Genomic DNA, 57,671 nt, shown 5'->3' with positions numbered 1-57,671 from the left:
TTTCTCCAGAGCAAGAGCCCTCTCCTCGCCAATTGAAAGAAATTCAAGACTTTGTTAAAGAATACAACGTCAAGACTATTTTTGCAGAAGACAACGTCAACCCCAAAATTGCTCATGCTATTGCGAAATCAACAGGAGCTAAAGTAAAGACATTAAGTCCACTTGAAGCTGCTCCAAGCGGAAACAAGACATATCTAGAAAATCTTAGAGCAAATTTGGAAGTGCTCTATCAACAGTTGAAGTAAAGGAGATTATTAGTGAAGAAAACATATGGTTATATCGGCTCAGTTGCTGCTATTTTACTAGCTATTCATATTGGAAGTTACCAGCTTGGTAAGCATCATATGGGTCTAGCAACAAAGGACAATCAGATTGCCTATATTGATGATAGCAAAGGTAAGGTAAAAGCCCCTAAAACAAACAAAACGATGGATCAAATCAGTGCTGAAGAAGGCATCTCTGCTGAACAGATCGTAGTCAAAATTACTGACCAAGGTTATGTTACCTCACACGGTGACCATTATCATTTTTACAATGGGAAAGTTCCTTATGATGCGATTATTAGTGAAGAGTTGTTGATGACGGATCCTAATTACCATTTTAAACAATCAGACGTTATCAATGAAATCTTAGACGGTTACGTTATTAAAGTCAATGGCAACTATTATGTTTACCTCAAGCCAGGTAGTAAGCGCAAAAACATTCGAACCAAACAACAAATTGCTGAGCAAGTAGCCAAAGGAACTAAAGAAGCTAAAGAAAAAGGTTTAGCTCAAGTGGCCCATCTCAGTAAAGAAGAAGTTGCGGCAGTCAATGAAGCAAAAAGACAAGGACGCTATACTACAGACGATGGCTATATTTTTAGTCCGACAGATATCATTGATGATTTAGGAGATGCTTATTTAGTACCTCATGGTAATCACTATCATTATATTCCTAAAAAAGATTTGTCTCCAAGTGAGCTAGCTGCTGCACAAGCCTACTGGAGTCAAAAACAAGGTCGAGGTGCTAGACCGTCTGATTACCGCCCGACACCAGCCCCAGGTCGTAGGAAAGCCCCAATTCCTGATGTGACGCCTAACCCTGGACAAGGTCATCAGCCAGATAACGGTGGTTATCATCCAGCGCCTCCTAGGCCAAATGATGCGTCACAAAACAAACACCAAAGAGATGAGTTTAAAGGAAAAACCTTTAAGGAACTTTTAGATCAACTACACCGTCTTGATTTGAAATACCGTCATGTGGAAGAAGATGGGTTGATTTTTGAACCGACTCAAGTGATCAAATCAAACGCTTTTGGGTATGTGGTGCCTCATGGAGATCATTATCATATTATCCCAAGAAGTCAGTTATCACCTCTTGAAATGGAATTAGCAGATCGATACTTAGCCGGCCAAACTGATGACAACGACTCAGGTTCAGATCACTCAAAACCATCAGATAAAGAAGTGACACATACCTTTCTTGGTCATCGCATCAAAGCTTACGGAAAAGGCTTAGATGGTAAACCATATGATACGAGTGATGCTTATGTTTTTAGTAAAGAATCCATTCATTCAGTGGATAAATCAGGAGTTACAGCTAAACACGGAGATCATTTCCACTATATAGGATTTGGAGAACTTGAACAATATGAGTTGGATGAGGTCGCTAACTGGGTGAAAGCAAAAGGTCAAGCTGATGAGCTTGTTGCTGCTTTGGATCAGGAACAAGGCAAAGAAAAACCACTCTTTGACACTAAAAAAGTGAGTCGCAAAGTAACAAAAGATGGTAAAGTGGGCTATATTATGCCAAAAGATGGCAAGGACTATTTCTATGCTCGTTATCAACTTGATTTGACTCAGATTGCCTTTGCCGAACAAGAACTAATGCTTAAAGATAAGAAGCATTACCGTTATGACATTGTTGATACAGGCATTGAGCCACGACTTGCTGTAGATGTGTCAAGTCTGCCGATGCATGCTGGTAATGCTACTTACGATACTGGAAGTTCGTTTGTTATCCCACATATTGATCATATCCATGTCGTTCCGTATTCATGGTTGACGCGCAATCAGATTGCAACAATCAAGTATGTGATGCAACACCCCGAAGTTCGTCCGGATGTATGGTCTAAGCCAGGGCATGAAGAGTCAGGTTCGGTCATTCCAAATGTTACGCCTCTTGATAAACGTGCTGGTATGCCAAACTGGCAAATTATCCATTCTGCTGAAGAAGTTCAAAAAGCCCTAGCAGAAGGTCGTTTTGCAGCACCAGACGGCTATATTTTCGATCCACGAGATGTTTTGGCAAAAGAAACTTTTGTATGGAAAGATGGCTCCTTTAGCATCCCAAGAGCAGATGGCAGTTCATTGAGAACCATTAATAAATCCGATCTATCCCAAGCTGAGTGGCAACAAGCTCAAGAGTTATTGGCAAAGAAAAATGCTGGTGATGCTACTGATACGGATAAACCTGAAGAAAAGCAACAGGCAGATAAGAGCAATGAAAACCAACAGCCAAGTGAAGCCAGTAAAGAAGAAAAAGAATCAGATGACTTTATAGACAGTTTACCAGACTATGGTCTAGATAGAGCAACCCTAGAAGATCATATCAATCAATTAGCACAAAAAGCTAATATCGATCCTAAGTATCTCATTTTCCAACCAGAAGGTGTCCAATTTTATAATAAAAATGGTGAATTGGTAACTTATGATATCAAGACACTTCAACAAATAAACCCTTAACCAAAAGAAGATCTCATTGTTAAAGCACTGCTTTGTCAAAGCAAGTTACGGTGATTTTGAAGTCATTCTATGTAACGAGTAGTGATAAAAGTTGGATAATAGCGGTTTTCTTTTGCAAAGAAATGGTATCCATGTTAGAATAGTAAAAAAAGAGGAGGATTCTTGGACTAATGTCAAATAAGTAGACAGAAAACTGTGTTATTTTATTGAGTTAAAATAATTTTCTTCTTTCTGATTAGGGGTTAGTCCTAGATTAGCCGTATGTGGGTTGTAATTGTTATAAAAATTCTCAATGTATTCAAAGCAGTCTAATTGAACCTGTTTGATATTTTGATAATGTTTTCGGTTGATTTGTCTATGCTTTAAATACTTGAAAAATGCTTCAGTTACGGCATTATCATAAGGATATCCAGGATTAGAAAAAGAATGCATGATATTGGCACTGCACCCTAATAGTGAGACGCAAGAAAAACACTTTTAGGCAATCAGTTTTCTGTACTGTACAGGCGACTGGTCGTTTAATCTCTGTTGAATTCTAGTTTCATTATAAAATGTAATGTAATTTTTAACAATATTTGTTATACTATCTTTGTTGTATTTTCTCCTATTATGGAAATAAAAGGTTTCAGTCTTTAGGACGGTGTGAAACCATTCAATACAGGCATTATCTGCAGGTGTTCCTTTTCGAGACATTGAGCGGATAATGTCTTTTTCCGTGCAAGCCTGGTAGTAAGCCATAGAAGTATACACTGAGCCTTGGTCACTGTGTAAGATTGCTCCTTTATTTAGGCAATTTTAACTGATTAAGGGTGTCTAGTACAAAATCCGTGTCCTGACAATCTGAGATAGTGTAAGCTATAATTTCTCGGTTATAGAGATCCATAATTGATGAGAGATACAATTTACAGTTACCGAAATATAGGTAGGTAATATCTGTTACGAGCTTTTCCTTAGGCTTATCGGCATGGAAATCCCGACTCAATTTATTATCTGTTAAATAATAAGCTTTACCCAAATTGGGAACTTTCTTGGTACGTGTCCGACAAAGCCAGCCATTATTTTTCATGATACGATAGACTTTCTTTGTATTAACAGTCAATCCGTGGATTTTTTTGAGCAATCGTGTAATGGTACGATAGCCATAAATAAAGTGATTCTCCATACAGAGCTGTTCAATTAATTCAATAAGGTCATCTTTTTTTGCGGCTTCTCATACTCCTTTTTCCAACGGTAATAGGTCGACCGCTTGACCTTAAAACAGTCTAGAATGAAAACTATCGGGTAGTTGTTTTTATAGTCTTCCACAAGCTTGATAAGACTTACTTTATCGATTTCCTTATCAAGCCTCGATACTTTTTTAAGAGGTCAACCTGTAATTGTAATTGTTCCACTTCAGACAGATGTTCCAAGCCTTTACCGTAGGTATATTGCTTGCCAACACCTTGATGAAAACGATAAAGCTCCTCGTTTTCGTACCATTTCATCCAAGTATAGATTTGACTATTATTTTTGATGCCTAAAGTCTCCATAATAACTCTGTTAGACTTGCCTGCTTTCTTCATATCGATGCAAGCCAGCTTAGTTTCCCATGAATATGCTTTTTTAACCATAATAAAACACTCCTGTTTCTAGTTTACTAAATTTCAACAGGAGTGTTTTTCTTTTGTCTCATTTTAGGGATTCAGTGCCTATTGTTGTCATCAATTATTTTTCTAAATTCCCCGGACTTAAATTGTGACCCTTGGTCGGAATGAAAGAGAAGTGTTCCTTCAATCTTTCTTTTATTAAGTGAAAAGGCAACACTTTTCTGTACAACATTTATAAAGTGTTTTTCTAGGCAATTAATCTTTTAGTCATTGGTGTTTGGTAGTTGAGACTACCATGAATGCGGTGGTAATTCCACCAATGAACATAGTCTTTAGTCTTAAGAGCTAGTTCTTCCAGCAATTGAAAGGTTTCTTGATAAACAAATTCAATTTTGAAAGCACGATACGTACTTTCAGCTACGGCATTGTCATAAGGACAACCAGCCTGACTAAGCGAACGTGTGATTCCAAAGGCTTCCAATATTTCATCAATTAACTGATTATCAAACTCTTTGCCACGATCTGAATGGAACATCTTGACTTTGGTCAGGGCGTAAGGGATGCTTTGTATGGCTTGCTTAACGAGTTCAGCGGTCTTGTGCCAACCAAGAGACAGGCCGATGATTTCACGGTTGTATAGGTCAATGATGAGGCAAACGTAAGCCCAACGATTGCCTACACGAACATAGGTTAAGTCAGTGACTAAGGCCTGTAGTGGTCTTTCTTGCTTAAATTGCCTGTCTAAGTGGTTGGGAATAGGGGCTTCATTCTTGCCTCTAGAATGTGGTTTGAAGGTGGCTTTCTGATAAACAGAAACCAAATTGAGTCGCTTCATAATGCGTCGAATCCGACGACGTGAAAGTGTGATACCTTCGTTATTCAAGCATATTTTGATTTTTCTGGATCCGTATCTGGACTCGCTATCGAGGAAAATTCTTTTAATAGTTTCTTCAAACTCCGTTTCAGATACTGACTCCACGGCTTGATAGTAATAACTTGAGTGTGGCATATTCAGCCAGCGACACATCTTTGAAATGCTGTATTTATCCTTATTAGCAGTGATTATTTCCCTTTTTGTGCCATAATCACCGCTGCTTGCTTTAGGATATCTAATTGCATTTCGAGTTCTTTATTGTGTTTTCTGAGTTCAATTAGCTCCCGCTGTTCATCTGTCAGATTATCAACAGACTTGAATGAACCAGTTGTTTTGGCTTGTCTAACCCACTTATCGAAGGTGGAAGGGGTTAGCTCATATACCTTGATGAGACTGCTACGCTTTCTACCAACATTGTAAAGGTCAACAATTTGTTGCTTAAAATCATCGGTGAAGTGACGACGTACTTTTCTAGACATGGTTTTTCTCCAGTTTTTCTTAAGTGTAGAACACTTTATAATTTCTGTCTAGTTTAGTGTAACCTATTCATATTGATAAAAACCCTCCTAAGTCTTAATGAACTTAGGAGGGTTCTTGCTATTTTACAGCTGGAATATTAGCATAAGCTATCAATTCTATTACATAAGGATAGACTATTGGTATGTCATCATTTCAAATGATCTACAGCATATTGGGCTTCATCATTTGTGAATTTATCGCCCAGCGTAGATGTCAATTGTTTATAGATTTCTTCTTTGGATAAAGAAGAACTACTTTGATAACTTTTAGCAGTCTCAAGAGCATTTTCTTTGAAATCTACTTTGAGATGGTCTATAGCATATTGGGATTCTTCTTTTGTAAATTTATCAGAGTGGGTTGCCTTATCTGGAGACTCCGAATAGAGCTGTTCAAAGATAGATTGTTTAGATAAATTCATGGTCTTTGAATAAATTTTGGCAGAAATCAAGGCATTTTTTTTGTAATCAACCTTGAGGTTATTAATCACAAAGTTGATGTCTTCTTGACGATATTTCTTAGAATCCTTTTTTAATTTTTCAATGATACTATCTTTAGACATATGGCCAGACTTAGCATATTCTCTTGCTTTTTTGACAATTTTTTTTTGAGTTTTATTAAATTTAATTTTTGCTTTCTTGGTGGCAGCATAAACGTTGTTATGATTAAAAATAGAAGTTGTTGGTGTATATAAGGCTATTCCTACTAAAAGAGTAGCGCAGATAAATAAGAATATCTTTTTGGTCATGTTTAGCTCCATCAGCTTTTTAGGTGAATCAGGTTTACACCTTGATTGATGCTTTGACATTAAGTCTAGATTAATTATAAGTATTAAGTAGAGAAAGGTCAAGAAATTACTGAGGTGGTAGTGTTCTAAATGTACTACTTTTTATAAGTGATTAGAATGTACTTTTTCTTCAAAAAAGAGTATACTAAATTATCGAAGATTTTAATCAAAAAGGAAAGAACATGATTATCGACTTTAAAACCGTTTCAACTAAAGGTTTGGAGACTTCTCCAGTGGCAGAAGCCTTGGCTGGTTTGCGTGCAAATGAAGCTCGCTATTTCTGGAATAAATTCAAAGTAGCCTACGAAACATTTCCAGTATCAGACTATCCAGAATTGATGGCAGATATTAATCACCTTCTAAAAAATGAACGTAACCTTGTTTTTGCTGCAAAGCCTTTAGAGATTTCACAGCTTTTTTTAGAGAATCGTATTTTATGGACACATGTTTTCTATGAGGATGGTTTAGCCATTAATATTTTATATGAATTAGATAATCCTAAAAAGAGAGCTGTAGGTTTAAAATTATCAGATGGAATGGATATTCCTATTGAATTAGCGGACAAGTTTAAGTTTGCTCGTCAAAAGTCAAAACTCGCAGGTATAATACGTGGTTCTTATTTTACCCTAAAAGGGGAAAATGAAACTCTGATGCAGCGTTGGTTGGATAATATGAAGTGAGGTATGGTAATGAAAGCAATTGAAATTTATATGAATATTAATGGTCGTGGGGCCGAAGCTATTACATTTTATGAAGAGGCTTTTAATACAAAAGCAGAACACGTCACAACTTTTGCACAGGGTTGGCCAGATTGTCCGCCAGAACTTGAACATTTAATTATGAACGCTCAATTTAATATTGATGGTATTCGAATGCAACTTTCTGACAATAATCCTATTTTTGATTTTCAAATTGGACAAAATATGACAGCAGCTTTAATTGTGGAATCTGTAGAAGAAGCGCAAGAGTTATTCAATAAGCTTTCTCGAGATGCAATGAACATTAAAATGCCTCTACAAGCAGTTCCGTGGAGTCCAGCTTATGGAAATGTGACTGACAAATATGGTATGACATGGCAAATCAATACTGAGCTTAGCTAAAATGGGGTTGAGGATTATTTCTCAACCTTTTTAAATAGCATTGACAGAGTATCCTAGCTAAGCTAAAATAAATTGATTAAGGTGAAAAGGAGAAAAAAGATGTATCAAACTCAGACAAATAAGGAAAAATTTGTTTTATTTTTGAAATTATTTATCCCAGTATTGATTTATCAATTTGCTAATTTTTCAGCTACTTTTATTGATTCGGTTATGACTGGACAGTATAGTCAGCTACATTTGGCAGGTGTGTCAACTGCTAGTAATTTATGGACTCCGTTTTTCGCTTTATTAGTAGGTATGATTTCAGCATTAGTACCAGTAGTTGGTCAACATTTGGGTAGAGGAAATAAAGAACAAATTCGCACAGAATTTCATCAATTTCTATATTTAGGTTTGATACTGTCCTTAATATTATTTTTAATCATGCAATTTATTGCTCAACCTGTCTTGGGGAGTTTGGGTTTAGAAGATGAAGTTCTAGCAGTTGGTCGTGGTTATTTAAATTATATGTTGATTGGAATCATGCCGCTGGTGTTGTTTAGCATTTGCCGTTCATTCTTTGATGCATTGGGGTTAACAAGGTTATCTATGTATCTGATGCTTTTAATTCTACCCTTTAATTCATTTTTTAATTATATGCTTATCTACGGTAAATTTGGTATGCCTAGACTAGGAGGTGCGGGGGCAGGTCTTGGAACTTCTTTAACTTATTGGGCTATTTTTATTGTTATTATTATTGTGATGTCACTTCATCCTCAAATTAAAACATATCATATATGGACTCTGGAAAGAATAAAAGCTCCTTTGATTATTGAAGATATTCGATTGGGATTACCGATTGGTTTACAAATTTTTGCAGAAGTTGCAATTTTTGCAGTAGTAGGCTTATTCATGGCAAAATTTTCTTCAATCATTATTGCAGCACATCAGGCTGCTATGAATTTTTCATCATTAATGTATGCATTTCCTTTAAGTATTTCCACTGCTCTAGCTATTACAATATCGTTTGAAGTAGGGGCAGAGCGCTTTCAGGACGCAAACACTTATAGTAGGATAGGACGCTTAACAGCGGTAGGGATTACATCAGGAACCTTACTATTTTTATTTCTATTTCGTGAGAATGTAGCAGCAATGTATAATAGTGACCCTCACTTTGTCGCTATTACAGCTCAATTCCTAACTTATAGTCTCTTTTTCCAGTTTGCAGATGCTTATGCAGCTCCTGTACAGGGGATTTTACGAGGCTATAAGGATACAACAAAACCATTTATGATCGGTGCGGGCTCTTATTGGTTATGTGCTTTGCCATTAGCGGTTATCTTAGAAAAAAATAGCCAGTTAGGTCCGTTTGCCTATTGGATTGGTTTAATCACAGGTATTTTTGTTTGTGGTCTATTTCTAAACCAACGTCTGCAAAAGATTAAGAAGTTGTATTATTAAAGTTTGACAAGATTTATACCAAAAAGGCTTAGTTCTTTACTAAGTCTTTTTTTATCATTTACATTGACTTGCCATTAAATGTGAAGCGTATATTAGGAAATTCTTCTTTGCCGTCTTTATCACTCACGAAAGCTTTCGCATCTTTTTTGATTTGGAGAAGATTTATCCCTTGATCTTTAGCACCGAAGATACACCCACAGTAACATTGTCGGTAGATATCATAATCTTTACACATCTCAACGGAACGTTGGTAACCTTTATTTTTTTTAAGGTCGCTAGGAAGATACTGAGTATCATAAATTTTTTGGACATCAATACCAATAGTATTGATTGTTTGAGAGTTTTTGTGAGGACTAATAGTTAGGGCACTGCCAAAGTAATCAAAACCTAGTTCAACGGCTTTTTCCGCTGTCTTATCAAGACGGAAATCATAGCAAACTTTACAACGATCCCCACCTTCAGGTTCTTCTTCTAACCCATGAACAATTTTGAAAAATTCATTTGGTTCATATGGTGCTGATAAGAATTGTACAGAATATCCAGTATTTTTGTTGAAATCATGAACAAATTTTTGAGTAACATATTCGCGGCGATAATATTCATCTTTAGGATGGATATTTGAATTAGCAAAATAGATGGTAACATCTGCCCATTGTGATAAGTATTCAAGGGTATATGTACTACAAGGAGCACAGCAAACATGCATCAGAATTTTCGGACGGATATCACTAGCTTGCCACTGCTTAACCATTTGTTGCATGACCCAATCGTAATTGATTTTTTGGTTAGGTTTCATTTTTTCAAGAATATTCTCAACGTCTATCATAAAAACTCCTCAATAATTCACTTGTTTAAAGTGTAACATAAAATAATTGCTTAGACTAGGAGTATTGGGGTTTTATTCAAGTATTGGAAGATACAATAGATGTTGGGGAATAGTATTTATTTCGTAAAGATTACAGTACATTTTGTTATAATAGTTCTATGAATGAACTGATTAAACATAAGCTAGAATTGTTACCAGACAGTCCTGGTTGTTACCTTCATAAAGATAAGAATGGGACAATTATTTATGTAGGTAAGGCTAAAAATCTTAAGAATCGTGTGAAAAGTTATTTTCATGGGAGTCATAATACTAAGACAGAACTTTTGGTCTCTGAGATTGAAGACTTTGAATACATTGTGACAACATCTAATACCGAAGCTCTATTATTGGAAATTAATTTAATCCAAGAAAATATGCCGAAGTATAATATTCGATTGAAAGATGATAAGTCTTACCCATATATCAAAATAACAAATGAACGTTATCCTCGTCTTATGATTACACGTCAAGTAAAAAAATCAGATGGCACTTATTTTGGACCTTATCCGGATTCTGGGGCAGCAACTGAGATTAAGCGGTTACTAGATAGGCTCTTTCCTTTTAAGAAATGTACTAATCCAGCAAATAAAGTATGCTTTTATTATCATTTAGGGCAATGCAATGCACATACAGTTTGTCAAACTAATAAAGCTTATTGGGATAGTCTGAGAGAAGATGTAAAACAGTTTCTTAATGGTAAAGATAATAAAATTGTTAACGGATTAACTGAAAAAATGAAGAGCGCTGCTATGACTATGGAATTTGAGCGTGCGGCTGAATATCGAGATTTGATCGAAGCAATTAGTTTGTTGCGTACTAAGCAGCGTGTTATTCATCAAGATATGAAGGATAGAGATGTTTTTGGTTATTTCGTTGATAAGGGTTGGATGTGTGTACAGGTCTTTTTTGTTCGAAATGGAAAATTGATTCAGCGTGACGTGAATATGTTTCCTTATTATAATGAACCAGAGGAAGATTTTCTAACTTACATAGGGCAATTTTATCAAGATACAAAACATTTTCTACCCAAAGAAGTCTTTATTCCACAGGATATTGATGCTAAGTCGGTTGAAACAATTGTAGGCTGTAAGATTGTTAAACCACAACGTGGTGAAAAGAAACAGTTAGTAAATCTGGCAATAAAAAATGCTCGTGTCAGTTTACAACAGAAGTTTGACTTACTGGAAAAAGATATTCGTAAAACTCATGGGGCAATTGAAAATTTAGGTAATCTTCTTAATATCCCTAAACCAGTACGCATAGAAGCATTTGATAATTCCAATATTCAAGGGACAAGTCCAGTAGCTGCTATGGTGGTATTTGTGAATGGAAATCCAAGTAAAAAAGACTATCGAAAGTTTAAAATTAAGACTGTTATCGGACCAGATGATTATGCTAGTATGAGAGAAGTCATTCATCGGCGTTATAGTAGGGTTTTAAAAGATGGCTTGACACCTCCGGACTTGATTGTAATTGATGGTGGTCAGGGGCAAGTAAATATAGCGCGTGATGTTATTGAGAACCAATTAGGTTTAGCCATACCTATTGCAGGTTTGCAAAAGAATGATAAACACCAAACACATGAATTACTTTTTGGAGATCCTTTAGAAGTAGTAGAATTACCGCGTAATTCAGAAGAATTTTTCTTACTTCACCGTATTCAAGATGAGGTACATCGTTTTGCTATTACTTTTCATCGTCAATTACGCTCCAAAAATTCCTTTTCTTCAAAATTAGATGGTATCACTGGGTTGGGACCAAAACGTAAACAATTGCTAATGAAACATTTTAAAAGCTTACCTAATATCCAAAAAGCTGATATTGAGGACATTATTATGTGTGGTATTCCTAGGACAGTTGCAGAAAGTCTCCGAGATTCTCTTAATGATCCTCCTAAATAAAAAACTTAGTAGAACAGTATTGAACTGCACCCCAAAAGTTAGACAAAAAATCTAACGATTGGGGTGCTTTTCTGATGAAATTAAGTTATGAAGATAAACTAGAAATATACGAGTTAAGAAAGATCGGGATGTCCTGGTCTCAGATTAGTCAACGATATGATGTTCGTATCTCGAATCTTAAATACATGATAAAACTCATGGATCGGTATGGTGTAGAAATCGTCGAAAAAGGTAGAAATGAGTATTATCCACCTGAATTAAAGCAGGAAATGATAGATAAAGTCTTGATTCATGGTTGTTCTCAACTCTCTGTTTCTCTTGATTATGCTCTCTCTAATTGTTCTATACTCACAAATTGGCTTTCCCAATTTAAGAAAAATGGTTATACTATTGTTGAGAAAACAAGAGGGAGACCGAGTAAAATGGGACGTAAGCGTAAGAAAACTTGGGAAGAAATGACAGAGCTCGAGCGACTTCAGGAAGAAAATGAGCGCTTGAGAACGGAGAATGCCTTTCTAAAAAAGTTGAGGGATTTGCGCTTGAGGGACGAAGCCTTACAGAGCGAACGGCAGAAACAATTAGAGAAATGGTCACAGGAGGATTCCGACTAGACCTCTTACTTGAGATAACTAAGATAGCTCGTGCAACTTACTATTATCAACTAAAGAAACTGAATAAACCAGATAAAGACAAAGCAATCAAATCTGACATTCAATCCATTTATGATGAACATAGAGGAAACTATGGCTATCGTCGGATTTATTTAGAACTGCGAAATCGTGGCTTTGTCATCAACCACAAAAGGGTTCAAGGCTTGATGAAAAGTATGGGCTTGACTGCTCGTATTCGTCGTAAGCGCAAGTATGCCTCTTACAAAGGTGAGGTTGGTAAGAAGGCTGATAACCTGATTCAACGCCAGTTTGAGGGGTCGAAGCCCTATGAGAAGTGCTATACCGATGTGACGGAGTTTGCTTTACCTGAAGGGAAACTTTATCTATCGCCTGTTCTTGATGGCTATAACAGTGAGATAATTGATTTTACCCTGTCTCGGTCTCCTGCCTTGAAACAGGTTCAAACCATGCTTGAGAGGGCTTTTCCTGCGGCTTCATACAGCGAAACCATTCTCCACAGCGACCAAGGCTGGCAGTACCAGCACAAGTCCTACCATCAATTTCTGGAGGACAAAGGCATTCGTCCTTCTATGTCACGGAAGGGGAACAGTCCTGACAACGGTATGATGGAATCTTTCTTTGGGATTCTAAAGTCTGAGATGTTCTATGGCTTGGAGAAGTCTTACAAATCACTTGATGACCTTGAGCAAGCTATCACAGATTACATTTTTTACTACAACAACAAGCGAATCAAAGCAAAACTAAAAGGACTTAGTCCTGTGCAATACAGAACTAAATCCTTCACTTAAAATAAATTGTCCAACTTTTGGGGGTCAGTACATATCTACTAAGCTTTTTATTTAATTTAACCCTCGCTATCAATAAGTTGGAGAGCTCTTTGATAATAATTAGGGCTATTTTTGATATCTTTATTAATGACCTTGAAAAGATTGAGTTTATCTGTGATGATTCCATTAACTGGGCTTTGTAAATAACGTATCATAAGGTTATCACGGTTAATAGTCCAAACATAGAGCTGTTTATTATATTCTTGGGCGAGATATGCAATCCAATCATTGTATGAAAATTCCTCAATCCCATAAAAGTCAACGTTATGATTTTGAAGCGTTCCCCAATGTAGTGGGATTAGGTAACCTGTATCAAGTTGTGGCAATTTTTTCTCAACCTTTTCAATGAGTGTCAAGTTGAGAGACATTACTTTATGCTTGGTTGATAGACGAAGCTCTTTAAATTCTTTGATAAATTCATCCGCATAGATATCGAGGTTTTGATTATACGGTTTCAATTCAATCATGATTTTTTGATCTAGTGACTGAGCGGTCTTCATAAATTCTGCCAATGATGGAATGTAACTAGCAAAATACCCTTGGTGAATTGGGATTTTTGTAACTTGATCTAAAGTTAGTTTAGAAACATCTTTGTTCATACCAGAGAGTCGTTTGAGATTATCATCATGAATGACTACTAATTTATGATCTTTTGTCATGATAACATCCATCTCTGAATAATCTGCTTTTGCTTTATGGGCTGCTTTTAATGCTTCAATAGAATTTTCAACGCCATGTGATGTATCACTACGATGGGCTATTAATTCTTTTTTAATTGAAATGTTATCTTGTAAGAGAGCCAGAGCTATAGCATTTTTTAAGGCAGTGGTACCAATAGCTAGAGCTAGAATAACACAAGCAATGTGTTTAAATTTTTGCTTATGGTGGACGCCTTTCCAAGCTCTCCATTGTTGAACAATACTTTTATTTTGTTTAATATCTGCTAATAGGTGACTTATGATTAAACATTTAATAAGAAGTGTTACGGCAAAAAGTATTGATTTTAAAAGGTTATAGAAAGTGGCTTGAAGAGGAAAATTGTTTCCAGAATGATCAATGAATGAAAATGTACCAGCAACAACAGCTAGTGCAACTGTTCCGATTACAGATATAAATAAACTGGTTAAAATAATTTTACTTAGAAGACGCCACTGACGCTTTCCGCGGCTAAGTTTCCAACTCTCTAAAAGTGCTTCTTTAGCATTGTAGTCAGTTAAAATGGTCAGCGGGAGAAAATAAATTAATCGAAGGTTTAAGTAACAAATAAGCAGTAAAAGGGTAGAGTAACCTATCTTTCCAAAGACTGTCTTTGTTAACTCGCCAGAAATAAAGTCAGGAATTTTAAGATGCTCTAATATACTTGACCTTAGACCAAGGTTAGCTAGAGGAATTGTCAAAAGTAAGTAGATTGATACCCAAATTAGCTGTGGTCCTAAAAGTGATTTTATTTTTTTAGGAAAGATTGTTAGCCATTTTTTGATACTGAGAGAAAATTCAGTTTTCAGTATGGCAATAGTATAGATAGCGAACTCAGTATAGATGAACCCAATTAGGATTACGATATAAAGTATAAAGAGTAATAAAGCTAAGGGATGATTAAAAAGCAAAGTCCAATTGTCTTTAGTCACTGCGGGAGTATTTGATAATATCAATATCCGACGAAAGATAAAACTCAGAATTCCTTTTACTAAATAAGCAACTAAAGTTTGGATTAAGATACCAGTTCCAATGTAAACCCAAAATTGATTTTTTAAAGAGGTTAAGGTTAGAAAAAAATCTTCTTTTAATGCTCGTAGCATGAATAGCTCCTTTTTTATAGTCATTAGATATTGTACCACAAGTTTGTTTGTTTTTTATGGTAGTTTTCAAACCGGTTTCACTTTTTTATCAATTTTGCCTTCAAAAGCTGAAACGCATTTTAAAAAGTGATAGAATAGTAGGGAAAATCAAATAGAATAGGAGGTTTTTATGAAATTTCTAGAATTAAATAAGAAGCGCCATGCTGTGAAACATTTTAATGATAAGCCAGTCGACTTTAAAGATGTTAGAACTGCTATTGAAATTGCGACATTAGCGCCATCTGCTAATAATATTCAGCCTTGGAAGTTTGTTGTTGTCCAAGAAAAAAAATCTGCTCTAGCAGAAGGTTTACCGGAAAGTAATTGTAACCAAATTAATCAAGCGCAGTATGTTATTGCTTTATTTACAGATACAGATTTAGGACAGAGATCACGGAAAATAGCTCGTATTGGTCGTAGATCTCTTCCTGATGATTTAATTGGTTATTATATGGAAACTCTACCACCACGCTATGCTTTATATAGTGAAAAACAAACTGGAGAGTATCTCTCTTTAAATGCAGGTATCGTTGCTATGAATTTAGTACTTGCCTTGACAGATCAAGGTATTAGTTCTAATATGATTTTAGGGTTCGATAAAGCGATTACCAATGATGTCTTAGAGATAGATAAACGTTTTAGACCAGAAATATTAATTACTGTTGGTTATAGTGATGAAAAGGTTGAGCCTAGTTATCGTTTGCCAGTTGATCATATTATTGAAAAACGTTAATTTTTAAGCACAAACTACATAATATTTTATAGAAGGAGTTGCCGTAATGACAATTGATTTTAGAGCAGAAGTAGACAAACGCAAAGACGCTTTGATGGACGATTTAATAAATCTTCTTCGTATTAACTCGGAGCGTGATGATTCACAAGCTGATGCAGAGCATCCATTTGGTCCTGGACCTGTAAAAGCCTTGGAATTTTTCCTTGAGATGGCTGAGCGAGATGGCTACGAAACAAAAAACGTAGATAATTATGCGGGACACTTTACATTTGGTCAAGGCGAAGAAGAACTAGGTATTTTTGGGCATTTAGATGTTGTTCCTGCAGGCAGCGGTTGGGATACAGACCCTTATGAACCAGTTATCAAGGATAACCGTTTATATGCTCGAGGGTCATCAGACGATAAGGGACCAACAATGGCATGTTATTATGCTCTAAAAATTATTAAAGAGCTTGGGCTACCAACATCTAAGAAAGTTCGTTTTGTTGTAGGAACTGATGAAGAATCTGGATGGGGAGATATGGATTACTACTTCGAACATGTTGGTCTTCCAAAACCTGATTTTGGTTTCTCTCCAGATGCAGAATTTCCAATTATAAATGGTGAAAAAGGTAATATCACTGAATATTTACATTTTTCAGGAGAAAATAAGGGAGCTGTTAGACTGCATAGCTTTTCTGGCGGACTTCGCGAAAACATGGTTCCAGAATCAGCCACAGCACGTTTCACAAGTCATTTAGATCAGACAACACTTGGAGCTAGTCTAGCTGATTTTGCAGGTAAACATAATTTGAAAGCAGAATTATCTGTAGAAGATGGGCAGTATATAGCTACAGTTTATGGTAAATCTGCTCATGGTTCAATACCACAAGAAGGTGTTAATGGGGCGACTTATTTAGCTCTTTATCTAAGTCAATTTGATTTTGAAGGTCCTGCTCGTGCTTTCTTAGATGTCACAGCCAACATTATTCACGAAGACTTCTCAGGTGAAAAACTTGGAGTAGCTTATGAAGATGACTGTATGGGATCGTTGAGCATGAATGCAGGTGTCTTCCAGTTTGATGAAACTAATGATGATAATACTATCGCTCTTAATTTCCGTTACCCACAAGGGACAGATGCTAAAACTATCCAAACTAAGCTTGAGAAACTTAACGGAGTTGAAAAAGTGACTCTTTCTGACCATGAACACACACCACACTATGTACCTATGGACGATGAATTAGTATCAACCTTACTAGCTGTCTATGAAAAGCAAACTGGTCTTAAAGGACATGAACAGGTTATTGGTGGGGGGACATTTGGTCGCTTACTTGAACGGGGTGTTGCATACGGTGCCATGTTCCCAGGAGATGAAAACACTATGCATCAAGCTAATGAGTACATGCCTTTAGAAAATATTTTCCGTTCGGCTGCTATCTACGCAGAAGCTATCTATGAATTAATCAAATAAAATAATCCTTAAACTAAATATGTGATCAATGATAAAGGGTGGTGAAGACATGAAAGTGTCTTTGCCTCTTTTCATAAGGTTAGATTTGGAGACTTTATGACTGACTTGGAAAAAATTATTAAAGCAATAAAAAGTGATTCACAGAATCAAAATTATACAGAAAATGGTATTGATCCTTTGTTTGCTGCTCCTAAAACAGCTAGGATCAATATTGTTGGACAAGCACCTGGTTTAAAAACTCAAGAAGCAATACTCTATTGGAAAGATAAATCTGGAGATCGTCTACGCCAGTGGCTTGGAGTTGATGAAGAGACATTTTACCATTCTGGAAAATTTGCTGTTTTGCCTTTAGATTTTTATTACCCAGGCAAAGGAAAATCAGGAGATTTACCCCCTAGAAAAGGTTTTGCGGAGAAATGGCACCCTCTTATTTTAAAAGAAATGCCTAATGTTCAATTGACCTTGCTAGTTGGTCAATATGCTCAGAAATATTATCTTGGAAGCTCCGCACATAAAAATCTAACAGAAACAGTTAAATCTTACAAAGACTATCTACCCGATTATTTACCCCTGGTTCACCCATCACCGCGAAATCAAATTTGGCTAAAGAAGAATCCATGGTTTGAAAAAGATCTAATCGTTGATTTACAAAAGATAGTAGCAGATATTTTAAAAGATTAAGGATAGGAGTTAGTATGAGAGATAATCATCTACACACGCATTTTTCCTATGATTGTCAAACGGCATTTGAGGACTATATTAATGGTTTTACAGGTGAATTTATCACAACAGAACATTTTGATTTATCAAATCCTTACACCGGTCAAGACGATGTTCCTGATTATAGTGCTTATTGTCAAAAAATAGATTATCTTAATCAGAAATATGGAAATCGATTTAAAAAAGGAATTGAAATCGGTTATTTTAAAGATAGGGAATCAGATATTTTAGATTATTTAAAAAATAAAGAATTTGATTTAAAACTATTGTCAATCCATCATAATGGTAGGTATGATTATCTGCAAGAAGAAGCTCTGAAAGTACCAACAAAGGAGCTTTTAGCAGATTACTTTAATCGTATGGAATTTGCCATAGGCCGTGTGGAAGCGCACGTTTTAGATCACTTTGATTATGGTTTTCGTAAGTTAAACTTAGATGTAGAAGATTTAAAACCGTTTGAAACGCAATTGAAGCGCATTTTCAGAAAGATGTTATCTAAGGGGTTAGCTTTTGAACTAAATACCAAATCCCTTTATCTATATGGGAATGAAAAACTTTATCGCTATGCTTTAGAGATACTAAAACAGCTTGGTTGTAAACAATACTCTATAGGCTCTGACGGTCATATTCCTGAACATTTTTGTTATGAATTTGATAGACTTCAATGTCTGCTAAAGGACTATCAAATTGATGAAAATCATTTGATATGAGGAAATTTTTGATAAAAAAGCTAGGCAATATTGCTTAGCTTTTTTGTAATGTCATTGATAGTTTTAGTGAAAATTTCAAAAAAATAAAGAAATCACTTACTTGTTGCAAGCGCTTGCGTAAATTGTTATGATTTTATTGGTAACAATTCATTAAAAAAGGAGAATGATATGAAAAGAAAAGACTTATTTGGTGATAAACAAACTCAATACACGATTAGAAAGTTAAGTGTTGGAGTAGCTTCAGTTGCAACAGGGGTATGTATTTTTCTTCATAGTCCACAGGTATTTGCTGAAGAAGTAAGTGTTTCTCCTGCAACTACAGCGATTGCAAAGTCGAATATTAATCAGGTTGACAACCGACAATCTACTAATTTAAAAGATGACATAAACTCAAACTCTGAGACGGTTGTGACACCCTCAGATATGCCGGATACCAAGCAATTAGTATCAGATGAAACTGACACTCAAAAAGGAGTGACAGAGCCGGATAAGGCGACAAGCCTGCTTGAAGAAAATAAAGGTCCTGTTTCAGATAAAAATACCTTAGATTTAAAAGTGGCACCATCTACATTGCAAAATACTCCCGACAAAACTTCTCAAGCTATAGGTGCTCCAAGTCCGACCTTGAAAGTTGCTAATCAAGCTCCACAGATTGAAAATGGTTACTTTAGGTTACATCTTAAAGAATTGCCTCAAGGTCATCCTGTAGAAAGCACTGGGCTTTGGATATGGGGAGATGTTGATCAACCGTCTAGTAATTGGCCAAATGGTGCTATCCCTATGACTAATGCTAAGAAAGATGATTACGGTTATTATGTTGATTTTAAATTATCTGAAAAACAACGAAAACAAATATCTTTTTTAATTAATAACAAAGCAGGAACAAATTTAAGCGGCGATCATCATATTCCATTATTACGACCTGAGATGAACCAAGTTTGGATTGATGAAAAGTACGGTATACATACTTATCAGCCCCTCAAAGAAGGGTATGTCCGTATTAACTATTTGAGTTCATCTGGTAACTATGACCACTTATCAGCATGGCTCTTTAAAGATGTTGCAACCCCCTCAACAACTTGGCCAGATGGTAGTAATTTTGTGAATCAAGGACTATATGGAAGGTATATTGATGTACCACTGAAAACTAATGCCAAAGAGATTGGTTTTCTAATCTTAGATGAAAGTAAGACAGGAGATGCAGTGAAAGTTCAACCCAACGACTATGTTTTTAGAGATTTAGCTAACCATAACCAAATTTTTGTAAAAGATAAGGATCCAAAGGTTTATAATAATCCTTATTACATTGATCAAGTGCAGCTAAAGGATGCTCAACAAACTGATTTAACAAGTATTCAAGCAAGTTTTACAACTCTAGATGGGGTAGATAAAACTGAAATTTTAAAAGAATTGAAAGTGACAGATAAAAATCAAAATGCTATACAAATTTCTGATATCACTCTCGATACTAGTAAATCTCTTTTAATAATCAAAGGCGACTTTAATCCTAAACAAGGTCATTTCAATATATCTTATAATGGTAACAATGTCACGACAAGGCAATCTTGGGAATTTAAAGACCAACTTTATGCTTATAGTGGAAATTTAGGTGCAGTTCTCAATCAAGATGGTTCAAAAGTTGAAGCCAGCCTCTGGTCACCGAGTGCTGATAGTGTCACTATGATTATTTATGACAAAGATAATCAAAACAGGGTTGTAGCGACTACCCCCCTTGTGAAAAATAATAAAGGTGTTTGGCAGACGATACTTGATATTAAATTAGGTATTAAAAACTATACTGGTTACTATTATCTTTACGAAATAAAAAGAGGTAAGGATAAGGTTAAGATTTTAGATCCTTATGCAAAGTCATTAGCAGAGTGGGATAGTAATACTGTTAATGACGATATAAAAACGGCTAAAGCAGCTTTTGTAAATCCAAGTCAACTTGGACCTCAAAATTTAAGTTTTGCTAAAATTGCTAATTTTAAAGGAAGACAAGATGCTGTTATATACGAAGCACATGTAAGAGACTTCACTTCTGATCAATCTTTGGACGGAAAATTAAAAAATCAACTTGGTACCTTTGCAGCCTTTTCAGAGAAACTAGATTATTTACAGAAATTAGGAGTTACACACATTCAGCTTTTACCGGTATTGAGTTATTTTTATGTTAATGAAATGGATAAGTCACGCTCAACAGCTTACACTTCCTCAGACAATAATTACAATTGGGGCTATGACCCACAGAGCTATTTTGCTCTTTCTGGAATGTATTCAGAGAAACCAAAAGATCCATCAGCACGTATCGCCGAATTAAAACAATTAATACATGATATTCATAAACGTGGCATGGGGGTTATACTTGATGTCGTCTATAATCACACTGCAAAAACTTATCTCTTTGAGGATATAGAACCTAATTATTATCACTTTATGAATGAAGATGGTTCACCAAGAGAAAGTTTTGGAGGGGGACGTTTAGGAACCACTCATGCAATGAGTCGTCGTGTTTTGGTTGATTCCATTAAATATCTTACAAGTGAATTTAAAGTTGATGGTTTCCGTTTTGATATGATGGGAGATCATGATGCGGCTGCGATTGAATTAGCTTATAAAGAAGCTAAAGCTATTAATCCTAATATGATTATGATTGGTGAGGGCTGGAGAACATTCCAAGGCGATCAAGGTAAGCCGGTTAAACCAGCTGACCAAGATTGGATGAAGTCAACCGATACAGTTGGCGTCTTTTCAGATGATATTCGTAATAGCTTGAAATCTGGTTTTCCAAATGAAGGTACTCCAGCTTTCATCACAGGTGGCCCACAATCTTTACAAGGTATTTTTAAAAATATCAAAGCACAACCTGGGAATTTTGAAGCAGATTCGCCAGGAGATGTGGTGCAGTATATTGCTGCACATGATAACCTTACCTTGCATGATGTGATTGCAAAATCAATTAATAAAGACCCTAAGGTAGCTGAAGAAGATATTCATAGACGTCTGCGTTTAGGAAATGTAATGATTTTAACATCTCAAGGGACAGCATTCATTCATTCTGGTCAAGAGTATGGTCGTACGAAGCGTTTACTTAACCCTGATTACATGACAAAAGTTTCAGATGACAAATTGCCTAATAAAGCAACACTTATTGAAGCTGTTAAAGAATACCCATATTTTATTCATGATTCATATGATTCTTCAGATGCCATTAATCATTTTGATTGGGCAGCAGCCACAGATAATAACAAACACCCAATTTCAACGAAAACACAGGCCTATACAGCAGGTTTAATCACATTAAGGCGTTCAACAGATGCTTTCCGGAAATTGAGCAAAGCAGAAATTGATCGTGAGGTTAGCTTGATTACAGAGGTAGGTCAAGGTGATATTAAAGAAAAAGATTTGGTTATTGCTTACCAAACAATAGATTCTAAAGGCGATATTTACGCAGTATTTGTTAATGCTGATAGTAAAGCTAGAAACGTTTTACTAGGTGAAAAATATAAACACCTTTTAAAAGGGCAAGTAATTGTTGATGCTGATCAAGCGGGGATTAAACCAATCTCAACTCCTAGAGGTGTTCATTTTGAAAAAGATAGTTTGCTGATTGATCCATTAACAGCAATTGTGATTAAAGTTGGCAAAGTTGCTCCTAGCCCTAAGGAGGAATTGCAAGCAGATTATCCCAAAACACAATCTTTCAAGGGATCTAAAACGGTAGAAAAAGTAAATAGAATAGCTAATAAGACCTCAATAACTCCTGTAGTTTCTAATAAGACCGATTCATATCTGACAAATGAAGCTAATTTGCCAAAAACTGGAGATAAGTCATCAAAAATACTAAGTGTAGTAGGAATAAGCATTCTAGCAAGTCTACTTGCTCTACTAGGTCTCTCTTTAAAGAGGAATCGTCACTTAAAATAAAAGCAAACTTTAGAAGAGCTTAAAAAAGAAGTTAGTCAATGGGCTAGCTTCTTTTCATTAAGTTAATAAAATCACTTATCAGCAAAATCTAATTGTGTTATAATGGATGTAAACGTTTTTTTATGAGGTATATGATGAAAAATTGGGAAAAACCACCATTAGTGATGGCGGGATTAGTATTGGGGCTATTAGCTTTGGGGAACCTTCTAGAGGGATATGGCACCTATTTTCGCTATTGTTTAGGGCTAGTAGCACTTGTTTTTTGGATTTTTTTAATCAAAGGAATATTAAAAAATAAAAAAGAAAGCAGGAAGGAGTTAAGCAATCCTTTGATTGCTTCTGTCTTTACTACTTTTTTTATGGCAGGTATGATTTTATCGACCTATATCTTATTATTTAGAAGTTTAGGAATATGGGTAGCAGTTCTGTCAAAAAGGTGTATGGTGGTTGTCATTTATTGCGTTAATCATTCATATGGCTATTTTTTCATGGAAATATTTGAGACACTTTTCGATGGCTAATCTTTTTCCTTCTTGGTCTGTCCTCTATGTTGGTATAGGGGTAGCTAGCCTGACAGCACCAATTAGTGGACAATTCACTATTGGGAAAATAGTTTTTTGGTATGGTTTTATTGCAACTTTAGTATTATTACCATTTCTATTCATTAAAGCATATAAAATCGGGCTACCTTCGGCAGTTAAGCCTAATATAACTACTATTTGCGCTCCAATGTCGCTAATCACAGCGGGATATGTTAATAGTTTTGTGTCACCAAATAGAGGTTTATTATTGCTATTAATCGTAATGGCACAATTTCTTTATTTTTTCATTCTTTTTCAGGTGCCTAAATTACTGATTGGTGATTTTACACCAGGTTTCTCAGCCTTTACTTTCCCCCTTGTTATCTCAGCTACCTCACTTAAATTAAGTATTCAGCATCTATCATTACCAGTTGATATACAGGGGCTAGTCCACTTTGAAATTGGGACAACAACTCTTATTGTTATGATAGTAATGGTACGTTATATTTTCTTTTTAAGGCGAACAATTTAATATAAAATAACTCCCTTACTAGCTAGTAAGGGAGTTATTGTTTAATGAGAGACACGTTTACGTGCAGCTTTTTTACGATTTTCTTCGATAAAAGCTATTTTTTCTTCCTCAGGTTCAATAATTGTTTTTTTGATAGCAAATGCAGCACCTGCAAGAGTAGCAGCTGTTGCAACGACTCCTGTTGCTATTCCTTTAGCAAATGCGAATTTTTTAACCATAATAATTCTCCAATCTATGATGAAGACTCTGCTTCTATCTATGATATAATTATGGTAACGAAATACTAGTTAAATTTCAAGTAAAAACCTTTATAGAATTGAGAAGTATCATGAGAAAAATCAAGCTTATAGCAGTTGTTGGTCCAACTGCGGTTGGGAAGACAGCATTAGGAATTGAATTAGCTAAAACTTTCAATGGCGAAATCATTAGTGGCGATAGTCAGCAAGTTTATCAGAAGTTAGATATCGGAACGGCTAAAGCTAGTAAAGAAGAGCAAGAACAAGCTTATCATCACTTGATTGATGTTCGTGAAGTAAATGAGAATTATTCGGTTTATGATTTTGTCAAAGAGGCAAAAGTAGCTATTGATACGATTATTTCTAAGGGGAAAATCCCTATTATTGTTGGAGGTACTGGCCTATATTTACAGAGTTTGTTTGAGGGCTATCATTTAGGAGGCGAAGTCAATCAAGAAACTCTTAAGGCCTATCGTGAAAAATTAGAGTCTCTAAGTGATGAAGATTTATTTGAAAAGTTGACAGAACAATCCATTGTTATACCGCAAGTTAATCGTCGACGTGCCATCCGTGCATTAGAATTGGCGAAGTTTGGGAATGATTTGCAAAATAGTGAAAGTCCGTATGATGTTTTATTAATTGGATTGAATGATGATCGTCAGGTGCTCTATGATCGTATCAATAGACGAGTTGATTTGATGATAGACAATGGTCTCTTAGATGAAGCTAAATGGCTATACGATAACTACCCTAGTGTTCAAGCAAGTAGAGGAATTGGCTATAAAGAATTATTTCCTTACTTTTCAAAGCAAATACCATTAGAAGAAGCTGTTGATAAACTAAAACAAAATACCAGACGTTTTGCAAAACGCCAATTAACATGGTTTAGAAACCGTATGAATGTCGAATTTATTATGGTTGGTGAGGAAAATTATCAACAAAAAATCAAGCGAAAAGTCAGTGATTTTTTATCATCAAAGTAAATAAAGCCGTTTCTCGCATTTAAAGGGCATTATGTTATAATAAAGATTACGTATTTAGAACAAGAAAAAAATATTGAAAGGAGATTATAGGTGATAGAAACTAAAGAAGAGCAAGAACGTGTTATTTTAGTTGGGGTAGAACTTCAAGATACTGAGAATTTTGAAATGTCCATGGAAGAACTTGCTAGCTTAGCTAAGACAGCAGGAGCAAATGTTGTTAATCATTATTATCAAAAAAGAGATAAATATGATAGTAAATCATTTATCGGATCTGGTAAATTAGAGGAGATAAAAGCTATTGTAGAAGCAGATGAGATTGATACCGTTGTGGTTAATAATCGTTTGACTCCGCGACAAAACTCTAATTTGGAAGCTGAACTTGGTGTTAAAGTTATTGACCGTATGCAACTTATTTTAGATATCTTTGCTATGCGTGCTAGAAGTCATGAAGGAAAATTACAGGTTCATCTAGCGCAATTGAAATATATGTTACCACGCTTAGTTGGACAAGGTATTATGCTTAGTCGTCAAGCAGGAGGAATCGGAAGCCGAGGTCCAGGAGAATCTCAGTTAGAGTTGAATCGTCGTTCCATTCGTCATCAAATTTCTGATATCGAAAGACAATTGAAGATTGTAGAAAAAAATCGCGAGACAGTTCGAGAAAGACGTGTTGATTCGACAACCTTTAAAATTGGATTAATTGGATATACAAATGCTGGCAAGTCAACTATTATGAATGTTTTGACCGATGATAAGCAATATGAAGCCAATGAATTATTTGCAACGTTAGACGCTACAACCAAGCAGATCTATTTACAAAATCAATTTCAAGTCACTTTAACAGATACTGTTGGTTTTATTCAAGATTTACCTACAGAGTTAGTTGCGGCTTTCAAGTCTACCTTAGAAGAAAGTCGACATGTTGATTTATTACTTCATGTTATTGATGCTAGTGACCCTAATCATGAAGAACACGAAAAAGTTGTTATGGAGATTCTTAAAGACTTAGATATGATAGATATTCCTCGTTTAGCGATATACAACAAGATGGATGTCACTGAGCAGCTGAATGCAACAACTTTTCCTAATGTGAGAATTGCAGCCAAAAAACAAGGGAGTAGGGATTTATTACGCCGTCTTATTGTGGATGAAATACGACATATCTTTGACGAATTTTCGATTAGAGTGCATCAAAATCAAGCATATAAGCTCTATGATCTCAATAAAATAGCATTGCTTGACACCTACACCTTTGAAGAAGAATACGAGAATATTACAGGCTATATTTCTCCTAAACAAAAATGGAAGCTGGAAGAATTTTATGATTGATTATATTGATTTGGCTTTGACTTATGGTGGTTTTACGAGCTTAGATAAAGTTTATCTAGAGAAAAAACTAGATGGCCTCTCTAAGCAACAACGACTTGATTTTATCACTCCACCTCCTAGTGTGATTAATGCTTATTTTGCTGAAATATATCAAAAGCAAGGGCCAGAAGCGGCAACTGATTACTATTTTGATCTTTCCAAAGCCTTGGGCTTGTTTCCAAAACATTTATCGTTTGATGAAGAAAAACCTTTTATTCGTTTGAATTTATCAGGAAAATCATTTGGTTTTGCTTACCTAAATGATCAAGAAGAAGCGAGTGTTTTTTCTGAAGTTAAAGAAGTCATTACACCGCAGTTACTCTTAGAAATTGCACAGATTTTTCCTCAATATAAAGTCTATCAAGATCGGTCTGGTATCAGAATGGCAAAAATAGATTTTGACGAAACAGAATCTCAAAATATTACACCAGAAACAAGTTTACTAGGGAATGTCTTACAACTTAAAAAAGATATTATTAAAATAACTAGTTTCAATCAAGAAGAGCTATTAGAGTTGGTTAAAACAAAGTCAGGTGAATACTATTATTCTAGTCAAGGACGTGAGTCAGTTATTTATATTGATACTAAATCTACTAATTAAATTTATTAAGTTATGGAAGGATTATAAAAAAGTCAACAAGTATGGAAATTCAATTTTTAGGAACTGGAGCTGGTCAACCAGCGAAAGCTCGTAATGTTTCAAGTTTAGTCTTGAAATTATTAGATGAAATTAACGAGGTTTGGATGTTTGATTGTGGAGAGGGTACACAGCGTCAAATTTTAGAAACCACGATTAAACCTCGTAAAGTCAAAAAAATTTTTATCACGCACATGCACGGAGACCATGTTTTTGGTCTTCCAGGTTTTTTATCCAGTCGGGCTTTTCAAGCCAATGAAGAACAGACAGATTTAGATATTTATGGACCGGTCGGTATAAAAAGTTTTGTTATGACTGGCTTAAGGACATCAGGTTCACGTTTACCTTATCGAATTCATTTTCACGAGTTTGATGAATCATCACTCGGAAAAATTATGGAAACAGATAAATTTACCGTTTATGCAGAAAAGCTAGATCATACTATCTTTTGTATGGGATATCGTGTTGTGCAAAAAGACCTTGAGGGCACTTTAGATGCTGAAGCATTGAAACTAGCAGGTGTTCCATTTGGTCCCCTTTTTGGGAAAGTCAAAAATGGTGAGAATGTTACCTTAGAAGATGGTAGAGAAATTATTGCTAAAGATTATATTTCTGAACCGAAAAAGGGTAAAGTAATCACTATTTTGGGAGATACTAGAAAAACAGATGCAAGTATTAGGTTAGCTTTGGGCGCTGACGTTTTAGTGCACGAATCTACTTATGGTAAGGGTGATGAGCGAATTGCTAAATCGCATGGGCATTCAACCAATATGCAAGCAGCTGATATCGCTAAACAAGCAAATGCTAAACGACTATTATTAAATCATGTTAGTGCTCGTTTTATGGGGCGAGATTGTTGGCAAATGGAAGAAGATGCAAAGACGATTTTTTCAAATACCCATCTTGTTAGAGATTTGGAAGAAGTAGGTATATAAAATGGCAAGAACGATACTGATTACAGGAGCTTCTGGTGGTTTAGCACAGGCAATTATTAACCAATTACCTCAAGACGACCATTTAATTGTCACAGGGAGATCAAGAGAAAAACTTGAAAAGCTTTATGGAAAGAGACCAAACACCTTATGTTTATCACTAGACATAACTAATGACAATGCTGTAACGAATATGATTGAAAAAATTTATGTTGAATTTGGTCAAATTGATATTTTAATTAATAATGCTGGATTTGGTTCTTTTAAAGAATTTTGGGATTATAGTGATGAAGAAGTCAAAGACATGTTTGCTGTGAATACATTTGCAACGATGTCTATAGCTCGTCAGATAGGACATAAGATGTCTCTTGTAAAATCTGGTCATATCGTTAATATTGCAAGCATGGCTGGCCTCATAGCAACAAGTAAAGCTAGCGTTTATGGGGCTAGTAAGTTTGCTGTCGTTGGATTTTTGAATGCTCTTCGTTTAGAATTAGCAGAAAAAAATGTTTATGTGACAAGTGTAAACCCTGGACCAATCAAAACAGGATTTTTTGCTCAGGCTGATCCAAGTGGTGATTATTTAGCAAGTATAGGTCGTTTTGTTCTAACACCAGAAAAAGTAGCTAAAAAAGTAGTTTCTATTCTTGGAAAAAATAAGAGAGAATTAAATCTTCCTTTTATATTAGCTTTTGCGCATAAATATTATAGTTTATTTCCAAAAACAGCTGATTATTTTGCCAGAAAGGTATTCAATTATAAATGATATCTGCTAAGTATAGTTGGGTCCTCAATAACCAAAAGCCAGACGCTGGCTTTTTTGAGGCTTCAAAAAAAGAAAAGATAAGTGAAGCGGTGGCTTCCTTAATTTATTCGCGAGGTATTAAGACATCAGCGGAATTACATCATTTTTTACAAACTAATTTGGAAAATCTCCATGATCCTTATTTGTTAAATGATATGGATAAAGCTGTTAATCGTATTAGACGAGCTATTGAAAATAATGAAACTATTTTAGTTTATGGAGACTATGATGCTGATGGAATGACATCAGCATCAATCATGAAAGAAGCATTAGATATGATGGGAGCTGAAGTCCAGGTTTATCTCCCAAATCGCTTTACAGATGGTTACGGTCCCAATCAAAGTGTTTATAAATATTTTATTGAACAACAAGATGTTTCATTAATCATTACGGTTGATAATGGTGTGGCAGGGCATGAAGCAATTGCATATGCTCAAAATCAAGGTGTGGACGTGGTAGTTACTGATCATCACAGTATGCCAGCAGATTTACCTTGTGCTTATGCTATTATTCACCCAGAACATCCTGATGCTAATTATCCATTTCCTTATTTAGCAGGGTGTGGTGTTGCTTTCAAAGTAGCTTGTGCTCTCTTAGAAACAATCCCGACAGAAATGTTGGATTTGGTTGCTATTGGGACGATTGCAGATATGGTTAGCCTAACTGATGAAAATCGTATCATGGTAAAAGCTGGACTTGAAGTTATGAAAGATAGTGAAAGAATAGGCTTACAGGAGCTAATATCTTTATCAAATATTGATTTAAAAACACTAAATGAAGAAACTATTGGATTTAAAATTGCTCCACAATTAAACGCTTTAGGAAGACTTGATGACCCTAATCCAGCTATTGAATTACTAACAGGGTTTGATGATGAAGAATCTCAAGCAATAGCCCAAATGATTGATCAAAAAAATGAAGAGCGCAAAGAAATCGTTCAAACTATCTTTGACCAAGCTATGCAAATGCTTGATCAAACAAAGCCTGTACAAGTTTTAGCAAAAGAAAATTGGCATCCAGGGGTTTTAGGTATTGTGGCGGGTCGTATTTTAGAGAGAACTGGACAACCTGTTATTGTTTTGAATATTGAAGATGGTATTGCTAAAGGAAGTGCCAGAAGTGTAGAAGCACTTGATATTTTTCAAGCTTTTGACCAGCATCGAGAATTATTCATTGCTTTTGGAGGTCACAGCGGAGCAGCAGGCATGACTTTAGAGGAAAGTAAGGTAGGTGATCTTTCTCAAGTTTTATGTGACTATATCTCTAAAAAACAATTGGACATGAGTCAGAAAAAAACTCTGACAATTGATAGTGAGCTACGTTTTGACGAACTTAGTTTAGACACTGTTAGAGATTTTGAAAAGTTAGCGCCATTTGGAATGGATAATAAAAAACCAGTCTTTTTGTTAAAAGATTTTAAAGTGAGTCAAGCCAGAGTCATGGGGCAAAACGGTGCTCATCTGAAATTAAAACTAGAACAAGATGGACAAGCACTTGATTTGGTAGCATTTAATATGGGGAGTCAACTACAAGAGTTTCAACAAGCACAACATTTGGAGTTAGCTGTCACTTTATCTGTTAATCAATGGAATGGTGCCACAACCCTACAATTAATGTTGGAGGATGCGCGTGTAGATGGTATTCAATTATTTGATATTAGAAGCAAAGCAAGTAGCTTACCTCATGGAGTGCCAATCCTGTCTCAAGAAGAGCAGAGCAAAGAAGTTATTCTTTTGACTGTTCCCGATCATCCACAAGAATTAAAACAAATGACTCAAGGTAAACAGTTTGATGCTATCTATTTTAAAAATGAGATACCAAAAAATTATTTTATATCTGGTTATGGTACACGTGATCAATTTGCTAGTTTATATAAAACAATATATCAATTCCCAGAATTTGACGTTCGTTATAAGTTAAAAGAGCTCAGTTCCTACCTTCATATTCCTGATATTTTATTAATTAAAATGATTCAAATTTTTGAAGAACTACATTTTGTTACGATTACAGAGGGGATTATGACAGTCAATAAAGAAGCAGAAAAGCGAGATATCTCTGAGAGTCAAATTTATCAAGAATTAAAAGAGACAGTTAAGTTTCAAGAATTAATGGCTTTAGGGACACCTAAAGAAATATATGATTTTATGATGAGTTGATAATATACTAAAGAAGCCACTTTTTAAGTGGTTTTTTTGGTATATAAATAAGTTATTTCAATAATAATATTGCAAATATTATTAAAATATAATAAAATTAAGAAAATAATGGAATTTTTGATAAAGAATATTAAAGGTGAGGATAAAATCTATGAGACCTATCGTTAGAAAAAAGATGTACAAAAAAGGTAAATTTTTGGTCATTGCAGGTATCGTTACTATTTTAGGTGGTAGTGCAATTCTTGGTCAAGATGTCAAGGCAGAACAGGCAGAAGCAGTAACTTCAACGATCTCAGAGAAAACTGATAGCAGTCAGACTATTTCGGATATTTCCAAGTTAACGTTACCTGTTAATTCCTCGGAGGCTATGAAAAATAGTGCAGAGCCTTTAATAAAAACAGGCTTTGCTACATCTGTTTCATCTAATCCTAGAGAGATAGCAGCTACCCCAGTCAAAACCTTTGATGCTAGTTCAAAAGTTGTTGTAAAAGCTAGTACTGCTGAGCACTCAGCAAATCAAACAAATTCTAATGTTAATCAAGTAGCTAATGATAGTGAAGTTATTACTCAACAAAATTCAACAAAGCAATTACCAACAGTGACTTACTCTGCTCATGTTCAAGATATTGGATGGCAAAAGTCGGTTGATAATGCAACAGTTTCAGGAACAGTAGGACAGGAAAAGCAGGTTGAGGCAATAAAATTGTCTATTAAAGCCCCTGAAGGAATAACAGGAAAACTTAGCTATAAAACTTATGTTAAAGGACAAGGTTGGCAACCTTCAGTAGAGAGTGGTCAAGTTAGTGGTACTGTTGGTCAGAGTAGACCTATTGAAGCACTAAGCATTAACCTTACTGATAATTTACAAAAATTATATGATGTCTATTATCGTGTTCATGTTCAAGATATCGGGTGGATGGCTTGGGCTAAAAATGGAGCTTACGCTGGGACTTTGGGAATGTCAAAGCGCCTTGAAGCTTACAAAGTAAAGTTTACCCTTAAAGGACAATCTGTTTTAACACCAACTATACTTAAGGAAGAGAGACCTGTCTTAAATTATCAGGTTAAGGTAGGCCAAAATGGTTGGCAATCTAATAAACTTGAAGGACAAATGGCGGGAACTTTAGGAGAATCCAAAGCCCTAGATGGAGTAAAATTCACTCTTAGCACCTTGAAGTATGGGGACATTCTCTATCGTACTCATGTACAAGATAAAGGTTGGGGAGAAATTTTAGGTAGTCAAACAAGTAAGGATTATCAAGGAAAAAGACTAGAAGCTATTCAATTGGACTTAAGTGGGAATTTAAAACAAAATTATGATATTTATTATCGCGCTCACGTCCAAGATAAAGGTTGGATGGCTTGGCAAAAAAATAATAGTGTAGCAGGTACAGTCGGAGAATCGAAACGTTTAGAGGCTTTGGAAGTAAAACTAGTAGCTAAAGCTTCAGATTTTAGTTCCCAAACAAATCATTCATTCTTAGAAATGAAGCATCCTGGATTAAGTTATCAAACTTATCTTCAAAAAGATGGTTGGAAACCAACGGTTTTGGAAGGCCAATTAGGAGGTAGTATTGGACTTTCAAAATCTATAAAAGCCATCAAACTTAACTTAGGTAGTACAGCTCTAGGAAATATAGAATATAGAACTTTTCTTAATGGTTCAGGTTGGCAAACTGTTGTTAATTCAGGGAGAGAAAGTAATGTACCAAATGAATCTCAACAAGTAGAAGCTATTCAGATGCGATTGACAGGTCTGCTATCGAAAACCTATAGTGTGATGTATCGAGTTCACATGCAAGATTATGGTTGGCAGGATTGGACTTATAACAATGACATCGCTGGTAGTACTAACCAAGGAAAACGAATTGAAGCAATCGAAATTAAATTAGTTGAGACTGCTAAAATGCCTATAACTGTCCAAACGACCTATAAGGGAACTGGAAACTATAATGTACGAGTGACAAATGTTATTAGTCCTGGGAATTTAAAAATTGCTATTTGGTCAGATAAAAACAATCAGGATGACCTTAAGTGGTATACCGTCACACCCAAAAATCATGAAGCTAGATTGACATTTAATGTTACAAATCATAGAGACAATGGTAAATACTTTATCCATGTTTATCAGGAAAATGCTTCTAATCAAAAACAATTATTGGTAAAAACTTCTCTACAAGTCGCACATTCAAATTATAATACTCCTTACTTTAGCCAACGTGATGGAAGGTGGGCAAGTCGAAGATATGGTATGGCAACTTTAGGAGAAACTGGTTGTGTACCAACTTCTCTAGCTATGATTTTGTCTTCTTTGAAAGGAGAAACTGTTTTACCAACGCAAATTGCAGATTACCTTTACCATAAGACAGTTGAATTTAATCGTGGTGTTCAAGGAACAACTTCTAGAGGAATCTTAAAAGCAGCCAAAGAATGGGGTGTAACAGCAACTGCATTAGGAACTCAAGCTAACCTTGTACAAGCGTTGAAGGATGGTTATCATGTCCTAGCGGCAGTACAAAATAATGTTTTTGTTCTTCATGGAAGTCATGAAATCGTTCTCAAAGGATATAATAACGGACTGACACATGTCTCTGACCCTTACACACCGTCCTTGTCTGGTTGGTATCCAATTTCACAACTTTGGAAAGAACAGAGCTATTATAGTGAGGATAGAATTGATATTGGAGCACCTTTTGTCAAGGTAACAGATGCCTAATTTTTAAAACCATATGCAAAACTAGCATATGGTTTTAAAGTTTCCAGTACTATTTTATTTAATTTTATGATATAATGAAGAGTAAAACATTTTAGGGGTTTCCCCTTAGAAAGACAAGTGAAATGGATTTAAATAATTACATCGCTTCAATTGAAAACTATCCTCAAGAAGGAATTACTTTCCGTGATATCTCCCCATTAATGGCTGATGGTAAAGCATACAGCTATGCTGTTCGTGAAATTGTACAATATGCTGCTGATAAAGATATTGATATGATTGTTGGACCAGAAGCTCGTGGCTTTATTGTTGGTTGCCCAGTTGCTTATGCTCTTGGTATTGGTTTTGCTCCAGTCCGTAAACCAGGTAAATTACCACGCGAAGTTATTTCAGCTGACTATGAAAAAGAATATGGTCTTGATACATTGACAATGCACGCAGATGCTATTAAACCAGGTCAACGTGTTTTAATTGTTGATGACCTTTTAGCTACTGGTGGAACAGTAAAAGCGACAATTGAAATGATTGAAAAACTTGGTGGCGTTGTCGCAGGCTGTGCTTTCCTAGTTGAACTTGATGGATTAAATGGTCGTAAAGCTATTGAAGGTTATGATACTAAGGTATTGATGAACTTTCCAGGATAAGGCCTATTCAAGATAGATGAATGATAAGGGCGCCTCTAAGTGCTATGATAATAGTTGAGAGGTGCTTTTTGTTACACATTTCATAATTTTAGGACGATAGAGAGGATTTGAAAGGTTATGACTTATTTGGAACAATATCAGTCAGGGCAATTGACTCTACCAAGTGCTTTATTTTTTCACTTTAAATCTATTTTTAAGACAGCAGACGATTTTTTAGTTTGGCAATTTTTCTATTTACAAAATACAACTAATTTATCCGATCTAACACCGAGTCGTATTGCGACATCACTTGATAAAACAGTGGCAGATATCAATCGTTCTATATCGAATTTAACAAGTCAAGGTTTACTAGATGTCAAAACAATTGAGTTGAATCACGAAATCGAGATTATCTTTGATACAAGCCCTGTGTTTGCTAAATTAGATAAACTTTTCGAAGAGGATAATCAAGTAATAATAGACAATAAAACCGCTGATTCGAATCGTCTGAAAGATTTAGTAGGAGACTTCGAACGTGAATTAGGTCGCTTATTAAGTCCTTTTGAATTAGAAGATTTACAAAAGACACTGCAAGAAGATCAGACAGATCCTGATATTGTTAGGGCAGCTCTTAGAGAAGCGGTTTTCAATGGGAAAACAAGTTGGAATTATATCAATGCTATCCTTCGCAACTGGCGGCGTGAAGGATTGACGACACTTCGACAAATTGAAGAGAGAAAACAAGCACGTGAAGATAACCAAATGAAAGATTTAGCGATTTCGGATGATTTTAAAAATGCAATGAATTTATGGGAATAAGTTTACTAGGAGGAGACAGAATGGTTGATACATTAGGTCTGCTCCTTTTCTTTTGATGTTAATGATGTTATACTTTTAACAGAGAAAAACTGAAGGAAATACAATGGATTTACAATTATCAAAACGATTACAAAAAGTTGCAAACTATGTTCCAAAAGGAGCTCGGTTATTAGATGTAGGAAGTGATCATGCTTACTTACCTATTTTTTTGTTGCAGATGGGATACTGTGATTTTGCCATTGCTGGTGAAGTGGTGAATGGACCGTATCAGTCTGCGTTGAAAAACGTTTCAGAACATGGTCTCACTTCAAAGATAGATGTTCGCTTAGCAAATGGTTTGTCAGCTTTTGAAGAAGCAGATAATATTGATACGATAGCTATCTGTGGAATGGGTGGTCGTTTGATTGCTGATATTTTGAATAACGATATAGACAAACTTCAGCACGTTAAAACACTAGTCTTACAACCTAATAATCGGGAAGATGATTTAAGAAAATGGTTAGCTGCAAATGATTTTGAAATAGTAGCAGAAGATATCTTGACTGAAAATGACAAATGCTATGAAATTTTAGTTGTTAAGCATGGTCATATGAATTTAACTGCTAAAGAATTGCGATTTGGTCCATTTTTATTATCCAATAACACAACAGTTTTTAAAGAAAAATGGCAAAATGAGCTTAATAAATTAACTTTTGCTTTAAACTCTATTCCCAATAGTAAAATGGAAGAACGTGCTATTTTGGAAGATAAAATACAGGATATAAAGGAGGTTCTTGATGAAAGCTAGAGAACTTATTGATGTATATGAAACTTATTGTCCACAGGAATTATCTATGGAAGGAGATATTTCAGGTCTTCAAATTGGATCTTTAGATAAAGAAATAAAGACAGTCATGGTAGCTTTAGATGTTCGAGAGACTACAGTAGCTGAAGCAATTGAACGTCAAGTAGATCTTCTTATTGTAAAGCATGCTCCTATTTTTCGTCCATTAAAGGATTTGGTAGCAACACCGCAAAATAAGATTTATATAGACCTTCTTAAATCAGACATTGCTGTTTATGTGAGCCATACTAATATAGATATCGTTCCTAATGGACTTAACGACTGGTTTTGTGAATTATTAGATATTCAATATCCCGATATATTATCTGAGACAAGTAATGGTTATGGTATTGGTCGCATTGGTGATGTTAGACCCCAGAGTTTTGAATTTTTTGCATGGAAAATTAAAGATGTGTTTGGTTTAGATAGCGTTCGTTTAGTTTCATATGATAAATCTAATCCTGAAATTCAACGAGTTGCTATTTGTGGGGGTAGTGGGCAAAGTTTCTACAAAGAAGCTATTGCAAAAGGAGCAGATGTTTTTGTAACGGGAGATATTTATTATCATACTGCACAAGAAATGATCACAAATGGTTTGCTTGCGATTGACCCAGGCCATCATATTGAGGTTTTATTTGTTTCTAAAATAGCTACTATGATTGAGCAGTGGAAACTTGAAAAAGGCTGGGATATTTCAGTTTTAGAGAGTAAAGCTCCAACAAATCCCTTTTACCATATGTAGGAGCTATTATGAAAAAGATAGCAATTATTGGTGCAGGAGCAGTCGGAGCGACACTAGCCTATTACTTATCAAAAGAAAAGGATATTCAGGTTACTGTTTTTGATTATGGAGTTGGACAAGCAACTAAGGCTGCTGCGGGGATTATTAGCCCATGGTTTTCAAAACGTCGTAATAAAGCCTGGTATCGCATGGCGAGGTTGGGGGCTGATTTTTATTCAAAGCTAGTCACGGATTTACAAAAAGATGGTTTTGAAACAAAATTTTATCAGCAAACTGGTGTTTTCTTATTAAAAAAGGACGAGAGTCAGTTAGAGTCATTGTTTGCACTAGCAGATAAACGTCGACTAGAATCTCCTCTAATAGGTGATTTACAAATACTAAATAAAAGTGAAGCAAATACTCACTTTCCTGAGTTAGATGGCTATGAACAGTTACTTTATGCGAGTGGAGGAGCGCGAGTAGAAGGGGCGGACTTAACACGAATATTGTTAGAAGCAAGTGGTGTTAATGTCATCAAGGATGAAGTTCACTTTACGATAACTGATAATGGCTTTCGTGTTCAAGGAATTGATTTTGATAAACTTGTTTTAGCGAGTGGAGCCTGGCTAGCTAAGATATTAGATGAGCACAACTATCAGGTAGATATTCGCCCTCAAAAAGGGCAATTGCGAGACTATTATTTTAGCAATATTAATACAGGAAAATATCCTGTTGTAATGCCAGAAGGCGAGCTAGATATTATCCCATTTGATAATGGTAAAGTCTCTGTAGGTGCAAGTCACGAAAATGATATGGCTTTTGATTTAAACATTGATTTTAAAGTCTTAGACAAGTTTGAAGAGCAAGCTATTGGCTATTTTCCGCAATTAAAAAAAGCAGATACGACTTCTGAACGTGTTGGAATTCGTGCCTATACAAGTGATTTTTCTCCATTTTTTGGCCCTGTCCCTTGTATGGAGGGTGCATATGCTGCAAGTGGATTAGGATCAACTGGCTTAACAGTGGGCCCATTAATTGGTTATGAATTATGTCAATTAATCTTAAATAAAGAAAATCAGCTAAATTTAGAGGATTACGATATTACGAAATACGTGAAAAAGATTAGTAGATGATAGCGTTTAAAAAAAGTGTTATAATATGTAGGATTAATATAAATAAGGAGACCTTACTATGAAAGGTATTATTTTAGCGGGAGGTTCAGGTACTCGCTTGTACCCATTAACTCGTGCTGCATCAAAACAATTGATGCCAATTTATGATAAACCAATGATTTATTATCCATTGTCAGTTTTGATGTTGGCAGGAATAAAAGAAATACTGATTATTTCTACTCCACAAGATTTGCCTCGCTTTGAAGATATGCTTGGAGATGGTTCAGAACTAGGAATCTCTCTTTCTTATGCTGAACAACCAAGCCCAGATGGGTTAGCACAGGCCTTCATTATCGGTGAAGAATTTATTGGCGATGATCACGTTGCCTTAGTATTAGGTGATAATATTTACCATGGACCAGGTTTATCTGCAATGCTACAACGTGCAGCTAGTAAAGAAAGTGGAGCAACCGTCTTTGGCTATCAAGTAAAAGATCCAGAACGTTTTGGTGTTGTCGAGTTTGATACTGATATGAATGCCATTTCTATTGAAGAAAAACCAGCGCAACCTAAGTCTAATTATGCTGTCACAGGTCTTTATTTCTATGATAACGATGTGGTTGAAATAGCTAAAAATATTAAGCCAAGTCCTCGTGGAGAACTTGAAATTACTGATGTTAACAAAGCCTACCTTGATAGAGGTGATTTATCAGTTGAGTTAATGGGACGTGGATTTGCGTGGTTAGACACTGGAACTCACGAAAGTCTTCTTGAAGCAGCACAATATATTGAAACAGTACAACGCATGCAAAACGTTCAAGTTGCTAACCTTGAGGAAATTGCTTACCGCATGGGCTACATCACTCGTGAACAAGTCCTTGAGTTGGCACAACCACTTAAGAAAAATGAGTATGGTCAATACCTACTTCGTTTGATTGGAGAAGCCTAATGACTGAACAATTTTTTGATAAAGAATTAACTTGTCGCCCAATTGAAGCCATTCCTGGATTGTTGGAATTCGATATTACCGTTCGTGGAGACAACCGTGGATGGTTCAAAGAGAACTTTCAAAAAGAAAAAATGATACCGCTTGGTTTCCCAGAAAGCTTCTTTGAGGCAGACAAACTACAAAATAATATTTCGTTTAACAAAAAAAATACTTTGCGAGGTCTCCATGCAGAGCCTTGGGATAAATATGTTTCGATCGCTGATGAAGGACGTGTGATCGGTACTTGGGTTGACCTCCGTGAAGGTGACAGTTTTGGTAACGTTTACCAAACGATTATCGATGCCTCAAAAGGTATTTTTGTTCCACGCGGCGTTGCTAATGGTTTCCAAGTTCTTTCAGATAAAGCAGCTTATACTTATCTCGTTAACGATTATTGGGCACTTGAACTCAAACCAAAATATGCTTTCGTTAACTATGCAGATCCAAATCTAGGCATTCAGTGGGAAAACCTTGAAGAAGCAGAAGTCTCAGAAGCAGATAAGAATCACCCACTTCTCAAAGATGTAAAACCTTTGAAGAAGGAAGATTTGTAATTTTCAACTTCTTAAAAGGCATTAACCTTAGCAAGTAAAAACGAATTAGCAATGTTGTTTGACGCAAGGGTGAAAGGAAACATGCAAAAGGCCTGTTCCCTCAGGGATTTGAAATATTGATTTCTTAGGCATGACATTCCATAGAACTACTTCTAACAGAACAGTATCCTTCAAACAGCAAAAAGAAAAAATTTTTCGGAGAAAAAATGACTGAATTTAAAAACATTATCGTAACTGGTGGAGCTGGTTTCATCGGATCAAACTTTGTACACTATGTTTACAATAACCACCCAGATGTTCATGTAACTGTCCTTGATAAATTGACATATGCAGGTAACCGTGCTAACATTGAAGCCATTCTTGGTGATCGTGTTGAGTTAGTTGTTGGTGACATCGCTGACGCTGAATTGGTAGACAAATTGGCTGCCAAAGCGGATGCTATTGTTCACTATGCGGCTGAGAGTCACAACGATAACTCATTGGAAGATCCAAGTCCATTTATCCATACAAACTTTATCGGAACTTACACTTTGCTTGAAGCAGCTCGTAAATACGATATCCGTTTCCACCACGTGTCAACTGATGAAGTTTATGGAGATCTTCCACTTCGTGAAGACCTTCCAGGAAATGGTGAAGGACCAGGTGAAAAATTCACTGCTGAAACAAAATACAATCCATCATCACCTTACTCATCAACTAAGGCAGCTTCTGACCTTATCGTTAAGGCATGGGTACGTTCCTTCGGCGTAAAAGCGACCATTTCGAACTGTTCAAATAACTATGGACCATACCAACACATCGAAAAATTCATTCCACGTCAAATTACAAATATCTTGGCAGGAATCAAACCAAAACTTTATGGTGAAGGTAAAAACGTCCGTGACTGGATCCACACAAATGACCATTCAACAGGTGTCTGGGCTATTTTGACTAAGGGTCGTATTGGTGAAACATACCTTATTGGTGCCGACGGTGAGAAAAACAACAAGGAGGTTCTTGAACTTATCCTTGAGAAAATGGGTCAACCAAAAGACGCTTACGATCACGTAACTGACCGTGCTGGTCATGATCTTCGTTACGCTATCGATTCTACAAAATTGCGTGAAGAACTCGGCTGGGAACCACAATTTACAAACTTTTCAGAAGGTTTGGAAGAAACTATTAAATGGTATACAGAAAATGAGACATGGTGGAAAGCAGAAAAAGATGCTGTAGAAGCCAAGTATGCTAAAACTCAAGAAGTCATTAAGTAATTGAACCAAAAAACCTATCATTTTGATGATAGGTTTTTTATGTACGGCTAGTTAGATAGCTAATTGGTCTGTTTTTGTCATGGTTTGAGGTTGGTAATAGACATTTTGATAGTCATTACCAACTTTTTGTACTAGGTAAAGTCCCGCTTTATTCATTTTGAATTGATTGTTAATGAGACTCTCTTGATTATCGTGTTTGATAACAGCCCAAGTTTGACTGTTTTTATCATAGATAACTTGTTGTTTTGAACTATTTTCTAGTAATTCTACTTCTTTGCTGTTGGCTAATTTATCAAAACTTGTGCGATCAATGTTTGGAACCATCATGTAACCATAGCTATCACCTTTGTTGTCATGCTTTTGGCTTATAGTGATAAAAGGATTGCTAACGATTGAGGTATTTTTAGAAGTACGATTAATGCTGTTCCAAGTACCTGTTTGCTCTTTGCGTTCAATATCAATAGTGCTATTTTTAAAGAAGATATAACCAATATTGCGACCAGGTTCTTTTGATTCTAAAAAGACACTTTTTGTATCTGTAAATTGTTGAGAACTTGCTTGTTTTAAATCAATAGTTTTTCCATTGACGTATGTAGTATAAGGTGTTTTAGAATCGTCTTTTCGTTGATCAATTGTTGTAGAAACATTTCCAATGCCGTTAGTATTCTTGATGTTGCTACCTAAAAAGACAATCTTATCATTTAAGATAACCCAACCTTTTTGTGCTGTTAAGGTGCGATCCCAGTTAGTAAAATCCATAGCGGCAAGAGCAAAGTGATCATTAAGTTTGACGGAACCAACAAAGTCAGATGTTCCTGTAACTTGACCGGTTTTTTCTTTAGCGTCTTTGCTATGTTTGCTCATGAATTCCTTAGTGGTATCTTCACGCTTAGCATCTTTTTCAGTTGTTCCAGCCATTTTATAAGGATTGACGGTTGGCCAAAAATGATTACTATAATGAGATTGATCACTATTATAAATATAGAACATACCATCTCCGGTATACCAACCACGTGTATTTTCATCATTCATTCCTTCATAGTTGAGGGTACGTTTAGAATGTAATGAAAGCGCGAAACCAAAGTCTTTCTTGGCATTATAATAAGCTAAGCGGTCCATGCTATTAAAGGTTGATAAATTACTTTTTAAAGGTTTAGTAGCGACTGTACTGTCATTAAGCAGCTTATTCATGTTGGCAATATCGGAATACGATTTGAGGTTATTGAAGACATTGTAGAATTTATTTGAAGTGATAATCGTTTTAATAGTTGATTTGAGGTCTAAGTTTCGCTCTTCATTAGACATGTTAGCCAATCTGAGGAAACCTCTGAGAACTTCAACTGCAGCCGCATGCGAAGAAGCTGCCTCTCTACTAATTGAGCGTCCACGACTCATATCCATTAACTCACCTTTTACAATTAAAGGTAAAAATGATTGATTAATCCATTTATAAACCATATCAAGTTCTTGATTAGAGATTTTATAGTCAGTTTCTTGAATGATAGGCAGCAATTGTGTCAAACCATCTATCAGAACATTACCATAGGCGCCAGTATAAGCAACATTTGTATGGTCGATGTAAGAACCGTCAGCATAGAAGCCTTCAGCTTTAGTAGCAGTAGTAAAAAGATTTTTTAGAGAATGAGAAGTTTTTTCGATAATAGTATTGTCTTTACGAAGTAAACCTTCAATGATTTTAACGCGCCCCATATCTACTAGATTACCACCAAGGGCTTTAAATGGATTGACAAGCGTTTTACGGAAATATTCTGCATCAGGAACAAAGTGTTCAATTGGGTCGGTATAAGTTTTTATTTCAGCGTCAGTGAAGTAGTTATTCATGAGAGATAGGGTACCTGTAATTGAGCGAGGAACACCGATTTCAAAATCCCACCAATTGGCAGAGCCTTCTATATCTTTATTAACATTGTAGAAGTTTTGATGAAGCCAAGCCAGACTCTCTTTTACAGTACGAATAGCTTTTTCATTTTTGTAAATAGTAGAGTGTGGATTGGTGATTTGTTTAGCTAAATCTTCCAAACGACGATAAGTAGCGGTTAACTGTGCTGAATTATTGAGATTATCTAAATCTTTCCAAAGGAAAGTGCGATTAGAATCCAGTTTGATAGCTTCGATGTTTTTGGCGTTAGTTTCATCTAATTTCTGATTAAGCTTTTGCATGTTCGAATCATTAGTATCGTAAACATAATTACCAATAGTCACGTCGTTCCATTTGTCGAGGAGTTTTGTAAAGTTATCTTCTGTTGAAGCTGTAACTGATAACGGTACTTCTTTAATTATTTTGCCAGATTTATCAGATATTTTAACAGTTGTTGAACCAGTAGCGTTTGGATACAATATTCCACCAACAATTTTCCCAAGAGACGGATTGGTTAGAGTGTATTGGTAGTCAGCTTTATTAAAAACGTAATTTTTGTTTAAAGCCGTATTAACGCTTTTTTCAATTTGTGTTGTGACGGGTTGTGGATGCTCTGAGTCTTTAGGGCCTTTTGCTTTCATTGATATATTATCAAAAGTAACAAAACCAGTTCCTTTTTCATAATAAAGTTCAAGTGTCACCTCGGAGACATTTAACTTTGGGTTATATATCTTTGTTAAGGTATGTTTGTTAGTAGTACCGCTGGTCATCTCAGAAAGCCAAAGTCGCGTATTGTTGTCTTTTTTCTCCATAATACGAAGGAAAGCTTGTCCAGCCTTGTTACTTGTTTCAATATCAAACTTAACCTCATATTTTTTAGTGGGATCAATGTTCACTTTTTGTGTTACAGCACCTCTAAAGCCTTTGTCGCTGGATAGACTTACTTGGCCTTGTTCGGTACGTTGGATAATAGGTGATTTATCAGCAGTATTTCCTTTATCAATCCAAGCAGACCATTCCCTAGCGCTTGTATGTGACCAGCTTCCAGATACAGGGTTAGTTTGATTAAAATCTCCGTTTTTCACCAGCTCCTTATTTTGAGTTTGATTATCTACTACTTGTTTCATTGTGCTATGAGTGGCTGTTGCAGTTGCAGTTGAAGCTGTGGGGTTAGACAGATCTTGTTGTGTGGTTGTGGTGCTAGTCTCCTTGACAGTGGTACTTTCAGTCTGGAGAACTTCAATATTATTAGTTTGAGTATCTCTTATTTGGGACGTTGAGGTAGTTTTGGTAAGCTCTTCAGCTTTAGCTTGGTAACTATTGTTAACCAATATTGTTCCTAAAATAAGGGCTGAATAAAGCATAATACGATGTTTCTTTTTGATTTCCATTTTTACTCCTTAGGGTTTAAAATTGTAAACCGGTTTTTCCTAATTATAGCATGCTTTAAAGGTTTATGATAAAGAACCTTTAAAATGTCATCAAAGTGAAAAGTAAATAACTGGTAAACAAAATAATTTGTTTAATCATTTGTGTGCTACTTTGATAGTAAATTGCCTAAATAAAGGCTATTTTTTGTTATAATATGAGAATGAGAGGAGTTTGAAATGACTAAATTAGCAACAATTTGTTACATTGACAATGGCAAGGAATTACTTCTATTGCATCGCAACAAAAAAGAGAATGATGTTCATGAGGGAAAGTGGATCTCGGTAGGCGGTAAACTGGAGGCAGGTGAAACTCCGGATGAATGTGCTAAGCGTGAAATTCTAGAAGAAACCCATTTAACAGTAAAAAAAATGGATTTTAAAGGAGTCATCACTTTTCCTGAATTTACGCCAGGTCATGATTGGTATACCTATGTCTTTAAAGTAACAGATTATGAAGGAGAGTTAATTTCAGATGATGAATCACGAGAAGGAACCTTAGAATGGGTACCATATGATCAAGTTCTCTCTAAGCCAACGTGGCAAGGAGATTACGAAATTTTTAAATGGATTTTAGAAGATGTTCCTTTCTTTTCTGCTAAGTTTGTTTATGATGAACACCAAAATTTAATTGAAAAGACGGTTAATTTTTATGAAAAATAGAGATTTTAGGGTTAGAGACCAGCTCGAAACATTCGGAGTCAGAGTTTCTGCTTTAATCATAGAAAATCAAAAACTGCTATTAATATATGCTCCTCATCTCTATAAATACTATTTGCCAGGTGGGGCGCTTCAAGTTGGAGAAGATAGCAATAAGGCTGTTGCGAGAGAAGTACTTGAGGAAATAGGTCTTCACAGCCAAGTTGGTGATTTAGCCTATATTGTTGAGAATCAGTTTAATATTAAGAGACATCATTATCACTCAGTTGAATTTTTATATTTTGTTAATCTCTTGGGTCAGGCGCCAGAATCTATCAAAGAAGGAACGCATAAGCGACATTTTGTATGGCTTCCAATAAAAGAATTAACAAAAATTGATTGTAATCCTAATTTTTTAGCACAGGATTTGATAGAATGGCCAGGTCATGTTGTGCATAAAATCGTTCAAAATTAACTTTTTACTCTCTTGTTTTGAGTTTAATTTAATTTAACGTGTTATAATAAATGAGAATTAAAATTAGAATTCATCTTGAAAGGATATGTGAATGAATCAACCATCAGAAAAAGAATTTAAAAATAGTTTGTTTTTTAAATGGATCTTAAATAATCAAGCAGTTATTGCTCTCATGATTACCTTTTTGGTATTTTTAACGATTTTTATTTTTACCAAAATCTCTTTTATGTTTAAACCTGTGTTTGATTTTCTTGCTGTGCTGATATTGCCGCTTGTAATTTCTGGCTTGCTTTATTACCTATTAAAACCTATGGTTACATTTTTAGAGAAGCGGGGAATTAAGCGTGTAACAGCGATATTATCAGTTTTTACTATTATAATCCTTCTGTTAATTTGGGCAATGTCTAGTTTTATTCCCATGATGAGTAATCAATTACGCCATTTTATGGAAGATCTCCCTTCATATGTGAATAAAGTGCAAATGGAAACAAGTTCGTTTATAGATCACAACCCTTGGTTAAAATCTTATAAAGGGGAAATATCGAGCATGTTATCTAATATCAGTAGCCAAGCGGTCTCTTATGCTGAAAAATTTTCAAAGAATGTTTTAGATTGGGCAGGAAATTTAGCTAGTACAGTTGCACGTGTGACAGTAGCAACAATCATGGCTCCCTTTATTTTGTTTTATCTTTTAAGAGATAGTCGCAACATGAAGAATGGTTTCTTAATGGTTTTACCAACCAAACTACGCCAACCAGCTGATCGTATTTTGCGAGAAATGAATAGTCAAATGTCAGGATATGTGCAAGGACAAATCATTGTTGCTATTACTGTTGGTGTTATTTTTTCAATAATGTATAGTATTATAGGCCTTAGATATGGCGTGACATTAGGGATTATTGCCGGTGTGTTAAATATGGTTCCCTATTTGGGAAGTTTTGTCGCCCAAATTCCAGTGTTTATCTTAGCGCTTGTCGCAGGACCTGTTATGGTTGTTAAAGTTGCGATTGTTTTTGTTATTGAGCAAACTCTAGAGGGACGCTTTGTCTCACCTTTGGTTTTAGGTAATAAACTTAGCATTCATCCAATTACAATTATGTTTATTTTATTAACCTCTGGAGCGATGTTTGGTGTTTGGGGAGTATTCCTCAGTATTCCGATTTATGCATCTATCAAAGTTGTTGTTAAAGAATTGTTTGATTGGTACAAAGCTGTCAGTGGGCTATATACAATAGATGTTGTTACTGAAGAAAGAAGTGAAGAAGTTAAAAATGTTGAATAGTGAAAAAATGATTGTTTCTATCCAAAATCAGGATTTAGAACATGCTAACAAGTATTTCGAAAAAGCGTTGAAAAATGATCCTGAGGAAATCTTATTGGAACTAGGAGCTTATTTGGAGAGTATTGGTTTTTTACCCCAAGCAAAACGTCTCTATGATCAAATCCGACCAAATTATCCAGAAGTTGCTATCAATTTAGCTCAAATTGTTGCCGAAGATGGAGATATTGAACAAGCATTCTTATACTTAGATTATATCTCAGAAGATAGTCAAGAGTATGTTTCAGCCCTCCTCGTTATGGCTGACTTATATGATATGGAAGGCTTGACTGATGTTGCGCGTGAAAAGCTTTTGCTAGCCAGCAAACTTAGCGATGACCCATTGGTTACATTTGGTTTAGCTGAAATGAACCTTAGTTTGGAACATTATCAAGAAGCGATAGAAGGATATGCATCACTTGACAATCGAGAAATCTTAGAAACGACTGGAGTTTCAACTTATCAGCGTATTGGTAAATCCTACGCTATTATAGGGAAATTTGATGCAGCTATCGAATTTTTAGAAAAAGCCGTTGACATTGAGTATGATGATTTAACAGTTTTTGAGTTAGCAACAATCCTTTATGATCAAGAAGAATATCAAAAAGCTAACCTTTATTTTAAACAGTTGGATACTATTAATCCAGACTTTGATGGCTATGAATATATCTATGGTTTATCTCTTCGTGAGGAGCATAAATCTGAAGAAGCTTTACGTCTAGTTCAGCAAGGTCTTCGTAAAAATAGTTTTGATGGTCAACTTCTCTTACTAGCTTCACAATTATCGTATGAATTACATGATGTTCCTTCGTCGGAGTCTTATTTGAAACAAGCTGAAAAAGTTTCTGAAAACCAAGATGAAATTGTTATGAGATTGTCAAATTTGTATCTTGAAGAAGAGCGGTTTGAGGAAGTCTTGGAATTAGACAATGATGATTTAGAAAATATCCTTGCAAAATGGAATATCGCTAAAGCACACAAGGCTTTAGAAATGGATGATAGTGTAGACTATTATCAATCTTTGTATAATGATTTAAAAGATAATCCAGAATTTTTACAAGATTATGCTTACATTTTGAGAGAATTTGGTTACCTTGATAAGGCACAAGAAGTAGGAAAGGCTTATTTAAAATTAGTTCCAGACGATATAGAGATGTCAGAATGGGTGAATAACATTTAAATAGGAAAACACTTACAGAAAAAAATAAAAAATTCACAAGTAAATTTTCACAATCTGATGTAAAAACTGTGATATAATTGAACCATTCTTGTGAAAAGAGGGAGATAAAATGACAGAATCACATAATCAATATGGGGCTGACTTAATTGTCGATAGCCTCATTAATCATGATGTCAAATATGTTTTTGGTATCCCAGGAGCTAAGATTGACCGCGTATTTGACACTCTAGAAGATAAAGGTCCAGAGTTAATTGTTGCTCGTCATGAGCAGAACGCGACTTTTATGGCTCAGGCTGTCGGGCGTATTACGGGAGAACCAGGAGTTGTTATTGCAACTAGTGGACCTGGGATCTCGAACTTGGCAACAGGGTTAGTTACCGCGACAGATGAAGGTGATGCTGTTCTTGCAATTGGTGGACAGGTTAAGCGAGGAGATTTATTGAAACGTGCTCATCAATCAATGAATAACGTTGCTATGCTAGAACCTATTACAAAATATTCTGCTGAGGTTCATGACCCTAATACTTTGTCAGAAACTGTTGCAAACGCCTATCGTCTTGCTAAATCTGGTAAACCAGGAGCAAGTTTTATCTCTATTCCTCAAGACGTTACAGACAGTCCAGTCTCAGTAAAAGCAATCAAACCTCTTAGTGCACCTAAATTGGGTTCGGCATCTGTTTTAGATATTAATTATTTAGCGCAAGCTATTAACAATGCTGTTTTACCGGTACTGTTATTAGGAAATGGCGCATCTTCAGAGGGAGTAACTGCTGCCGTACGTCGACTTCTTGATGCTGTTAAACTACCAGTAGTAGAAACTTTCCAAGGTGCGGGTATTGTGTCACGTGAGCTCGAGGATGAAACATTCTTTGGTCGTGTAGGCCTCTTCCGTAATCAACCTGGAGATATGCTTTTGAAGCGTGCAGACCTAGTTATTGCTATCGGGTATGACCCTATTGAATATGAGGCGCGTAACTGGAATGCTGAAATTTCTGCTCGTATTATCGTTATTGACGTTGAACAAGCAGAAATTGATACGTATTTCCAACCCGAGCGAGAACTGATTGGGGACATGGCACATACACTTGATTTACTTTTACCAGCTATTAAAGGATATGAATTGCCAGAAGGTTCAAAAGAGTATTTGAAAGGTCTTCGTAATAACATTGAAAACGTTAGCGATGTTAAATTTGATCGTGACTCAGCTCATGGACTTGTTCATCCTCTTGATCTCATTGATGTACTCCAAGATAATACCACCGATGACATGACTGTTACAGTTGATGTGGGAAGCCATTATATTTGGATGGCTCGCTACTTTAAATCATATGAAGCGCGTCACTTGCTCTTCTCAAACGGAATGCAAACATTAGGAGTTGCTCTACCTTGGGCAATTTCTGCGGCTCTTTTGCGTCCCAACACAAAAGTTATTTCAGTTTCTGGTGATGGTGGCTTCTTATTCTCAGCTCAAGAGTTAGAAACTGCAGTTCGTCTTCATCTACCAATTGTTCACATTATTTGGAACGATGGAAAATATAACATGGTTGAATTCCAGGAAGAAATGAAGTATGGGCGTTCTTCAGGTGTTGACTTTGGACCAGTTGATTTTGTAAAATACGCTGAAAGTTTCGGTGCTAAAGGTTACCGTGTAGACAGCAAAGACAGTTTTGAAGAAACACTCAAACAAGCTCTAATCGATGCTGAAAATGGACCAGTGTTGATTGATGTGCCTATTGACTATAAAGATAACGTGACACTAGGTGAAACAATCTTACCTGACGAGTTCTACTAAGACGAGGTCTAATATGTCAGAAACAGTTAAATTATTTCAATACAGCACCTTGAGTTCACTGATGGCAGGATTGTACAAAGGCAGTCTAACTATCGGAGAATTATTAACTCACGGTGACTTAGGAATCGGTACTGTTCATATGATTGATGGTGAATTGATTGTATTGGATGGGAAAGCTTATCAAGCTATTGGTACAGATGGTAAAGCAGAGATTATCCAATTATCAGATGATGTGACAGTACCCTATGCAGCGGTTTTACCACACCATATCCAAAAACAATTTGATATCAATGCTGAGACAGATAATAAGGATTTGGAAGAGATGATTCTAAAAAACTTTGAAGGTCAAAATCTCTTTAAGTCTTTAAAAATCAAAGGAACGTTTTCAAGAATGCACGTTCGTATGATTCCAAAATCTCCACAACATAAACGTTTTGCAGATATTGCATCTAATCAGCCAGAATTTACCAGAGAGAATGTATCTGGTACGTTGGTTGGGATTTGGACGCCGGAATTATTTCATGGTGTGGGGGTAAAAGGGTTCCATGTCCACTTTATTTCAGACGATTTAACTTTCGGTGGGCATGTTATGGATTACTCGCTCACACAAGGAAAAGTTGAAATTGGAAAGGTTGACCAACTTGACCAATGTTTCCCAACTCAAGATCAAGAATTTTTGAAAGCTAACTTTGACCTACAAAAGCTTAGAGAAGATATTGATTTAAGTGAATAAGAATACCTATAAATAATTAATAACACTAAAAATAGACAGGGATATGTCCCAGTCTATTTTTTTAGTTTAAGGCTATCTATTTTTTCTTGTGTGGGAGTGACTCGTAAGGTTTTTTGACCAGTGTAAGTTACAAAACCTGGCTTAGTACCACTTGGTTTATTGAGTTTTTTTGCTTCAATCATGTCTACTTGAACAAGATTGGAGAGACGAGCTTTAGAGTAATAAGCAGCTAACTCGGCGGCATCTGTCTTAACCTCGTCACTTGGATTGAGGTTATCCCGAATTAACACATGGCTTCCGGGGATATCCTTGGCATGAAACCACAACTCCCCTTTACGAGCCATTTTAAATGTTAACTCGTCATTTTGGAGATTATTACGTCCCACCATAATAATAGTCTTGCCATCGGATGCTAAATATTGTTCAGGTTTTTTACGCTTATGTTGTTTATCATGTGCGCGTCGCTTAATAAATCCAGTTTCAACAAGTTCTTCACGAATATCATTGATATCTTCCATAGAAGCATGATTTAGCGATGTTTCAACAGATTCAAGGTAGGTGATTGTATTTTTCGTATCTGAAATAATTCCTTTTAAATGTTTTACAGCTTCTTTTAATTTTTGATATTTTTTAAAGTAGCGTTGGGCATTTTGGTTGGGTGTTAAAGCTCGATCAAGTGAAATTTCAATCGTTTGGTTGGTGTAATAATTATCAAGAACAACGATATCTTGATTATTTGGCACCATAGAGAGATAGGTAGTTAGAAGCTCTCCTTTTTGGCGAAACTCCTCTGCATTTTCAGTAGCTAGAAGTTCGTCTTGTTGCTTAGCTAGTTTTTTGATATTTTTCTCTAACTCACTTTGAACACGGTGAATGAGGTCACTAGCTTGCTGTGCTATGCGATCTTTTTCAGCCTTCTCTTGGTAGTAATAATCTAACAATTGTCCAAGAGACTGAAATGTTTCGTGACTGCTTGAGAATTGGACAGCGGAAAACGATTTTTCTGTTAGGCTAGGATAATATTCTCTCGAAAAGAATTGACGAAAATCGTTAAGTTTATTGTCTTTCAAACAGTGAGATAATTCTAGCGCAGTATCGCGTCCTAAACCTTGGAAGAGCTGTTGGAGGTTTTTAGGGCTTAGGTCATTGGTTTGAAGCAGCTCAAATAGAGTTTGATCAGAAATATCAAAAGGATTGATTGCTTTTGTTTTGGGTGGGGCAATGTAAGTTGAACCAGGAAGGATAGTACGGTAGGAGTTTTGCGAGAAACCAACATGCTTAATTGATTCAATAATTTTATGTTCATTTTTATCAATCAAGATAATGTTACTGTGTTTTCCCATGATTTCAACAACAAGTGTCGCTTTAATGTGATCACCGATTTCGTTTTTATTAGACACGATGATTTCTAATATACGGTCATTTTCAATTTGTTGAATGGTTTCAATCACTGCACCTTGCAAATACTTTCTCATGATCATTGTAAAAGTATTTGGATTTTGAGGATTTTGGAAATTTGCTTCGGTAGTTTGGATACGTCCAAATACAGGGTGAGCAGATAGGAGTAGTTTATAGTTGCGACGATTATTGCGTATTGTTAATACCAATTCATGGTCAAAAGGTTGGTTAACTTTTTGGATACGTCCTTTTTCAATCTGTTCTTGTAATTCATTTGTGAGGTGATGTAAAAAAAATCCATCAAAAGACATGGCGTCCCCCTTATTCTAAAAATTATAGCTTATTTATTATACCATAGGCTGAGCTAAAAATATTTTTTTATAACGCAAAAGGCTTGCAATTTTCAGAATATAGTATATAATTATAGAAAAATTCATGAGAAAGGATGACTAGTAAATGACTAAAACATTATTTACCAATTGGCAAAACTGGCGTAGATAAAGTTGTGTTTATGGGTGCATAGATACGACTTTTTGGAGTACTTCAAAAAAGTATCTATGCGCTGGTCTAGTCTAACAATAGAGAGCGCAAGGTAAGTTATTTATCAGGCGCTTTTTCTTTTGTGCTAAACTCCAGAAAGTCAGGATATTATTAAAGTGAGGAGAAAATATGAAAAATAAAGGACTGATAGCTACGCTAATTCTATTGACCATATTAGTGGTTGGGGAATTATTTTATAACAAATCAGAAAAACATCTTAATTTATCAGAAAAGCAAGTTGTTAAAATTGGTATTTTACAGTATGTAACCCATGATGCTTTGGATGCTATTGAAAAGGGAGTTGAAGATGGTCTAGCTCAAGAAGGATATAAAGGGAAAAAAGTTAAATTAACCGTTTTAAACGCCGAAGCTGATCAAAGTAAAATTCAAGCGATGAGTAAACAATTAGTTAATCATCACAATGATATTTTGATTGGAATTGCGACACCATCAGCACAAGGTTTAGCAGCTTCGACTAAGGATACTCCTATAATCATGGGAGCTGTTTCTGATCCTTTAGGGGCCAAGTTAGTAACGAATATGAAGAAACCAACAACTAATGTTACAGGATTATCAAACGTTGTTCCGACCAAGCAAACTGTGCAATTAATCAAGGATATAACTCCCAATGTTAAACGTATAGGAATTCTTTACGCTAGTAGCGAAGATAATTCTGTGTCACAAGTAACTGAGTTTACAAAATATGCTCAAAAAGCAGGGCTAGAAGTTCTTAAATATTCTGTACCATCTACAAATGAAATTAAAACAAGTATGTCAGTCATGACCAAAAAAGTAGACGCTGTCTTTGTTCCACAAGATAATACTATTGCGAGTGCTTTTAGAACAGTTATCGTAGCAGCAAACCAAGCTAATATACCTGTGTATTCCAGTGTTGATACCATGGTTGAACAAGGAAGTATAGCATCAGTAGCGCAGAGTCAATATGGCTTAGGGTTAGAAACTGCAAAACAGGCCATTAAAGTCCTAAGAGGGAAGCCGGTTAAAGATGTACCAGTCAAAGTTATTGATACAGGGAAGCCAAGCCTCAATTTGAAAGCAGCCAAACACTTAGGAATTAAAATTCCTAAGAAGATTATGAAACAGGCAGAAATTACCGTTAAGGTTGACGATTAGAAAGAGGGTTTTATGATTATTTCATCAGTTTCACAAGGTTTATTATGGGGGATATTAGGATTAGGGATATACTTAACCTTTAGAATCTTAAAATTTCCAGACATGACAACAGAGGGCTCCTTCCCTCTAGGGGGAGCGGTTTGTGTTACCTTAATGAATCAAGGGGTTAATCCTATTTTGGCGACGATTCTAGGCATGCTATCAGGGATGTTAGCGGGATTTGTTACTGGTTTACTTTATACTAAAGGAAAGATACCGACGATTTTAGCAGGGATTTTAGTAATGACCTCATGCCACTCTATTATGCTAATGGTTATGAAAAGAGCAAATCTAGGTTTAAATGAGATTCAAACATTGAAAGATTTTCTTCCGTTTTCAAATGATTTAAATCTTCTCGTATTAGGTTTGATAGCTATTCTCTTGGCGATTTCTGTCTTAATTTATTTTCTCTATACACGCTTGGGGCAAGCTTATATTGCAACAGGAGACAACCCTGATATGGCAAAGAGCTTCGGCATTGATACCGACAAAATGGAAATGCTTGGCTTAATTGTATCAAATGGCTTAATTGCTTTATCAGGAGCTTTAGTAAGTCAACAAGATGGATATGCTGATGTATCAAAAGGTATAGGTGTTATTGTTATTGGGTTAGCTAGTATTATTATTGGAGAGGTACTTTACTCTACTGGTTTAACTCTCTTTGAACGTTTAATTGCTATAGTGGTGGGTTCTATTCTTTATCAATTTTTAATAACGGCAGTAATCGCCTTAGGATTTAATACGAATTACCTAAAATTATTTAGTGCAATAGTGCTTGGAATTTGTTTAATGGTTCCTGTCCTAAAAACGAAGATTTTGAAAGGAGTACGCTTATAATGATGATGAAAATCATAGAGTTAAAAGAAGCAACCGTACAAGTCAGTAATGGTTTAGCAGAAATGAAAACGATATTAGATCATGTTAATTTGAGTATTTATGAACATGACTTCATTACAATATTGGGTGGAAATGGAGCTGGAAAATCAACGCTTTTTAATGTAATTGCAGGTACCTTGATGTTAAGCAGTGGAAATATTTACATCATGGGACAAGATGTTACTAATTTATCAGCAGAAAAACGAGCTAAATATTTATCACGGGTATTTCAAGATCCGAAAATGGGAACAGCACCTAGGATGACAGTTGCTGAAAATTTATTAGTTGCTAAATTTCGAGGTGAAAAGAGACCGTTAGTTCCTAGAAAGATTACTAACTATACCGAAGAATTTCAAAAATTGATTGCTAGAACTGGTAATGGACTTGATCGCCATTTAGAGACACCTACAGGTTTATTATCAGGTGGACAAAGACAAGCGCTTAGTTTATTAATGGCAACTTTGAAAAAACCAAATCTGTTATTATTGGACGAACACACAGCAGCGCTTGATCCTAGAACAAGTGTTTCGCTTATGGGCTTGACTGATGAGTTTATCAAACAAGATTCGTTGACTGCCTTAATGATTACACATCATATGGAAGATGCTCTCAAATATGGAAATCGTGTATTAGTAATGAAAGATGGCAAGATTGTCAGAGATTTAAATCAGGCACAAAAAAACAAGATGGCTATAGCTGACTATTATCAATTATTTGATTAAAAAGAAGTGAAATGGAAGTGTTTCACTTCTTTTTCTATACACTTTGCAAGAAATTATTTTCAAAATATGATATACTAATAATGCTGTAAATCGACTTGTAGAGACAAGGACCGTAAGTACAAATGGAATGAAAATAAGGACACACTCTTTAATTCATATTCCTATTATTGATTAATAAGGTTTTTCTTCAAACCCAAGAAAAGTTACCGATAAATCAATTACTAATGATAATAATTGGACAATTTCTTGTCTGCTTTATAAAAAAGAATTAACAAAATTTAAGGAGAAAACTCATTATGAGCGACATAAAAATCATTGCTCTTGGAGGTGTTCGTGAAAACGGAAAAAACCTATATGTAGTAGAAGTCAATGATTCTATCTTTGTTTTGGATGCTGGACTCAAATATCCTGAAAATGAACAACTGGGTGTTGATGTTGTTATTCCAAATCTTGATTACTTAATTGAAAATAAAAAACGTGTTCAGGGGATTTTCTTAACCCATGGACATGCGGATGCTATTGGTGCATTGCCTTATATTATCGCCGAAGTCAAAGCACCTGTGTTTGGTTCACCTCTCACAATTGAATTAGCTAAGTTATTCGTTAAAAATAGTACAGCAGTCAAGAAATTCAATAATTTCCATGTGATTGATAGTGAAACGGAAATTGAATTTCAAGATGCGGTGATTTCGTTCTTTAAAACGACTCATTCAATTCCAGAGTCAATGGGAATTGTTATTGGGACAAAAGAGGGAAATATCGTTTACACAGGTGACTTTAAATTTGATCAAGCTGCAAGGAAATATTACCAAACAGATCTGGCGCGTTTAGCTGAAATTGGTCGTGATGGTGTTTTAGCACTTTTATCAGATTCTGCAAATGCTACAAGCAATGAGCAAGTTGCTAGCGAATATGAGGTCGGTGATGAAATTAAGAGCGTTATTGAAGACGCAGAAGGTAGAGTCATCGTAGCGGCAGTTGCAAGTAATCTCATTCGTATTCAACAAGTCTTTGATGCAGCGGCAGAAAACGGTCGTCGAGTAGTTTTAACGGGTTTTGATATTGAAAATATTGTTCGTACGGCCATTCGTATGAAACGCATTCATATTGCTGATGAAAATATGATTATCAAACCTAAAGATATGACACGTTACGAAGATAACGAATTATTAATCCTTGAAACTGGACGTATGGGAGAGCCGATAAATGGTCTCCAAAAAATGGCGATCGGACGTCATCGTTATGTTCAAATTAAAGATGGTGATTTAGTATTTATCGTAACAACACCAAGTATTGCAAAAGAGGCAGTTGTAGCGCGTGTTGAAAATCTGATTTATAAAGCTGGTGGCTCAGTTAAATTGATAACACAGAATTTGCGCGTATCAGGTCATGCAAATGGTCGCGAATTACAATTATTAATGAATCTATTGAAACCTAAATACCTTTTCCCAATTCAAGGAGAGTATAGGGATTTGTCAGCACATGCGGGCTTAGCTCAAGAGGTAGGAATGTCAGCAGATGATATTTATATTGTGAAGCGTGGTGACATCATGGTTCTTGAAAAAGATGGCTTCTTCCATAGTGGATCTGTTCCTGCTGGAGATGTTATGATTGATGGAAATGCTATTGGTGACGTTGGTAATATTGTACTTCGTGACCGCAAGGTATTATCTGAAGATGGAATTTTTATTGTTGTTATAACTGTCAGCAAAAAAGAAAAGAAAATTATTTCTAAAGCTCGTGTTAATACGCGTGGTTTTGTGTATGTGAAAAAAAGCAGAGATATTTTGCGTGAGAGCGCAGAATTAGTTAATACAACGGTAGAAGATTACTTAAGTAAAGATACATTTGACTGGGGTGAACTTAAAGGGAAAGTGCGTGATGAGGTCAGCAAGTTCTTATTTGACCAAACGAAACGTCGCCCAGCAATCCTTCCTGTGGTTATGGAAGTTCGTTGATAGTGTTAAGAGGTTACCAAATTTTGGTAACCTTTCTTGCTAGAATGGAGGTTTTTATGGCATTTTTTAATATTGAATATCACTCTAAGGTACTAGGAACGGAACGTCAAGTCAATGTTATTTACCCAGATGCTTTTGAGATGTCTGATGATAAAATTGATGATTGTGACATTCCTGTTTTGTATCTTCTCCATGGAATGGGGGGAAATGAGAATTCTTGGCAAAAACGCACAAATATAGAGCGTCTTTTACGTCATACTAATCTTATCGTCGTGATGCCATCAACAGACTTAGCATGGTATACCAACACAAAGTATGGGTTGGATTATTTTGATGCAATAGCTATTGAGTTACCAAAAGTTTTGAAACGTTTCTTTCCTAATATGTCTGATAAGAGAGAGAAAAATTTCATTGCCGGATTATCTATGGGGGGATATGGAGCATATAAAATAGCTCTACTGACTAATCGTTTTTCTCATGCTGCCTCTTTGTCAGGTGCACTTTCTTTTGACTTTGATTTATTATTCAATAATGGCAACGATAACACTAACTATTGGTCGGGAATTTTTGGTGATTTGAATAACACTGATAACATAGAGCGTCATTCACTAAGGCGTTACGTTGAGTCTTTTGATATGAAGACTAAATTTTATGCATGGTGTGGTTATGAAGATTTTCTTTTTGAAGCTAATGAAGTCGCAATTGATGAACTTCGTCAATTAGGTTTAACTATTGACTATTCCAATGATCATGGTAAACATGAATGGTATTACTGGAATCAACAATTAGAAAAAGTCTTAGAATGGCTCCCTGTTGATTATGTCAAAGAAGAGCGCCTTTCTTAGTATTAGCTAAATCGTTGAAATCCAAGTAAAGTCTTGTTATACTAAATCATTAAGTTTTGGGAAATTAGACACAGAAGGTGAGATAAAAAATGAGAACACTATTTAGAATGATATTTGCTATTCCAAAGTTTATCTTTAGATTGATTTGGAATATCATTTGGGGAATATTCAAGACAGTTCTTGTTATTGCGATTATTTTATTTGGCTTGTATTACTATGCGAATCACAGTCAATCAGAATTTGCTAATCAACTTAGTGACATTATTCAGACAGGAAAAACATTTTTAAATTTTGCTGACACTAAT

General features: G+C 35.6%; 46 protein-coding genes and 3 pseudogenes (2 of these 49 running past the window's edge). 40 read left to right on the top strand and 9 right to left on the bottom strand.

The genetic code is table 11. The features are described from left to right. Both lmb and A6J68_RS07935 read left to right on the top strand, forming a co-directional pair. Positions 1-245 carry the 3' end of a metal ABC transporter substrate-binding lipoprotein/laminin-binding adhesin Lmb gene (gene lmb / locus A6J68_RS07940; RefSeq protein WP_000755138.1) on the top strand. 676 nt of this gene lie to the left of the window's left edge, so 245 of the gene's 921 nt are visible here — the last part of the coding sequence; its start codon lies off the left edge, out of view; it ends in the stop codon at positions 243-245. A 12-nt stretch (positions 246-257) separates the two neighbouring features. Continuing rightward, entirely contained in the window at positions 258-2,726 is a 2,469-nt protein-coding gene (locus A6J68_RS07935) for a pneumococcal-type histidine triad protein (RefSeq protein WP_070469363.1), read from the top strand. 198 nt (positions 2,727-2,924) lie between these two features. Here the strand turns inward: A6J68_RS07935 and A6J68_RS07930 are convergent. From A6J68_RS07930 to A6J68_RS07915, 4 genes and pseudogenes are all read right to left on the bottom strand, one after another. Further along, a pseudogene (locus tag A6J68_RS07930) lies at positions 2,925-3,164 on the bottom strand (integrase core domain-containing protein); the annotation flags it as partial. Between the two features lie 39 nt (positions 3,165-3,203). Then, positions 3,204-4,339 (bottom strand): annotated as a pseudogene (locus A6J68_RS07925) (IS3 family transposase). Between the two features lie 220 nt (positions 4,340-4,559). Beyond that, positions 4,560-5,665, bottom strand: a protein-coding gene (locus A6J68_RS07920; RefSeq protein ID WP_088197863.1) for an IS3-like element ISSag2 family transposase whose coding sequence is annotated in 2 segments (ribosomal slippage) — positions 4,560-5,389 and positions 5,389-5,665 — 1,107 coding nt in all. Because the reading frame shifts where the segments join, the coding sequence is not laid out codon by codon here. A 188-nt stretch (positions 5,666-5,853) separates the two neighbouring features. Next, positions 5,854-6,450 carry an Ltp family lipoprotein gene (locus A6J68_RS07915; RefSeq protein WP_000162275.1) on the bottom strand — a complete coding sequence of 199 codons (597 nt, stop codon included), beginning with the start codon at positions 6,448-6,450 and terminating at the stop codon, positions 5,854-5,856. Positions 6,451-6,671: 221 nt separating this feature from the next. Here A6J68_RS07915 and A6J68_RS07910 point away from each other — a divergent pair, with 221 nt between their 5' ends. From A6J68_RS07910 to A6J68_RS07900, 3 genes are all read left to right on the top strand, one after another. Next, on the top strand, positions 6,672-7,169 hold the full coding sequence (locus A6J68_RS07910) for a hypothetical protein (protein WP_000582587.1): 498 nt from the start codon (positions 6,672-6,674) through the stop codon (positions 7,167-7,169). A 3-nt stretch (positions 7,170-7,172) separates the two neighbouring features. Then, positions 7,173-7,589, top strand: coding sequence for a VOC family protein (locus A6J68_RS07905; protein WP_000245056.1), 417 nt, complete (start codon positions 7,173-7,175; stop codon positions 7,587-7,589). Positions 7,590-7,688: 99 nt separating this feature from the next. Beyond that, positions 7,689-9,029 (top strand): MATE family efflux transporter, encoded by a 1,341-nt coding sequence (locus A6J68_RS07900; RefSeq protein ID WP_000285045.1) that lies wholly within the window; start codon positions 7,689-7,691, stop codon positions 9,027-9,029. A 58-nt stretch (positions 9,030-9,087) separates the two neighbouring features. Here the strand turns inward: A6J68_RS07900 and A6J68_RS07895 are convergent, their stop codons facing one another. Next, positions 9,088-9,855, bottom strand: coding sequence for an epoxyqueuosine reductase QueH (locus tag A6J68_RS07895; RefSeq protein WP_000567585.1), 768 nt, complete (start codon positions 9,853-9,855; stop codon positions 9,088-9,090). Positions 9,856-10,013: 158 nt separating this feature from the next. On the opposite strand from A6J68_RS07895, the gene uvrC reads away from it, so the two are divergent. Together uvrC and A6J68_RS07880 are read left to right on the top strand one after the other, a co-directional pair. After that, complete coding sequence (uvrC, locus tag A6J68_RS07890) at positions 10,014-11,795, top strand: excinuclease ABC subunit UvrC (protein WP_001003955.1); 1,782 nt, start codon at positions 10,014-10,016, stop codon at positions 11,793-11,795. Positions 11,796-11,869: 74 nt separating this feature from the next. Beyond that, a protein-coding gene (locus A6J68_RS07880; protein ID WP_370657101.1) for an IS3-like element IS861 family transposase occupies positions 11,870-13,215 on the top strand; the annotation gives its coding sequence in 2 pieces (ribosomal slippage) (positions 11,870-12,326 and positions 12,326-13,215; 1,347 coding nt in all). A 56-nt stretch (positions 13,216-13,271) separates the two neighbouring features. Here the strand turns inward: A6J68_RS07880 and A6J68_RS07875 are convergent. Further along, a complete protein-coding gene (locus tag A6J68_RS07875) occupies positions 13,272-15,053 on the bottom strand; it encodes a glycerophosphodiester phosphodiesterase (RefSeq protein ID WP_000942624.1) in 1,782 nt (593 codons plus the stop codon). 169 nt (positions 15,054-15,222) lie between these two features. Between A6J68_RS07875 and A6J68_RS07870 the strand changes: the two genes are divergently transcribed. From A6J68_RS07870 to A6J68_RS07845, 6 genes and pseudogenes are all read left to right on the top strand, one after another. Beyond that, positions 15,223-15,825 (top strand): nitroreductase family protein, encoded by a 603-nt coding sequence (locus A6J68_RS07870; protein WP_000670189.1) that lies wholly within the window; start codon positions 15,223-15,225, stop codon positions 15,823-15,825. Between the two features lie 46 nt (positions 15,826-15,871). Further along, positions 15,872-17,278, top strand: coding sequence for a dipeptidase PepV (pepV, locus tag A6J68_RS07865; RefSeq protein ID WP_000150951.1), 1,407 nt, complete (start codon positions 15,872-15,874; stop codon positions 17,276-17,278). A gap of 96 nt (positions 17,279-17,374) precedes the next feature. Continuing rightward, complete coding sequence (locus A6J68_RS07860) at positions 17,375-17,959, top strand: uracil-DNA glycosylase family protein (RefSeq protein ID WP_000130587.1); 585 nt, start codon at positions 17,375-17,377, stop codon at positions 17,957-17,959. A gap of 14 nt (positions 17,960-17,973) precedes the next feature. Next, positions 17,974-18,708 carry a PHP domain-containing protein gene (locus A6J68_RS07855; protein ID WP_001205490.1) on the top strand — a complete coding sequence of 245 codons (735 nt, stop codon included), beginning with the start codon at positions 17,974-17,976 and terminating at the stop codon, positions 18,706-18,708. Positions 18,709-18,876: 168 nt separating this feature from the next. Then, a complete protein-coding gene (locus A6J68_RS07850; RefSeq protein ID WP_070469330.1) occupies positions 18,877-22,635 on the top strand; it encodes a pullulanase in 3,759 nt (1,252 codons plus the stop codon). Positions 22,636-22,769: 134 nt separating this feature from the next. Then, positions 22,770-23,688 (top strand): annotated as a pseudogene (locus tag A6J68_RS07845) (TDT family transporter). Positions 23,689-23,729: 41 nt separating this feature from the next. Here A6J68_RS07845 and A6J68_RS07840 read toward each other — a convergent pair. Continuing rightward, on the bottom strand, positions 23,730-23,906 hold the full coding sequence (locus tag A6J68_RS07840) for a DUF3042 family protein (RefSeq protein WP_000239229.1): 177 nt from the start codon (positions 23,904-23,906) through the stop codon (positions 23,730-23,732). 110 nt (positions 23,907-24,016) lie between these two features. Here A6J68_RS07840 and miaA point away from each other — a divergent pair, with 110 nt between their 5' ends. The 15 genes from miaA to rfbB all read left to right on the top strand — a co-directional run bounded on the left by miaA (position 24,017) and on the right by rfbB (position 40,411). Next, on the top strand, positions 24,017-24,907 hold the full coding sequence (gene miaA, locus A6J68_RS07835; RefSeq protein WP_001226480.1) for a tRNA (adenosine(37)-N6)-dimethylallyltransferase MiaA: 891 nt from the start codon (positions 24,017-24,019) through the stop codon (positions 24,905-24,907). 90 nt (positions 24,908-24,997) lie between these two features. Next, positions 24,998-26,236: a GTPase HflX gene (hflX, locus tag A6J68_RS07830; protein ID WP_000573351.1), complete on the top strand. Its 1,239-nt coding sequence runs from the start codon at positions 24,998-25,000 to the stop codon at positions 26,234-26,236. Then, entirely contained in the window at positions 26,229-26,876 is a 648-nt protein-coding gene (locus A6J68_RS07825; RefSeq protein ID WP_000568320.1) for a hypothetical protein, read from the top strand. Before hflX ends, A6J68_RS07825 begins: the two co-directional genes overlap by 8 nt. Before the next feature lie 41 nt (positions 26,877-26,917). Next, positions 26,918-27,847 (top strand): ribonuclease Z, encoded by a 930-nt coding sequence (gene rnz / locus A6J68_RS07820; protein ID WP_000405388.1) that lies wholly within the window; start codon positions 26,918-26,920, stop codon positions 27,845-27,847. A gap of 1 nt (position 27,848) precedes the next feature. After that, the gene (locus A6J68_RS07815) at positions 27,849-28,610 is read left to right on the top strand and encodes an SDR family NAD(P)-dependent oxidoreductase (protein ID WP_000124585.1); all 762 of its coding nucleotides are present in this window, start codon (positions 27,849-27,851) and stop codon (positions 28,608-28,610) included. Beyond that, positions 28,607-30,805 (top strand): single-stranded-DNA-specific exonuclease RecJ, encoded by a 2,199-nt coding sequence (gene recJ, locus A6J68_RS07810; protein WP_000622235.1) that lies wholly within the window; start codon positions 28,607-28,609, stop codon positions 30,803-30,805. The genes A6J68_RS07815 and recJ overlap by 4 nt, the downstream gene beginning before the upstream one ends. Positions 30,806-30,956: 151 nt before the next feature. After that, positions 30,957-33,521 (top strand): GBS Bsp-like repeat-containing protein, encoded by a 2,565-nt coding sequence (locus A6J68_RS07800; protein WP_001247507.1) that lies wholly within the window; start codon positions 30,957-30,959, stop codon positions 33,519-33,521. 122 nt (positions 33,522-33,643) lie between these two features. Continuing rightward, complete coding sequence (locus A6J68_RS07795) at positions 33,644-34,162, top strand: adenine phosphoribosyltransferase (RefSeq protein ID WP_000365343.1); 519 nt, start codon at positions 33,644-33,646, stop codon at positions 34,160-34,162. A 117-nt stretch (positions 34,163-34,279) separates the two neighbouring features. Next, a complete protein-coding gene (locus tag A6J68_RS07790) occupies positions 34,280-34,960 on the top strand; it encodes a DnaD domain-containing protein (protein ID WP_000221656.1) in 681 nt (226 codons plus the stop codon). A gap of 103 nt (positions 34,961-35,063) precedes the next feature. Beyond that, a complete protein-coding gene (locus A6J68_RS07785) occupies positions 35,064-35,747 on the top strand; it encodes a tRNA (adenine(22)-N(1))-methyltransferase (RefSeq protein ID WP_000365673.1) in 684 nt (227 codons plus the stop codon). After that, positions 35,737-36,525 carry a Nif3-like dinuclear metal center hexameric protein gene (locus A6J68_RS07780; RefSeq protein WP_000647415.1) on the top strand — a complete coding sequence of 263 codons (789 nt, stop codon included), beginning with the start codon at positions 35,737-35,739 and terminating at the stop codon, positions 36,523-36,525. The genes A6J68_RS07785 and A6J68_RS07780 overlap by 11 nt, the downstream gene beginning before the upstream one ends. An 8-nt stretch (positions 36,526-36,533) precedes the next feature. After that, a complete protein-coding gene (locus A6J68_RS07775; protein WP_000716829.1) occupies positions 36,534-37,637 on the top strand; it encodes an NAD(P)/FAD-dependent oxidoreductase in 1,104 nt (367 codons plus the stop codon). Between the two features lie 58 nt (positions 37,638-37,695). Beyond that, positions 37,696-38,565: a glucose-1-phosphate thymidylyltransferase RfbA gene (gene rfbA, locus A6J68_RS07770; protein WP_000676114.1), complete on the top strand. Its 870-nt coding sequence runs from the start codon at positions 37,696-37,698 to the stop codon at positions 38,563-38,565. Then, on the top strand, positions 38,565-39,158 hold the full coding sequence (locus tag A6J68_RS07765) for a dTDP-4-dehydrorhamnose 3,5-epimerase family protein (protein ID WP_000139163.1): 594 nt from the start codon (positions 38,565-38,567) through the stop codon (positions 39,156-39,158). Before rfbA ends, A6J68_RS07765 begins: the two co-directional genes overlap by 1 nt. Before the next feature lie 206 nt (positions 39,159-39,364). Continuing rightward, positions 39,365-40,411, top strand: a complete 1,047-nt coding sequence (gene rfbB, locus A6J68_RS07760; RefSeq protein ID WP_000134275.1) for a dTDP-glucose 4,6-dehydratase — start codon at positions 39,365-39,367, stop codon at positions 40,409-40,411. A 51-nt stretch (positions 40,412-40,462) separates the two neighbouring features. Here rfbB and hylB read toward each other — a convergent pair whose 3' ends face one another. Beyond that, positions 40,463-43,681, bottom strand: coding sequence for a hyaluronate lyase (gene hylB / locus A6J68_RS07755; protein ID WP_000403410.1), 3,219 nt, complete (start codon positions 43,679-43,681; stop codon positions 40,463-40,465). Positions 43,682-43,897: 216 nt separating this feature from the next. Here hylB and A6J68_RS07750 point away from each other — a divergent pair, with 216 nt between their 5' ends. From A6J68_RS07750 to budA, 6 genes are all read left to right on the top strand, one after another. Continuing rightward, the gene (locus tag A6J68_RS07750; protein ID WP_000163512.1) at positions 43,898-44,380 is read left to right on the top strand and encodes an NUDIX hydrolase; all 483 of its coding nucleotides are present in this window, start codon (positions 43,898-43,900) and stop codon (positions 44,378-44,380) included. Further along, positions 44,370-44,831, top strand: a complete 462-nt coding sequence (locus A6J68_RS07745) for an NUDIX hydrolase (RefSeq protein WP_000796047.1) — start codon at positions 44,370-44,372, stop codon at positions 44,829-44,831. The genes A6J68_RS07750 and A6J68_RS07745 overlap by 11 nt, the downstream gene beginning before the upstream one ends. A 91-nt stretch (positions 44,832-44,922) precedes the next feature. Next, positions 44,923-46,113 (top strand): AI-2E family transporter, encoded by a 1,191-nt coding sequence (locus A6J68_RS07740; RefSeq protein ID WP_001075588.1) that lies wholly within the window; start codon positions 44,923-44,925, stop codon positions 46,111-46,113. Next, on the top strand, positions 46,103-47,329 hold the full coding sequence (locus tag A6J68_RS07735; RefSeq protein WP_000934868.1) for a tetratricopeptide repeat protein: 1,227 nt from the start codon (positions 46,103-46,105) through the stop codon (positions 47,327-47,329). Before A6J68_RS07740 ends, A6J68_RS07735 begins: the two co-directional genes overlap by 11 nt. Before the next feature lie 109 nt (positions 47,330-47,438). Then, positions 47,439-49,121, top strand: coding sequence for an acetolactate synthase AlsS (alsS, locus tag A6J68_RS07730; RefSeq protein ID WP_000140341.1), 1,683 nt, complete (start codon positions 47,439-47,441; stop codon positions 49,119-49,121). Positions 49,122-49,134: 13 nt separating this feature from the next. Beyond that, a complete protein-coding gene (gene budA, locus A6J68_RS07725) occupies positions 49,135-49,854 on the top strand; it encodes an acetolactate decarboxylase (protein ID WP_000005481.1) in 720 nt (239 codons plus the stop codon). A gap of 53 nt (positions 49,855-49,907) precedes the next feature. Here the strand turns inward: budA and A6J68_RS07720 are convergent, their stop codons facing one another. Next, positions 49,908-51,563 (bottom strand): NFACT family protein, encoded by a 1,656-nt coding sequence (locus A6J68_RS07720; RefSeq protein ID WP_000006716.1) that lies wholly within the window; start codon positions 51,561-51,563, stop codon positions 49,908-49,910. A 358-nt stretch (positions 51,564-51,921) separates the two neighbouring features. Here A6J68_RS07720 and trpX point away from each other — a divergent pair, with 358 nt between their 5' ends. From trpX to A6J68_RS07690, 6 genes are all read left to right on the top strand, one after another. Continuing rightward, positions 51,922-52,926 carry a tryptophan ABC transporter substrate-binding protein gene (trpX, locus tag A6J68_RS07715; RefSeq protein WP_000790858.1) on the top strand — a complete coding sequence of 335 codons (1,005 nt, stop codon included), beginning with the start codon at positions 51,922-51,924 and terminating at the stop codon, positions 52,924-52,926. Positions 52,927-52,938: 12 nt separating this feature from the next. Further along, on the top strand, positions 52,939-53,802 hold the full coding sequence (locus A6J68_RS07710) for an ABC transporter permease (protein ID WP_000587301.1): 864 nt from the start codon (positions 52,939-52,941) through the stop codon (positions 53,800-53,802). After that, positions 53,802-54,563, top strand: coding sequence for an ABC transporter ATP-binding protein (locus A6J68_RS07705; RefSeq protein WP_000979970.1), 762 nt, complete (start codon positions 53,802-53,804; stop codon positions 54,561-54,563). The genes A6J68_RS07710 and A6J68_RS07705 overlap by 1 nt, the downstream gene beginning before the upstream one ends. A gap of 296 nt (positions 54,564-54,859) precedes the next feature. Continuing rightward, entirely contained in the window at positions 54,860-56,521 is a 1,662-nt protein-coding gene (locus A6J68_RS07700; protein WP_001280054.1) for a ribonuclease J, read from the top strand. A 56-nt stretch (positions 56,522-56,577) separates the two neighbouring features. After that, entirely contained in the window at positions 56,578-57,366 is a 789-nt protein-coding gene (locus tag A6J68_RS07695; protein WP_000863793.1) for an alpha/beta hydrolase, read from the top strand. 89 nt (positions 57,367-57,455) lie between these two features. Further along, on the top strand, positions 57,456-57,671 hold the start of the coding sequence (locus A6J68_RS07690) for a matrixin family metalloprotease (RefSeq protein ID WP_001259482.1). 495 nt of this gene lie beyond the right edge of the window; only the first 216 of its 711 coding nucleotides appear in the window; its start codon is at positions 57,456-57,458; its stop codon lies off the right edge, out of view.

This window comes from Streptococcus sp. 'group B', from assembly GCF_002073795.1.
In the GTDB taxonomy this organism is placed as follows: Bacteria; Bacillota; Bacilli; order Lactobacillales; family Streptococcaceae; genus Streptococcus; species Streptococcus agalactiae.
The sequence above is the reverse complement of the archived record's forward strand: the minus strand, read 5'-3'. Positions and strand labels throughout refer to the sequence as shown.

Excerpts from the sequence above, each read along its gene's own strand:
- A6J68_RS07800 (WP_001247507.1), top strand. The coding sequence starts at position 30,957 with ATGAGACCTATCGTTAGAAAAAAGATGTACAAAAAAGGTAAATTTTTG.
- A6J68_RS07860 (WP_000130587.1), top strand. The coding sequence starts at position 17,375 with ATGACTGACTTGGAAAAAATTATTAAAGCAATAAAAAGTGATTCACAG.
- A6J68_RS07915 (WP_000162275.1), bottom strand. The coding sequence starts at position 6,450 with ATGACCAAAAAGATATTCTTATTTATCTGCGCTACTCTTTTAGTAGGA.
- A6J68_RS07695 (WP_000863793.1), top strand. The coding sequence starts at position 56,578 with ATGGCATTTTTTAATATTGAATATCACTCTAAGGTACTAGGAACGGAA.
- A6J68_RS07905 (WP_000245056.1), top strand. The coding sequence starts at position 7,173 with ATGGTAATGAAAGCAATTGAAATTTATATGAATATTAATGGTCGTGGG.
- A6J68_RS07785 (WP_000365673.1), top strand. The coding sequence starts at position 35,064 with ATGGATTTACAATTATCAAAACGATTACAAAAAGTTGCAAACTATGTT.
- A6J68_RS07825 (WP_000568320.1), top strand. The coding sequence starts at position 26,229 with ATGATTGATTATATTGATTTGGCTTTGACTTATGGTGGTTTTACGAGC.
- rnz (WP_000405388.1), top strand. The coding sequence starts at position 26,918 with ATGGAAATTCAATTTTTAGGAACTGGAGCTGGTCAACCAGCGAAAGCT.
- pepV (WP_000150951.1), top strand. The coding sequence starts at position 15,872 with ATGACAATTGATTTTAGAGCAGAAGTAGACAAACGCAAAGACGCTTTG.
- A6J68_RS07900 (WP_000285045.1), top strand. The coding sequence starts at position 7,689 with ATGTATCAAACTCAGACAAATAAGGAAAAATTTGTTTTATTTTTGAAA.
- A6J68_RS07765 (WP_000139163.1), top strand. The coding sequence starts at position 38,565 with ATGACTGAACAATTTTTTGATAAAGAATTAACTTGTCGCCCAATTGAA.
- budA (WP_000005481.1), top strand. The coding sequence starts at position 49,135 with ATGTCAGAAACAGTTAAATTATTTCAATACAGCACCTTGAGTTCACTG.
- A6J68_RS07815 (WP_000124585.1), top strand. The coding sequence starts at position 27,849 with ATGGCAAGAACGATACTGATTACAGGAGCTTCTGGTGGTTTAGCACAG.
- A6J68_RS07720 (WP_000006716.1), bottom strand. The coding sequence starts at position 51,563 with ATGTCTTTTGATGGATTTTTTTTACATCACCTCACAAATGAATTACAA.
- hylB (WP_000403410.1), bottom strand. The coding sequence starts at position 43,681 with ATGGAAATCAAAAAGAAACATCGTATTATGCTTTATTCAGCCCTTATT.
- trpX (WP_000790858.1), top strand. The coding sequence starts at position 51,922 with ATGAAAAATAAAGGACTGATAGCTACGCTAATTCTATTGACCATATTA.
- A6J68_RS07910 (WP_000582587.1), top strand. The coding sequence starts at position 6,672 with ATGATTATCGACTTTAAAACCGTTTCAACTAAAGGTTTGGAGACTTCT.
- uvrC (WP_001003955.1), top strand. The coding sequence starts at position 10,014 with ATGAATGAACTGATTAAACATAAGCTAGAATTGTTACCAGACAGTCCT.
- A6J68_RS07750 (WP_000163512.1), top strand. The coding sequence starts at position 43,898 with ATGACTAAATTAGCAACAATTTGTTACATTGACAATGGCAAGGAATTA.
- A6J68_RS07840 (WP_000239229.1), bottom strand. The coding sequence starts at position 23,906 with ATGGTTAAAAAATTCGCATTTGCTAAAGGAATAGCAACAGGAGTCGTT.
- A6J68_RS07745 (WP_000796047.1), top strand. The coding sequence starts at position 44,370 with ATGAAAAATAGAGATTTTAGGGTTAGAGACCAGCTCGAAACATTCGGA.
- A6J68_RS07775 (WP_000716829.1), top strand. The coding sequence starts at position 36,534 with ATGAAAAAGATAGCAATTATTGGTGCAGGAGCAGTCGGAGCGACACTA.
- miaA (WP_001226480.1), top strand. The coding sequence starts at position 24,017 with ATGAGAAAAATCAAGCTTATAGCAGTTGTTGGTCCAACTGCGGTTGGG.
- recJ (WP_000622235.1), top strand. The coding sequence starts at position 28,607 with ATGATATCTGCTAAGTATAGTTGGGTCCTCAATAACCAAAAGCCAGAC.
- A6J68_RS07710 (WP_000587301.1), top strand. The coding sequence starts at position 52,939 with ATGATTATTTCATCAGTTTCACAAGGTTTATTATGGGGGATATTAGGA.
- rfbB (WP_000134275.1), top strand. The coding sequence starts at position 39,365 with ATGACTGAATTTAAAAACATTATCGTAACTGGTGGAGCTGGTTTCATC.
- A6J68_RS07795 (WP_000365343.1), top strand. The coding sequence starts at position 33,644 with ATGGATTTAAATAATTACATCGCTTCAATTGAAAACTATCCTCAAGAA.
- A6J68_RS07735 (WP_000934868.1), top strand. The coding sequence starts at position 46,103 with ATGTTGAATAGTGAAAAAATGATTGTTTCTATCCAAAATCAGGATTTA.
- A6J68_RS07780 (WP_000647415.1), top strand. The coding sequence starts at position 35,737 with ATGAAAGCTAGAGAACTTATTGATGTATATGAAACTTATTGTCCACAG.
- A6J68_RS07740 (WP_001075588.1), top strand. The coding sequence starts at position 44,923 with ATGAATCAACCATCAGAAAAAGAATTTAAAAATAGTTTGTTTTTTAAA.
- A6J68_RS07790 (WP_000221656.1), top strand. The coding sequence starts at position 34,280 with ATGACTTATTTGGAACAATATCAGTCAGGGCAATTGACTCTACCAAGT.
- A6J68_RS07855 (WP_001205490.1), top strand. The coding sequence starts at position 17,974 with ATGAGAGATAATCATCTACACACGCATTTTTCCTATGATTGTCAAACG.
- A6J68_RS07850 (WP_070469330.1), top strand. The coding sequence starts at position 18,877 with ATGAAAAGAAAAGACTTATTTGGTGATAAACAAACTCAATACACGATT.
- A6J68_RS07705 (WP_000979970.1), top strand. The coding sequence starts at position 53,802 with ATGATGATGAAAATCATAGAGTTAAAAGAAGCAACCGTACAAGTCAGT.
- A6J68_RS07700 (WP_001280054.1), top strand. The coding sequence starts at position 54,860 with ATGAGCGACATAAAAATCATTGCTCTTGGAGGTGTTCGTGAAAACGGA.
- A6J68_RS07895 (WP_000567585.1), bottom strand. The coding sequence starts at position 9,855 with ATGATAGACGTTGAGAATATTCTTGAAAAAATGAAACCTAACCAAAAA.
- alsS (WP_000140341.1), top strand. The coding sequence starts at position 47,439 with ATGACAGAATCACATAATCAATATGGGGCTGACTTAATTGTCGATAGC.
- A6J68_RS07870 (WP_000670189.1), top strand. The coding sequence starts at position 15,223 with ATGAAATTTCTAGAATTAAATAAGAAGCGCCATGCTGTGAAACATTTT.
- A6J68_RS07875 (WP_000942624.1), bottom strand. The coding sequence starts at position 15,053 with ATGCTACGAGCATTAAAAGAAGATTTTTTTCTAACCTTAACCTCTTTA.
- rfbA (WP_000676114.1), top strand. The coding sequence starts at position 37,696 with ATGAAAGGTATTATTTTAGCGGGAGGTTCAGGTACTCGCTTGTACCCA.